Annotated in this window: 44 protein-coding genes, 3 tRNA genes and 4 pseudogenes (1 of these 51 running past the window's edge); 35 read left to right on the top strand and 16 right to left on the bottom strand. The window is 35.4% G+C overall.

The genetic code is table 11. The annotated features are described in order from the left end of the window. On the bottom strand, positions 1-551 hold the 5' portion of the coding sequence (locus HUB95_RS05020; protein ID WP_015589514.1) for a type I glutamate--ammonia ligase. Its footprint begins 187 nt before the window's first position; the window shows 551 of its 738 coding nt (coding positions 1-551); the start codon lies at positions 549-551; its stop codon lies off the left edge, out of view. 326 nt (positions 552-877) lie between these two features. On the opposite strand from HUB95_RS05020, the gene dnaA reads away from it, so the two are divergent. After that, positions 878-2,260, top strand: a complete 1,383-nt coding sequence (gene dnaA, locus HUB95_RS05015; RefSeq protein ID WP_209452373.1) for a chromosomal replication initiator protein DnaA — start codon at positions 878-880, stop codon at positions 2,258-2,260. A 27-nt stretch (positions 2,261-2,287) separates the two neighbouring features. Here the strand turns inward: dnaA and HUB95_RS05010 are convergent, their stop codons facing one another. After that, positions 2,288-3,562: a metallophosphoesterase gene (locus HUB95_RS05010; RefSeq protein WP_015588755.1), complete on the bottom strand. Its 1,275-nt coding sequence runs from the start codon at positions 3,560-3,562 to the stop codon at positions 2,288-2,290. Positions 3,563-3,752: 190 nt separating this feature from the next. Between HUB95_RS05010 and HUB95_RS05005 the strand changes: the two genes are divergently transcribed. The 8 genes from HUB95_RS05005 to HUB95_RS04970 all read left to right on the top strand — a co-directional run bounded on the left by HUB95_RS05005 (position 3,753) and on the right by HUB95_RS04970 (position 12,001). Further along, positions 3,753-3,840, top strand: a tRNA-Leu gene (locus HUB95_RS05005). Between the two features lie 29 nt (positions 3,841-3,869). After that, positions 3,870-4,994, top strand: coding sequence for a GTP cyclohydrolase II (locus HUB95_RS05000; protein ID WP_209452372.1), 1,125 nt, complete (start codon positions 3,870-3,872; stop codon positions 4,992-4,994). 29 nt (positions 4,995-5,023) lie between these two features. Continuing rightward, positions 5,024-5,704: a VirB8 family type IV secretion system protein gene (locus HUB95_RS04995; protein WP_015588757.1), complete on the top strand. Its 681-nt coding sequence runs from the start codon at positions 5,024-5,026 to the stop codon at positions 5,702-5,704. Then, complete coding sequence (gene virB9 / locus HUB95_RS04990) at positions 5,691-6,491, top strand: P-type conjugative transfer protein VirB9 (protein WP_015588758.1); 801 nt, start codon at positions 5,691-5,693, stop codon at positions 6,489-6,491. The genes HUB95_RS04995 and virB9 overlap by 14 nt, the downstream gene beginning before the upstream one ends. A gap of 16 nt (positions 6,492-6,507) precedes the next feature. Next, positions 6,508-8,004 (top strand): TrbI/VirB10 family protein, encoded by a 1,497-nt coding sequence (locus HUB95_RS04985; protein WP_015588759.1) that lies wholly within the window; start codon positions 6,508-6,510, stop codon positions 8,002-8,004. A 1-nt stretch (position 8,005) separates the two neighbouring features. Beyond that, positions 8,006-8,998: a P-type DNA transfer ATPase VirB11 gene (gene virB11, locus HUB95_RS04980; protein ID WP_209452371.1), complete on the top strand. Its 993-nt coding sequence runs from the start codon at positions 8,006-8,008 to the stop codon at positions 8,996-8,998. Positions 8,999-9,028: 30 nt separating this feature from the next. Next, a complete protein-coding gene (locus tag HUB95_RS04975; RefSeq protein ID WP_209452370.1) occupies positions 9,029-11,032 on the top strand; it encodes a type IV secretory system conjugative DNA transfer family protein in 2,004 nt (667 codons plus the stop codon). A gap of 165 nt (positions 11,033-11,197) precedes the next feature. Continuing rightward, positions 11,198-12,001 carry a P44/Msp2 family outer membrane protein gene (locus HUB95_RS04970; protein WP_244662747.1) on the top strand — a complete coding sequence of 268 codons (804 nt, stop codon included), beginning with the start codon at positions 11,198-11,200 and terminating at the stop codon, positions 11,999-12,001. Positions 12,002-12,165: 164 nt separating this feature from the next. On the opposite strand, the gene prmC is transcribed toward HUB95_RS04970, so the two are convergent. Next, a complete protein-coding gene (prmC, locus tag HUB95_RS04965; protein ID WP_197907102.1) occupies positions 12,166-13,005 on the bottom strand; it encodes a peptide chain release factor N(5)-glutamine methyltransferase in 840 nt (279 codons plus the stop codon). A gap of 909 nt (positions 13,006-13,914) precedes the next feature. Between prmC and rpsL the strand changes: the two genes are divergently transcribed. The 12 genes from rpsL (at position 13,915) to HUB95_RS04905 (ending at position 29,819) form a co-directional block, all read left to right on the top strand. Further along, positions 13,915-14,289, top strand: coding sequence for a 30S ribosomal protein S12 (gene rpsL, locus HUB95_RS04960; protein ID WP_006279787.1), 375 nt, complete (start codon positions 13,915-13,917; stop codon positions 14,287-14,289). 5 nt (positions 14,290-14,294) lie between these two features. Continuing rightward, complete coding sequence (gene rpsG, locus HUB95_RS04955; protein ID WP_007549313.1) at positions 14,295-14,774, top strand: 30S ribosomal protein S7; 480 nt, start codon at positions 14,295-14,297, stop codon at positions 14,772-14,774. A gap of 21 nt (positions 14,775-14,795) precedes the next feature. Further along, positions 14,796-16,871 carry an elongation factor G gene (gene fusA / locus HUB95_RS04950; RefSeq protein ID WP_141456828.1) on the top strand — a complete coding sequence of 692 codons (2,076 nt, stop codon included), beginning with the start codon at positions 14,796-14,798 and terminating at the stop codon, positions 16,869-16,871. Positions 16,872-16,882: 11 nt separating this feature from the next. Then, on the top strand, positions 16,883-18,055 hold the full coding sequence (gene tuf / locus HUB95_RS04945) for an elongation factor Tu (protein ID WP_010962309.1): 1,173 nt from the start codon (positions 16,883-16,885) through the stop codon (positions 18,053-18,055). Positions 18,056-18,068: 13 nt separating this feature from the next. Then, positions 18,069-18,141, top strand: a tRNA-Trp gene (locus HUB95_RS04940). A 19-nt stretch (positions 18,142-18,160) separates the two neighbouring features. Continuing rightward, positions 18,161-18,361 (top strand): preprotein translocase subunit SecE, encoded by a 201-nt coding sequence (secE, locus tag HUB95_RS04935; protein ID WP_244662746.1) that lies wholly within the window; start codon positions 18,161-18,163, stop codon positions 18,359-18,361. Further along, a complete protein-coding gene (nusG, locus tag HUB95_RS04930; RefSeq protein WP_015588764.1) occupies positions 18,351-19,187 on the top strand; it encodes a transcription termination/antitermination protein NusG in 837 nt (278 codons plus the stop codon). Before secE ends, nusG begins: the two co-directional genes overlap by 11 nt. 2 nt (positions 19,188-19,189) lie before the next feature. Next, the gene (locus HUB95_RS04925) at positions 19,190-19,630 is read left to right on the top strand and encodes a 50S ribosomal protein L11 (RefSeq protein WP_015588765.1); all 441 of its coding nucleotides are present in this window, start codon (positions 19,190-19,192) and stop codon (positions 19,628-19,630) included. Positions 19,631-19,634: 4 nt separating this feature from the next. After that, entirely contained in the window at positions 19,635-20,288 is a 654-nt protein-coding gene (gene rplA, locus HUB95_RS04920; protein ID WP_209452367.1) for a 50S ribosomal protein L1, read from the top strand. Positions 20,289-20,300: 12 nt separating this feature from the next. Continuing rightward, positions 20,301-20,819, top strand: coding sequence for a 50S ribosomal protein L10 (gene rplJ, locus HUB95_RS04915; protein WP_015588767.1), 519 nt, complete (start codon positions 20,301-20,303; stop codon positions 20,817-20,819). Positions 20,820-20,845: 26 nt separating this feature from the next. Then, complete coding sequence (gene rplL / locus HUB95_RS04910) at positions 20,846-21,247, top strand: 50S ribosomal protein L7/L12 (protein ID WP_197907106.1); 402 nt, start codon at positions 20,846-20,848, stop codon at positions 21,245-21,247. A gap of 58 nt (positions 21,248-21,305) precedes the next feature. Continuing rightward, on the top strand, positions 21,306-29,819 hold the full coding sequence (locus tag HUB95_RS04905; RefSeq protein WP_209452366.1) for a DNA-directed RNA polymerase subunit beta/beta': 8,514 nt from the start codon (positions 21,306-21,308) through the stop codon (positions 29,817-29,819). Between the two features lie 6 nt (positions 29,820-29,825). Here HUB95_RS04905 and dusB read toward each other — a convergent pair whose 3' ends face one another. The 3 genes from dusB to HUB95_RS04895 form a co-directional block, all read right to left on the bottom strand. Beyond that, entirely contained in the window at positions 29,826-30,788 is a 963-nt protein-coding gene (gene dusB, locus HUB95_RS04900) for a tRNA dihydrouridine synthase DusB (RefSeq protein WP_209452365.1), read from the bottom strand. A 5-nt stretch (positions 30,789-30,793) separates the two neighbouring features. Then, the gene (locus HUB95_RS06270; RefSeq protein ID WP_244662745.1) at positions 30,794-30,985 is read right to left on the bottom strand and encodes a hypothetical protein; all 192 of its coding nucleotides are present in this window, start codon (positions 30,983-30,985) and stop codon (positions 30,794-30,796) included. A gap of 281 nt (positions 30,986-31,266) precedes the next feature. Further along, positions 31,267-32,715, bottom strand: a complete 1,449-nt coding sequence (locus HUB95_RS04895) for a Ulp1 family isopeptidase (protein ID WP_244662744.1) — start codon at positions 32,713-32,715, stop codon at positions 31,267-31,269. Between the two features lie 143 nt (positions 32,716-32,858). On the opposite strand from HUB95_RS04895, the gene serS reads away from it, so the two are divergent. Further along, complete coding sequence (gene serS / locus HUB95_RS04890) at positions 32,859-34,136, top strand: serine--tRNA ligase (protein WP_141457322.1); 1,278 nt, start codon at positions 32,859-32,861, stop codon at positions 34,134-34,136. Positions 34,137-34,170: 34 nt separating this feature from the next. Beyond that, positions 34,171-35,442, top strand: a complete 1,272-nt coding sequence (purD, locus tag HUB95_RS04885) for a phosphoribosylamine--glycine ligase (RefSeq protein ID WP_015588772.1) — start codon at positions 34,171-34,173, stop codon at positions 35,440-35,442. An 812-nt stretch (positions 35,443-36,254) separates the two neighbouring features. On the opposite strand, the gene HUB95_RS04880 is transcribed toward purD, so the two are convergent. Next, positions 36,255-37,028 carry a WD_0033/WD_0034 family tandem repeat-containing protein gene (locus HUB95_RS04880; protein ID WP_244662743.1) on the bottom strand — a complete coding sequence of 258 codons (774 nt, stop codon included), beginning with the start codon at positions 37,026-37,028 and terminating at the stop codon, positions 36,255-36,257. Positions 37,029-37,411: 383 nt separating this feature from the next. Between HUB95_RS04880 and HUB95_RS04875 the strand changes: the two genes are divergently transcribed. The 3 genes from HUB95_RS04875 to gatC all read left to right on the top strand — a co-directional run bounded on the left by HUB95_RS04875 (position 37,412) and on the right by gatC (position 39,851). Next, positions 37,412-38,278 (top strand): ankyrin repeat domain-containing protein, encoded by an 867-nt coding sequence (locus HUB95_RS04875; protein WP_006280296.1) that lies wholly within the window; start codon positions 37,412-37,414, stop codon positions 38,276-38,278. A gap of 303 nt (positions 38,279-38,581) precedes the next feature. Then, complete coding sequence (locus HUB95_RS04870; protein ID WP_209452364.1) at positions 38,582-39,508, top strand: ribose-phosphate diphosphokinase; 927 nt, start codon at positions 38,582-38,584, stop codon at positions 39,506-39,508. After that, the gene (gatC, locus tag HUB95_RS04865) at positions 39,498-39,851 is read left to right on the top strand and encodes an Asp-tRNA(Asn)/Glu-tRNA(Gln) amidotransferase subunit GatC (RefSeq protein WP_015588776.1); all 354 of its coding nucleotides are present in this window, start codon (positions 39,498-39,500) and stop codon (positions 39,849-39,851) included. The genes HUB95_RS04870 and gatC overlap by 11 nt, the downstream gene beginning before the upstream one ends. Before the next feature lie 41 nt (positions 39,852-39,892). Here the strand turns inward: gatC and HUB95_RS04860 are convergent, their stop codons facing one another. The 7 genes and pseudogenes from HUB95_RS04860 to HUB95_RS04830 all read right to left on the bottom strand — a co-directional run bounded on the left by HUB95_RS04860 (position 39,893) and on the right by HUB95_RS04830 (position 47,029). Continuing rightward, a complete protein-coding gene (locus HUB95_RS04860) occupies positions 39,893-41,155 on the bottom strand; it encodes a Tol-Pal system protein TolB (RefSeq protein ID WP_015588777.1) in 1,263 nt (420 codons plus the stop codon). A 5-nt stretch (positions 41,156-41,160) separates the two neighbouring features. Then, complete coding sequence (locus HUB95_RS04855) at positions 41,161-42,795, bottom strand: ribonuclease J (RefSeq protein WP_012673044.1); 1,635 nt, start codon at positions 42,793-42,795, stop codon at positions 41,161-41,163. Positions 42,796-43,126: 331 nt separating this feature from the next. Continuing rightward, positions 43,127-44,245 carry a molecular chaperone DnaJ gene (dnaJ, locus tag HUB95_RS04850; protein WP_015588778.1) on the bottom strand — a complete coding sequence of 373 codons (1,119 nt, stop codon included), beginning with the start codon at positions 44,243-44,245 and terminating at the stop codon, positions 43,127-43,129. Positions 44,246-44,327: 82 nt separating this feature from the next. Next, a tRNA-Arg gene (locus HUB95_RS04845) sits at positions 44,328-44,405 on the bottom strand. A gap of 66 nt (positions 44,406-44,471) precedes the next feature. Further along, complete coding sequence (locus tag HUB95_RS04840; RefSeq protein ID WP_015588779.1) at positions 44,472-45,395, bottom strand: hypothetical protein; 924 nt, start codon at positions 45,393-45,395, stop codon at positions 44,472-44,474. A gap of 214 nt (positions 45,396-45,609) precedes the next feature. After that, positions 45,610-45,882, bottom strand: a pseudogene (locus HUB95_RS04835) (hypothetical protein); the annotation flags it as partial. A 199-nt stretch (positions 45,883-46,081) separates the two neighbouring features. Next, a complete protein-coding gene (locus tag HUB95_RS04830) occupies positions 46,082-47,029 on the bottom strand; it encodes an IS110 family RNA-guided transposase (protein WP_015588780.1) in 948 nt (315 codons plus the stop codon). A 219-nt stretch (positions 47,030-47,248) separates the two neighbouring features. On the opposite strand from HUB95_RS04830, the pseudogene HUB95_RS04825 reads away from it, so the two are divergent. Next, positions 47,249-47,654: pseudogene (locus HUB95_RS04825) on the top strand (IS4 family transposase); the annotation flags it as partial. 7 nt (positions 47,655-47,661) lie between these two features. Here HUB95_RS04825 and HUB95_RS04820 read toward each other — a convergent pair. Beyond that, positions 47,662-48,248: pseudogene (locus HUB95_RS04820) on the bottom strand (DUF6444 domain-containing protein); the annotation flags it as partial. A gap of 428 nt (positions 48,249-48,676) precedes the next feature. On the opposite strand from HUB95_RS04820, the gene HUB95_RS04815 reads away from it, so the two are divergent. From HUB95_RS04815 to HUB95_RS04780, 8 genes are all read left to right on the top strand, one after another. Next, a complete protein-coding gene (locus HUB95_RS04815) occupies positions 48,677-49,309 on the top strand; it encodes a protocatechuate 3,4-dioxygenase (RefSeq protein ID WP_209452363.1) in 633 nt (210 codons plus the stop codon). 96 nt (positions 49,310-49,405) lie between these two features. After that, positions 49,406-50,908 (top strand): leucyl aminopeptidase, encoded by a 1,503-nt coding sequence (locus HUB95_RS04810; RefSeq protein ID WP_197907335.1) that lies wholly within the window; start codon positions 49,406-49,408, stop codon positions 50,906-50,908. A gap of 286 nt (positions 50,909-51,194) precedes the next feature. Further along, positions 51,195-52,382: an MFS transporter gene (locus tag HUB95_RS04805; RefSeq protein WP_209452362.1), complete on the top strand. Its 1,188-nt coding sequence runs from the start codon at positions 51,195-51,197 to the stop codon at positions 52,380-52,382. A 60-nt stretch (positions 52,383-52,442) separates the two neighbouring features. Next, complete coding sequence (locus HUB95_RS04800) at positions 52,443-52,748, top strand: integration host factor subunit alpha (RefSeq protein WP_006279881.1); 306 nt, start codon at positions 52,443-52,445, stop codon at positions 52,746-52,748. Continuing rightward, on the top strand, positions 52,748-53,074 hold the full coding sequence (locus HUB95_RS04795) for a MerR family transcriptional regulator (RefSeq protein WP_197907337.1): 327 nt from the start codon (positions 52,748-52,750) through the stop codon (positions 53,072-53,074). The genes HUB95_RS04800 and HUB95_RS04795 overlap by 1 nt, the downstream gene beginning before the upstream one ends. Positions 53,075-53,119: 45 nt before the next feature. Further along, a complete protein-coding gene (locus HUB95_RS04790) occupies positions 53,120-53,716 on the top strand; it encodes a murein hydrolase activator EnvC family protein (protein ID WP_209452361.1) in 597 nt (198 codons plus the stop codon). 12 nt (positions 53,717-53,728) lie between these two features. Further along, entirely contained in the window at positions 53,729-56,179 is a 2,451-nt protein-coding gene (gene leuS / locus HUB95_RS04785) for a leucine--tRNA ligase (protein WP_209452360.1), read from the top strand. Positions 56,180-56,299: 120 nt separating this feature from the next. Then, positions 56,300-56,905, top strand: a complete 606-nt coding sequence (locus HUB95_RS04780) for an OmpA-like protein (protein WP_015588785.1) — start codon at positions 56,300-56,302, stop codon at positions 56,903-56,905. Positions 56,906-57,380: 475 nt separating this feature from the next. Here HUB95_RS04780 and HUB95_RS06650 read toward each other — a convergent pair. Further along, positions 57,381-57,671 (bottom strand): annotated as a pseudogene (locus HUB95_RS06650) (IS3 family transposase); the annotation flags it as partial.

Raw genomic sequence — 57,671 nt, 5'->3', positions numbered from 1 at the left:
TAGGGAATTCTTATCGCAGCAGTTCTGTTATTTACTCCCCAACTAATCGTAGTTGGAGTGTGAATATCCGGATACTGAAATCTTAAATATGAATCATCATTTGGAGCAAAAAACAACATATGTTTTTTCATCATTGCACATAATCCACCAATACTATGAATCAGATAGTCACTGTACTTTTGCTCATTGATATAAAATAAGTTACCGTTATTTGAATTCACGAGATTAACATGCACATTTAATGCACTGCCTGCTCTATCCAAATAAGGCTTTGCTTTAAAAGAAACATTCCCACCTAGTTTTTGTGCTGTTTCAGTAAGTGATTGTTTTGCTAACTCAAAATGCTTAATTAAATTGTAGGAGTTCGTATAACAACCACTTTTTATCTCATACTGATGTGTAGAATTCTCCTTCTCGCAAGAAAATTCAAGAGATGCTATTTTATTTTTGATGCTATTCAGAAATAAGTATTCTTTTTCTATTCCTTCAATGTAAAACTCTAGTTCAATACCTAATACAGCATAACAACTCAAATTACTTAATATAATCATAAATTTGCTTCAGTAAATCTATATTAGGTTAGCTATATTTATATGAATACTTTACTTATTTGCCAGTAAATTTAACATCTTATTTATACATAATGTATTACTGTTTTTAATAGCATGCTTCTAATCCTCGATACAAGCGACATTTACAAATTTTTCATTTTTTTGAAATAAAAATGATCAATTTTAATGTTTTTATACCCTTTACAACCCATCAAAAAATCACCATAATTTTTAGTATGTATTAAGTAGTATTAGCTTTTCATTTTGCAGTAGGCTATTGATTATCTTATATTTTTCTAATTATTGCTTTTTTCTTGGTGTGGTATATGAACTTAACTAGCCCTAAGGTTTCTACTATGTTTTTTGATCAGATTATTACAGTAGCGGATCACAATGTTACTTGGGAAAAAATCCAAAATTGTCTTTATAATCTTTATGGAGAAGCAACATATAATAGCTGGCTGAGTTCACTAAAATTTGTCAGTAGCAGAAATGGGGAAGTTCTTTTATCCGTGTCAACAAGGTTTATAAAAGAGTGGATTACAGTTCATTACATGAAAAAAATATTATCATTATGGCAAAGCGAAGATAAAAGTATACGTTCTATTGATATTCAAGTAATTGAGGAGAGGAATTCAAATTTTAATGTTATACTAAAAAACAGAGAGGAAAGTAATCATAATCTTGGTTCGCCGCTGGATCCAAGGTTCACCTTTGATAATTTTGTAGTGGGAAAGCCAAATGAATTAGCATTTACGGCGGCAAAGCGTGTGGCAGAATCTATAGATCCAATATTAGGCAGCAATCCTTTGTTTCTATATGGTGGAGTGGGACTTGGTAAAACACATCTAATGCATGCTATAGCTTGGCACATAGTCAATTCCCCATCAGCAAAAAGAAAAGTGGTGTATTTATCAGCAGAGAAATTCATGTACCAATATATTACAGCGCTGCGAAGCAAAGATATTATGTTATTTAAAGAGCAATTTAGATCAGTAGATGTATTGATGGTAGATGATGTGCAATTTATCAGTGGTAAAGATAGTACACAAGAAGAATTTTTTCACACTTTCAATGCATTGATAGACCAAAATAAACAATTGGTTATATCAGCTGATAGGTCTCCTAGTGATCTTGATGGAGTGGAAGAAAGAATAAAATCACGACTCGGTTGGGGGTTGGTGGCAGATATTAATGAAACAACTTTTGAATTAAGGCTTGGTATATTGCAGGCAAAAGTGGAGCAGATGAATATGTATGTTCCGAAAGATGTCCTAGAGTTTTTAGCAAGGAACATAAAATCTAATATAAGAGAATTAGAAGGAGCATTAAATAAGGTTACCCATACCTCATTAATTGGAAGAAGTATGACGGTAGAATCAGCTAGTGAAACCCTAATCGATCTTCTTAGGTCAAATCATAGGTCAGTCACAATAGAAGAAATACAAAAGAAAGTAGCTGAATTTTTCAATATAAAGGTTGCAGATATGCAATCCAATAGAAGGCTTCGCAGTCTTGCAAGGCCAAGACAAATAGCTATGTATTTTGCCAAAAAATTTACGCAAAAAAGCCTACCAGATATTGGGAGAAACTTTGGTGGCAGAGACCATGCTACTGTTATACATGCAGTAAAACAAGTAGAAAATTTTATAAAGACCGACTCAAAATTTGCTGATGAAATCAATCGATTAAAAAAAATGTTTAAGTAGCGTTTTTAAAATAGCTAATAACAAATCCTAAAATGAATCGACTATAGTTTTAATCCGTTTAAGTTTAAAATCTTCTGTTAGCTTCGCAGAATACATTTCCTTATTGTGTTGATTATAGAAGGTAAATTCGTGATCATCTAAATTTAGTATTGCAAAGCCAAAGCCAAAAAAGTTTCTAACCTCGTGTGCTAAGTAGTTTTTACCATTTAAATAGTCAAATTCTACATTTTGATAAACAGATTCTTGATCTTGAGCGTGTAATGATGCACCACCGTTTCCAACTATAATTTGGTCTGGAACATTATCCATTAATAAAATCTGGGCTATATGAATGTGGCCAGAAACTATGGTAGTAACATTGCTTGGAAATTTATCTCCAAAAGCTTCGATTTGTGTAAGATTACCATGGCTTTTTAATGTCAAAAATTCTTTTTTTGGAGATCTCCAAAGCGGTTTATGAGTTAAAAACCACATGGGCTTGTCAGAACTATTTTGTATCAATTTATCAAATTGCCTCTCAAAAGCATCAATTGTGCTTTGGGTTGTAAAAATATCCTCACCGGATGAAGAGTCGAAGATAAAAAATTTCATCGGTCCAGCATCTAAGGACCAACTAGAAACGAAGTTTCCACATTTTTCAGACGAAAAGGGGTATGAATCTAGATACCTGAACCATCCTTCATAAGCTCTATCACAACTTTCATGGTTTCCACGAACAAAAAGGAAAGGGGATTGTGATAAAATATCCTTTGCAGGCTCAAACCAATCAGCGTACCAAACTTCTTTATTGTATCCATAAATATCGCCACACTTTTTTGTATTTCTACATTTTGTTTGTCTATAATGATAATCACCAACATGGATAATTAAATCTGGTTTATGAAGGGCGATTGAATCTAAATTTTTTTTTAAAGGCCAGCTATCTACCGAATTACATTCCTGCTGAAATAACATATTTATTCTACAGCCCGTGTCACCAATGAAAGCAATTTTATTAACCTTTTTTGGTAATATAGGAACCCGTAGATTCTCAATACTAATGTTTTTGGCACTTGTTTGTACTGTCAGTTCACAAACTGTTTCGTTATGATCACCATTGTTAATTGAGCTGCGATTCAGCATTTCTGTTTCCTCGCCATCAACATAAACAATGGGACACATGTCATTGTCCGTAATTGCGCGTATGCTTAGTTTATTTTCTGGGATAACTTGAGACCATGTGTATAATATTTGTGCATGGACGAAATGAAAGCTAGTTATAAGAGAGAGAGCTAAAAAAATAAAGATATTAGCTATATTCATTTGTATAAAAACCTAAGTTAAAAATTAGTAGTAAGGTTATCTTAAATGATTAAAATTTATAATCACAAAATTCATAATCAAATTATACAAACAATTTCTAAATTATTCTAGTATCAGATTGACACTCTAGATGAAAAATTCTAAAATGATTAAGTAATTTAAAATAATTATATAAAAACTAGAATATAGTGCGGCCGTGGTGGAATTGGTAGACACGCAGCGTTGAGGTCGCTGTGGCTCATAAGGCCTTGGAAGTTCAAGTCTTCTCGGCCGCACCAGTTTTTATCACTGTTTAATATGGGTAAAAATGTTTATAGGAAATCAGAGTAGCAATAAGGTAGAAAGAGCTATCAGCGAAATCAGGCGCGGTCGGCCAATTGTAATATATGATGAAAGTAATTACCTATTGTTTGCTGCTGCTGAGGCTTTAGAAAGAGATTTATTTAATCAATACAAGCTTACATCAAGTAATGTATATGTTACTTTAACTTCAAGTAAGGTAAAATACATATCTCAGAATAAAGAACATAACAGCAAACGTCTGTTGGTGAATAATTTTGATGAACTGCTCTATTTAATAAACTGTTCAAAGGAAGATTGCATAAAAGAGTTGCAATGCTCAAAGACAATAGATGAATGTGCTATTGCCTTGCTTAAGTTCTCAGAATTATTGCCATACGCGTTAGTGGCTGATATGACTTTTGAGAATAACCATGAAATGCGAAATTGGTGCGAGAAAAATGACGTTATTGCACTGGACACGTCATTCATAAATAATTTTCAAGAAAATCAGGATGTATATGAAGTGTGCAAAACATCATTATTTTTAAAACAGACTCAAGAAGTAAATATCATATCTTATAGAACCGAAAGTGGTGGAAGAGAACATCATGCAATTATCATTGGCAATCCAGATAAAGATGACGAACCATTAGTGAGAATTCATTCTTCGTGCTATACGGGTGACTTGTTAGATAGCTTATCATGCGATTGCAGAAGTCAGTTACATCAAGCAATTCAAATGATAGCTGACTTTGGAAGTGGTATTATATTGTATTTGATGCAGGATGGAAGAGGTATTGGTTTAACTAATAAGTTAAGAGCATACAGTATGCAAAGAGAACATAACCTTGATACTGTTGATGCAAATAGAATATTGGGTTTTGAAGATGATGAAAGGAGTTTTGTTGTTGCAGCTAAAATGCTTAAGAAATTGAACATTAACAAAATCCAATTACTTACAAACAATGATAGGAAATTGTCAGAATTGGAAAGTAGTGGTATAGAGGTTACAAAGTGTCTACCACTTATTGTGGAACGTAATAAATATAACGATTCATATATGGAGACAAAGTTTGGTAAGCTAGGCCATAAGTTAAGAGTTTTTAGCTTTTTTGTTGTAACTACTTTGTTAATTTGCTATGTTTATTAACACAAGTTAAGATTTTTAAGAATATTAAAATGCTAAGATTTTTTAAGCGAGAGAAAAGTACTGAATCGTTAGATAAGGATATAAATTGGAATTCAAACCGCTACAGCACAGTTATTGCTCAAAGGAATATTCTACTTTTATTTGCGTTAATATTATTAGCAACGATCTCTATCAGCATATTAGTCATATTTAAAATTAGCACAAGTAGCACTATTGAGCCATTTGTTATAGAAATTGACAAGAAATCTGGAATAGTGCAATTGGTTGATCCTGTCACAGTAAAGCAGTATTCTGCAGATGAAGCGCTGAACGATTATTTTATTTCAGAGTATATAAAAGCAAGGGAGGTTTTTGATCCATATCATTATAATTATAACTATTATACAAAGGTGAGGTTGTTTTCCTCATCTAATGTGTATAATGAATTTAGAAATTATATAGGATCGCAGAATATGGATGATCTTTTTAATTTATATTCAGATACCAAAAATGAATTTAAAATTCGCTCGATTCAAAAATTGGGTAACGATGCTCTTCAGGTGAGGTTTTTTGTGGAATTTATACGGAAAGATGGAAGTTCCACAAGAAAAAATAAGATAGTTATTATGTCATATAGATATGCATCGCTTGAAATGAATGATCAGCAAAGATATATTAACCCATTAGGGTTTCAAGTTATTTCATATAGAGTAGATGATGAATATGTATAGGATATTATTAGTTTTAGTTTTACTTGTAAGTAGCAATTTAAACGCATCCATTAATTATAATGAACCTATTTCTGTAGATAGTAGAATAAAGACTTTTGTGTATAGCCCTAATGAAGTATTTACGGTGGTTTTTAGTCAGGGTTACTATTCTTATATTGAATTTGCGGAAGGAGAAAAAGTTAAAAATATCGCTGTTGGTGATGCATCAAGTTGGAAAATTAATCCTTATGACAATAAATTGCTTATCATGCCATTTGAAGTTAGTAGCCGCACTAACATGATTATTACGACAACTAAAAAAAGAAATTACATTTTTGATTTAATCTCAAGGCCAAACTACGATAAATACCTGGACACTAATGCTAAGAAAGTGGATCACGATTATTCTGCTGAAAAGGATATATCTTACGTAGTACGTTTTTATTATCCTCAAGAAGAAGGTGAATTTGATGTTGATTTAGATGAGGTTTCTTTACCTACTCAAATGCAGTATACTACAGACAAGCTAGAAAAAATAATACAAGAAAATGATACGAAGTATAATTATACATATATTGATGAAGGTGGTAATGCGGATATAGTTCCGATTGAGTTATTTGATGATGGTTATTTAACCTATTTAAAATTTAGAAATAATAATAAAATACCTCAGATTTTTGTAGAAGGGGAGGATAAACCTTGTAAAAGGCTGTTATTTGATGATTATGTTATAATAAAAGGGGTACATAAAAAGCTATTTATGCGTTATGAAGATGATGAAGTTGAAATTATAAATAGGTCACTTTAGCTGTGGTACATGCAATATGAATAAAGAAAGGCGTAACAATTCAGAAGATGAGTCAGAAATAGAGAACAAGGTAGTAACAGTTGGCTCTAATCAAGGTCATAGGGCATTGATGGTTATGATTTTAGTGCTTCTGGTTGGTGTAGTGTATTATTTCTATTTTAGTCCTTCTCATAAAGAGGATTCAGAAGTTATTAAAAAAGAGGAAACAAAGCAAAACGTTCAAGAATTTAAAGGAAAGTTGGAACAAGTTCCAGATAATGTAATAGTTCCAGAAAGAATAATAACCGATTCCTTACCACCCTTACCTCCTCTTCCTACACCACAAATCGTACCAGAAATAAAACAAATTAAAAAAGAAGAAGAGAAACCAAAAGAAACCCCTGTGTCAAATATACCTATTTTGCCAAAGCCAAATTTTCCTTCTAGTAATGTTATTAGCAATTTACCTACCTCGTTTCCTACAATAGGGGGCGGAGGTTATCCTAGAGACAGACGTAGTGCACAAATGTTAACAATTTCAGGTAGTAGTGGAGAGAACAAGGCTGCTGATGCTATTTTATCCGACACTTCAGCACAGTCGAGCAAAGCTACCAGAGTAGGAAAGCTTGGTTTAATGATTACTCAAGGTAAAATTATTGATGCTGTTCTTGAAACTGCAATAAATTCTGATCTGCAAGGAATGCTGCGTGCTATGGTGAGTAGAGATGTTTATGCAGAAACTGGTGATACAGTTTTAATACCTAAAGGCTCAAGATTGATAGGTAGTTATTCATTTGACTCGAATGTTGCTAAATCTCGTGTAAATATAAACTGGAATAGAGTGATTCTGCCACATGGAATAGATGTTGCCATCTCATCACTTAGTACTGACGAGCTTGGTAGAGCAGGGATAGCGGGAATAGTTGATAATAAAATAGTAAGTGCGTTATTCTCTTCAGTGGCACTTGCTGGTGTTTCGATTAGTTCGGCTGTTATAGGGCAAAAGGCTTCTAATCTTATCGATGCGCTAACTGCCATGGATGCAGTGAAGTCTATTACTGCAACTGAAATAGATATTTCTTCTCTCAAAGGGGCTATTGTTGAGAGATTGGAGGATGCTATAAAAACTGAAGTTGGGAAGGTAGGAGACGAAAAATGGAAATTGGGTCTTAGGGCTATTGAAAAAATTCGGAATGCTAAAAGTGATCAGGATTTACTGAGAATAATAAAGGAAGAAATAGTAAGTGTGATAAAAAGTTCTGGAGCTAGTGGAGTTGATGCAATTACTAGTGACAATATCGGTATAACTTTAGACGATGTACGTCAACTGTTGAGGCAAACTCAGAAAAGAAGCAAATCTGTTTATGATGAAGCAATCGGGAAATCAATCAATGATTTTTCTAAAGACATGCGAGATATAGTGGGCAGATATACAGATAAAAAACCAACTATTTATGTTGATCAAGGCACTGCATTGAAAGTATTTGTTAACCAAGATATAGTATTTCCTCCACAGGCAATATTAAATCAATGAAATGAACTATGCTGCACTTGATACATATTTGGAGCCATTACAGGGCATATTTCAAGAAGAAGGCGTAAATGAAATATCAATAAATAAGCCAAAGGAAGTATGGATTGAAAATCGTGGTGAAGTAAGGTGTGAAAAATTAGAAATATTCGATCTTAACCATTTGAAATCTCTTGGCAGACTGATTGCTCAAGCTACAGAACAAAAGCTTAGCGAAGAAGCGCCGTTACTTTCGGCAACATTACCAAATGGTTATCGTATACAGATAGTATTTCCGCCAGCATGTGAGCCTGATAAAGTAGTCATGTCGATTCGTAAGCCTTCTAGCATGCAATTAGCACTCGATGATTACGAAAAAATGGGGGCTTTTTCTGAAACTGTTACAGAAGCAACTGATAATCCAGTTGACCGTCATTTGGATTTACTGTTAAGGCAAAAAAAAATAAAAGAGTTTTTAGAATACGCTGTAATAAGTAAGAAAAATATTATAATTAGTGGTGGAACTTCCACTGGTAAGACTACTTTTACTAATGCTACTTTGCGTGCTATTCCAGATGAGGAAAGAATTATTACTGTTGAGGATGCAAGGGAAATCTTTTTGAACGATCATCCCAATAAAGTCCATCTAATTGCCTCTAAAGGAGGGCAGGGCAGAGCAAAAGTAACCACTCAAGATTTGATAGAAGCGTGCTTACGTTTAAGGCCAGACAGAATAATAGTTGGTGAGCTCCGTGGAGCGGAAGCTTTTAGTTTTCTTAGGGCGATAAATACTGGTCACCCTGGATCAATATCAACCCTTCATGCGGATAGTCCAACAATGGCCCTTGAGCAAATAAAACTGATGGTTATGCAAGCAAACCTTGGCATTCCTCCAGACCAAATTATACCATACATTAGAAATGTGATTGATATTGTTATTCAGCTAAAAAGAACCGGTGGGGGCAAAAGAAGCATTTCTGAGATATTATTTACTAGATCTGCGAGCGAAAATGCTTAAATTTATACATAAGTTAAGGAAGAGTAGTTTATGAGTAATGGAAATCACCTACGTAATATTCTCATAGGAGGTGTAGTAGCTTTTAGCGTACTTGAGTTTTGCTTCTATCTATCTGGTATATTGTTTGTTCTGTTTGCTGATGGTCCGGATGCTGTGGATTTTAAGGCAATTAATCCTAGTTTGACGACTTTCCCTCAAGCTCTTTGGCCAACGATTTTTGATCATATACAATATTGTTGGCATCATCCAGAGTTATATAGCCTTGAGCTCAAAATCACATTAATTATATCTTCTGCACTGCCTATCATTGTTTTAATGATTATCTTATGGAATTTAAGAGAAAGGATAATTGAGTGGCGACCATTTAAAAAGAAGGAATCACTTCATGGAGATTCGCAGTGGGCATCAGAGAAAGACATACGAAAAGCAGGATTAAGAAGCAAAAAGGGATTATTGCTTGGTAAAGATAAAAGAGGATACTTCATTTCTGATGGGTTTCAGCATGCATTGTTATTTGCACCTACAGGTTCTGGTAAGGGTGTTGGCTTTGTAATTCCTAATTTATTATTTTGGACTGACTCGGTAATTGTACACGACATAAAATTAGAAAACTATGAAATAACAAGTGGTTGGCGAGAACGACAAGGACAAAAAGTATACGTATGGAATCCAGCGCAGCCAGATGGAATAAGTCACTGTTACAATCCATTACAATGGATTAGTGAAAAACCTGGGCAGATGGTTGACGATGTGCAGAAAATAGCTAACCTAATCATGCCTGAACAAGACTTTTGGCAGAATGAAGCAAGAAGCTTATTTGTTGGAGTGGTATTATACTTACTTGCTGCACCAGAGAAAGTTAAATCTTTTGGTGAAGTTGTGCGTACGATGCGTAGTGATGACGTGGTTTATAATCTTGCTGTTGCTCTTGATACAATGGGTAAAATACTACACCCTGTAGCATATATGAATATTGCAGCTTTTTTACAAAAAGCTGATAAAGAAAGGTCAGGTGTTGTATCAACCATGAACTCATCACTTGAATTGTGGGCAAACCCATTGATTGATACTGCAACTGCGTCAAGTGATTTTAATATTCTAGATTTTAAAAAGAAGAAAATTACAGTTTATGTTGGTTTAACTCCTGACAACTTGACTAGGCTCAGGCCTTTAATGCAGGTTTTTTACCAACAGGCAACTGAGTTTTTATGTAGAAAATTGCCATCGGATGACGAGCCTTATGGCGTATTGTTTTTAATGGATGAGTTTCCTACACTTGGAAAAATGGAGCAATTTCAAACAGGTATTGCATATTTTCGTGGTTATCGAGTTAGGTTATTCTTAATTGTTCAAGATACTGAGCAGCTCAAAGGAATATACGAAGAAGCAGGGATGAACTCCTTTTTGTCAAACTCGACTTACAGAATAACTTTTGCAGCCAATAATATTGAAACAGCTAATTTAATATCGCAACTTATAGGAAACAAAACTGTACAACAAGAATCGTTGAATAAGCCTAAATTTTTAGATTTAAATCCTGCTTCAAGGTCATTACATATCTCTGAAATACAGAGAGCATTGCTATTGCCTCAAGAAGTTATTATGTTGCCACGTGACGATCAGATAATTTTAATAGAGTCGACTTACCCAATTAAATCAAAGAAAATTTTGTACTACAGTGATACCACCTTCACAAGAAGGCTGCTCAAACAAACTCGTGTGCCTACACAAGAACCATATGACCCAAACAAAGTTCTTTCTGCCGCTGCGAGCAAAGATAAGGTTAATAACGAGGGGAATAATGTTCTTGAGGGACCTAATTCAGTTGATTATCCTGCTGAAACTAAAACCGAAGATGCAGTATATGATGAATCAGATGAATTTGCAGACGAAGATATTGATGATGAAGATATCGACGATAAGTTTGAAGATGATGACGAGGAAGATGAGGATAGGAGCGATGATGGGTTTGATGACGAAGAAGAGGAGGATGAATTTGAAGATGAGGATAAATTAAAAAATGACGAGAAGTAAGGTTAACTTTGCCTATTTTTAGCTCAGAAAAGTGCAAGTTATGCAAATAATTAGCTTTTTCATATTAAGCCATTTTTAATTAATTAGTATTAGATTAGCTATTTTAACTAGGGGAGTAGTAATGATTAGTAAAAAACATTAGCGGTTACAGCATTTGCTTTATTGTTGTCACAACAATCTTTTGCAAGTGAAACAGAAGGGTTTTACTTTGGTAGTAGGTATTACGGTCAATATTTAAATAACACAAGCGTACTAAAAACAAGCACTACAGGTATCAAAAATTTGTCTATAAATGACAGGGGTGCTCAGAACACAGAAGGTCAGTCACTAAGTGAGTATAAAGGAGATTATAATCCACCTTTTGCTGCAAATGTGGCATTTGGTTACACAGGAGAATTGGGTAACAACAGCTATAGGGCTGAATTGGAAGGGATGTATTCTTCTGTAAAAGTGGATAATATTGGTTTAACAAGTAGCCAAATAACTGTTTCATACCTAAAGGAGACTGGTGAGGATCCTAATAAAGAAACTTATCTCTATAGTGCTGCAGTTAGTCATGACCAAATTGAGAACATATCTGTAATGGCAAATGTTTATCATCATTGGAAAAGTGACCGTTTCTCTTTTTCTCCTTACGTTGGTATTGGGATCGGTGCAACAAGAATGACGATGTTTGAAAAACCGTCAATAAGACCCGCAGGTCAATTAAAAGCTGGCTTTGACTATCGCATAAACGAAGATGTAAATATGCATATCGGATATAGAGGTTTTGGTGCTATTGGTAGCGATATTAAGCTTACAGCAAAAAGGTTAGGACAAGTGGTAGACGACCCTAATAATGATAAAAAAAAGAAGCTTAATCCTAGCTCAGGTAGCAAAGTAACTGAGGAAATAAATATAGGTAATCAACTATTTCACACACACGGTATAGAGGCTGGTCTTACTTTCCATTTTGCCAGCAAAGCTTAAACATGTTGCCCTTTAAAAAATGCATGAAACCGTTCCTGTCGTCCTATGGCTTGACCATAGGATCTAGTTAAATATAGATCCAAGTAGTCACGCTACTTGGATGACTAGGTAGAGGGTACTGGGATGATATAGGATAATATGGGATGAAGGCAAAAAAACATTAGCTATGTTCTTTTCACAACAATGCATCTCTTCATTCCCGCTAAGTCATATACATATTCCTGAAAAGCTAATTCGTATGAGGGGATTATTTTGTCAATATTGCTTTGATCTTCACCTATCTCCAATATCGTAAACCCATTTTTTTTAAGGCACTTTCTCAATATTGGAAAAATGCTCAAATAACAGCTCAAACCATCAATACCACCATCAAGGGCAATTCTTGGTTCCTTTTGCACTTCAGCTTGCAAGTCTTTCAATTTGCTTCTTTTAATATATGGAGGATTACTGATTATAAGATCGAATGAACCTCTGCACTCTGTCCACGAACTTGGAAATATTTTGGCTCTGCTGAGAAGATCATGTTTTTTTGTGTTCTGATAGGCAACTTTATATGCTTCCAAGCTTTTTTCAAAACCGACGCCAACAGCATATTCATACTCACTAAGTACGGATATCAATAAACAACCTGTGCCTGTACCAAAATCTGCAATTTTTAGTTTCTGTTTTTTGTTTGGGTAATATTTTAACACTGCTAGGATTATTGTTTCACTATCTGGCCTTGGATCTAAAACATGCTGGTTAACTATAAAATTTTTACTCCAGAATTCACGATTACCTATTATTTGCGATATTGGATATCTTTCCGCTCTTTTTTTTGTTAATTTCCAAAATAAAAGTTCTTTCTCCATCGGCACTTGATCAGCATGGTTCACAATTATAAATAATCTTTCCACTCCAAGTACGTGCTGCATGATGATTTCACAATCTAAATGTGGTGATTCAACTTTATGTGACGATAATAACTCCGATCCTTCTTGAATTAAAGTGCTGATTGTTTTCATTATTCTAAAAATATGTTTCTTTCAGCCAAAAATAGCAAGATGAGCTTCCAGTTTAGGGTAGCTGCGCTAAATCCCAGTGTCAAGCACGCAGCTGTACGAACATTGCAATTTGCAGATCCAAGTAGCTTGACTACTTGGATCCAGCTAAGTTGGTGAGCATAAAAGTATAGCTAATGCGAGCTTTACGTCATACCGTCACGGTATCTCTAGATTCCGCTAACACGTAGCGGGACGACGAGGTCAGGGTGTCATCCTAGTACCTTCTCCTGTCATCCCAGTGCCCAGACACTGAGATCCAGAAAAGTTTGCTTGTAAGCAAGCAAACTAGCACAGAAAGTGGTTACAACATTTTCGATGAGATTATATGGAAAACTGGATTCCAGTGTCAAGCACTGGAATGACACCTTCCTGCTCAGTTCATGTTGCCATAAATATTAAGAAATTTACCAAGCAAAAAAAGGCAAAAGATATCCCGTATTAGCTAGTTGTCACTCTCTAATCCTGCAAATTGGCGTACTATACTGTCTTAAACGCTTTATAAGCGCGTTTCAGCTTATATAGGTAAAAACCCAGAAATGTTGTGAAGACGTAAAGTGTGCATAGTGCAAAAAATTAAAAATAAGACGCCAATTACGTAATACTGTTGTCATTTAATCTGCACAGATTGAAGATAAATGAATACCTTCGGTACCATGATAATGGGGCTGGCGAAGGGTGTCAAGTAAGTTTTTTCGTTTCTACTGAATGACAGTTGTGGCTTGGGAGGTAGTGCAAGAAGTCTACTGATGGCTTTCAAGGCAGTTGAGCTTAATTATTAGAGTAGTAATGTTTATTTTTATATTGACTATTGAGGTTTATTATTTTATAACTAAAAACTTAGTTATTTTAATGAGCTTGAGTTTATAACATATGCCTACGATAAATCAATTAATACGTAAGGGTAGATTAGGATTGACCCATAAGAAAAAGGTACCAGCTTTGGGAGAAAGCAACCCTCAAAGGAGAGGTGTTTGCACTAAGGTGTATACTACAACTCCTAGAAAGCCTAACTCAGCACTCCGTAAAGTAGCCAGAGTAAAAATTAGTGGGTATGGTGAAGTGACGGCTTATATACCTGGTGAAGGTCATAATTTACAAGAACACTCTGTTGTTTTGATACGTGGTGGGCGGGTTAAAGATTTGCCAGGTGTGCGTTATCACATAATAAGAGGTGCCCTTGATCTGCGTGGTGTGCAAAATCGAAAGAAAGCTCGTTCAAAATATGGTGTAAAGAAATCTGGTTAAAGTTTATGGCTCGTCGGAATAAAGCAAAAAAAAGAGAAATAAGTCCTGATTCGCGTTACGGCAGTGTTTTGCTGATGCGTTTCATTAATACAATCATGAAATGTGGTAAAAAATCTACTGCAGAAAAGATTATCTATGACGCTTTGTCTTTAGCTGAAAAGAAAATAGGCGAAGGTGGGTTATCAATTTTTGAGACAGCAGTAGGAAATGTTACTCCTTCTATAGAAGTGCGTTCTCGACGCATTGGTGGTGCAACTTATCAAGTACCTGTTGAAGTTCGACAAGATAGAGCGGTTTCTTTAGCGTTAAGGTGGATTGCTAAAGCAACTTCTGCTGCTCGAAAAAAGAGTGGAAAAACCACTGTTGATTGTTTGCAATCTGAAATACTGGATGCTTATAATAAACGCGGTGGTGCGTTTAAGATGTGCGAAGAAAAATATAAAATGGCTGAAGCTAATAAGGCATTTTCTCATCTTCGTTTTTAATGTTAGCTAATTAATTGTGATATGGAAATTGGAATATCTAAATACAGAAATATAGGGATAATGGCTCACATAGATGCTGGTAAGACTACCACAACAGAGCGTATTTTATTTTATACTGGTAAGCAAAATAGAATTGGTGAAGTGCACGATGGTGCAGCTTCTATGGATTGGATGGAGCAGGAAAAAGAGCGTGGTATTACAATCACATCTGCTGCAACAACATGTTTTTGGAATGATCATAGGGTCAATATAATAGACACTCCTGGTCACGTTGATTTCACTATTGAAGTTGAGAGATCTTTAAGGGTTTTGGATGGTGCAGTTGCTGTATTTGATGGAGTTGCTGGAGTTGAACCTCAATCTGAGACAGTGTGGCGTCAAGCTGATAAATATAGCGTTCCTCGTATCTGCTTTGTTAATAAGATGGATAGAATAGGGGCAAATTTTTATCGATGTGTTGATATGATAAAGACGAAGCTTGGTGCAGCACCTTTAGTTATTCATTTACCAATAGGGAGTGAGAAAGATTTCAAAGGTATAATTGACCTTATTTCTATGAAAGCCATTATATGGCAAGAAGAAACGTTGGGCGCTAAATTTTCTTATGAAGATATTCCTTCTGATTTGCTTGATAAGGCTCAAGAATATCGAAATCTTTTATTAGATGCTGCAGCTGAGATGGATGATGAAGCGATGAATACTTACTTTGAGTCTAATGATCTGCCAGTGGATTTACTGAAAAAATGCGTGAGAAATGGGACCATTAAAGGAAAATTTGTTCCTGTGTTATGTGGATCAGCTTTTAAAAATAAAGGCGTACAACCACTTTTAGATGGTGTAGTTGACTTTTTACCTTCTCCTATTGATGTTGATGTAATTGTTGGAATTGATCCTAAAGATTCAGAAAAGAAAATTGAGGTCAAACCTTCAGAAAAAGAGAAATTTGTTGCTCTTGCATTTAAAGTGATGACGGATAAATTTGTAGGCAGCTTGACGTTTATCCGTATTTATTCTGGTAAATTAAAGTCTAAATCTACCGTTTCAAATGCGTTAAAAAACGAAACTGAAGGGATTGGCAGAATGTTACTTATGCATGCAAATAACCGAGAAGATATAACTGAGGCTAGGGCTGGAGATATAGTTGCTTTAGTTGGGCTAAAGAAAACAACCACCGGAGATACTTTATGTTCTGTTGATTTTCCTATATTATTGGAGCGTATGGAATTTCCTGAGCCTGTTATTGAAATTGCTGTGGAACCTAAAACCACTTCAGATCAGGAAAAATTAGGTATTGCTCTAAATAGGTTGGTTGCAGAAGATCCTTCTTTGAGAATGTCAGTAAATGCGGAAAGTGGCCAGACTATATTGAAAGGCATGGGTGAGCTCCATCTTGAGATTATTGTTGATAGAATGAAGCGCGAATTTAACGTTGAGGCTAACGTCGGTGCTCCTCAGGTTGCATATCGTGAAACTATCACTAAATCTGTTGAAATTGATTACATTCATAAAAAACAATCTGGTGGAGCTGGTCAGTTTGCTAAGGTTAAAATAAAATTTGAACCTCTTGAGCCTGGTTCTGGGTTTCAATTTGAAAGTAAAATTGTAGGTGGTGCTATTCCAAAAGAGTATATTCCTGGGGTAGAAAATGGCTTGGAGTTGATAAAAGAAGGTGGTGTAATTTCGGGATTTCCGTTGATTGATTTTAAGGCTACCCTTCTTGATGGTGCTTTTCATGAGGTTGATTCTAGTCCTTTAGCTTTTGAACTTGCTGCTAAAGGTGCTTTTAAAGAGATGGCAAATAAAGCTGGTCCAAAAATGCTGGAGCCTATAATGAAAGTTGAAATCATTACTCCTGAAGAATATATGGGTGATGTTATGGGTGATATAAATAGTAGAAGAGGAAATGTTGCTGATATGCTCGATTTAGGTAATAATAGTAAAATAATTACTGCTTCGGTACCTCTTGCAAATATGTTTGGTTATATCAACGTTTTGCGTTCTATGTCTCAGGGAAGGGCGCAGTATAGTATGCATTTTTCTTGTTATGAGCAAGTGCCACAATATGTGGTTGATGAGTTAAAGTTAGAGTATAATTAAGGGTAATAATTATGACAGCAGTAGTGGAAGCATTTGGAAAGCCGCATGTAAATGTTGGAACAATAGGACATGTGGATCATGGGAAGACGACGTTAACAGCGGCGATAACGAAGCATTATGGAAATTTTGTAGCGTACGATCAGATAGATAAAGCGCCAGAAGAAAGGAAGAGGGGGATAACGATAGCAACAGCGCATGTTGAGTATCAGACGGAAAAAAGGCATTATGCACACGTTGATTGTCCTGGACACGCTGACTATGTAAAGAACATGATAGTAGGTGCAGCACAGATGGATGCGGCGATATTGGTAGTGTCGGGGGTTGATGGGCCAATGCCACAAACGAGAGAGCATATATTGCTGGCGAAGCAGGTAGGTGTTGGATATATCGTGGTGTATATAAATAAAGCTGATGTTGCTGATGCTGATATGATAGATTTAGTAGAAATGGAAGTGAGGGAATTACTGAGTAAATACGGATTTCCAGGGGATGAAGTGCCTGTGGTGGTTGGTTCAGCGCTCAAGGCGCTGGAGGATGACAGCAGCGAATATGGAAAGAAATCAATAGACAAATTGATGGAAAAGTTAGATGAATATGTAGCGGTTCCACCAAGGCCTGTGGATTTACCATTTTTATTGCCAATCGAAGATGTATTTTCGATATCGGGGCGAGGAACAGTGGTAACAGGAAGAATAGAGAAGGGAGAGATAAAGACGGGAGAAGAGATAGAGATAATAGGTCTGAAAGCGACGCAAAAGACGATATGCACAGGTGTTGAGATGTTTAAGAAGTTGCTGGATAAGGGAAGTGCAGGACTCAATGTAGGAATATTGTTAAGAGGAACAAAAAGAGAAGAAGTGGAGAGAGGGCAAGTATTAGCGAAACCGGGGACGATAACACCGCATAGAAAGTTTAAGGCGGAGGTTTATATATTAAAGAAAGAGGAAGGAGGAAGGCATACACCATTTTTTGCGAATTACCAGCCACAGTTTTATTTAAGGACAACGGATGTAACTGGGAGCATAAAATTGCTAGATGGGAAGGAGATGGTAATGCCAGGAGATAATGTGAGTGTAGAAGTAGAATTGCAAGTACCGATAGCAATGGATAAGGGATTGCGTTTTGCGATAAGAGAAGGCGGTAGAACTGTTGGTTCTGGTGTTGTTTCTGAAATTTTGGAGTGAGAGTTTGAGTTATAGGAGTGTAGCTCAATTGGTAGAGCGCTGGTCTCCAAAACCAGAGGTTGTAGGTTCAATTCCTATCGCTCCTGCATTAATGTTGTGGTGGAAATGTTAAAAAGTTTGTGTGGTTTTTTCTGTGATATAAAGCAAGAAATACGAAGAATTGCTTGGGTAAAGAAACAGGAGGTGTTGTCATCTCTATTTGTTGTAATGATTGTTATATTATGCTTTTCGATTTTCTTCTGTTTTGTGGGTTTTATGTCTCTTTACGTAATTAAGGCTTTATTTGGAATTATTTATGGAATGTGAATATAAATGGTATATCATTAAAGTTGATTATGGATATGAGCAAAACATACGCGAATTGGTAAGTAATGCTGTTTATTTTAAGGAAGTGTTTATTCCTTATCAAACGGTATGTAATTCAAAGTCTGATATAAAAGAGTTATGTGAAGTGTATGTATATATGCATCTGTGTGATGAAAGCAAAAATATTTTGAATCAAACGCCTGGATTCTGTAGTGGCGAATCTGGTGATTTTGAGATGATTTCAGATGATGAGATAAGTTTAAAGTGTAAAGAATTTAATAGATATAAATGGTATATCTTGAGAGTTGCTTCCAATTGTGAAGAGAAAGTGCGCCAACATATATTGGAAAATTCTATGAGATTGGGTGTTAATGATTACTTTAAGGAAGTTTTTATTCCATATGAAGAGCTAAGTGAAATAGAGTTAAAATCTAAGAAAATTGCTACACGAAGGAAATGCTTTCCTGGTTATGTCTTTTTATACGTGAATTTATGCGATGAAGTATTGAATTTTATCAATAATATACCAAAATCTCTTAAGGTTTATGGATTTTTGAAAAATGGTAATATTCCAAAGGTAATTTTGGATGATGAGATTCACTCAATGTGTAATGCACTTTATAATGCTCAAGAGACAAAGAAGTTAGGTTATGGTTATGAAAAAGGTGAAAAAGTGAAAATTAATGATGGTCTTTTTCAAAATTTTACTGGTAAGGTAAATATGGTAAACGATGAGAAAAAAATTATTAATGTGGAAGTATCGATTTTAGGTAAGCCGACAATAATAGAGCTTGATCTGGCTCAAGTAGAGAAAATAGAGGATTAATTATGAGTGTTGTAGTTGCTAAGATTAACTTACTTATGGAAGCTGGAAAAGCAGTTCCAGGACCAAAAATTGCTTCAGTACTTGGTCCGCGTGGTATACCTGTTCCTAAGTTTTGTGAAGCTTTTAATAAAGTTACTAGCGCTGCTAACGCTAATTATAAAGTAGGTGATTTAGTAACAGTGCGAATTTCCATAAAGGATGATCGCTCTCATGATTTTACTGTCAGCGGTCCTCCTGTGGCTTATTTACTTAAGCAGGAAGCTAAATTAAGTAAAGGTTCTGGTAATCCTGGTAAAGAATTAGTGGCTAAATTACCTATGTCTGCTATAATTAAAGTGGCAAAGTGCAAGATGGTTGATATGAAAGTGGATAATGAAGATTCAGCAGTGAAAATGGTTGTAGGCACTGCAAAATCTATGGGTATAGAAGTTGTGGAAGGTTAGGTAAATGAATACATATAATGGTAATCCTAAGCAGTGTTTGGAGAAGATTGTTGAGTCTGCTTCAGCAAAATTTAATGAATCAGTTGATGTTGCGGTCAATCTAGGCGTAGATTCATGTAAATCTGAAGAGCAGGTGCGTGGTACAGTAGTTTTGCCTAAAGGTATCGGGAAGAATATTAAAGTAGCTGTTTTCGCTCAAGATAAACATTTATTAGAAGCTGAAAAAGCTGGTGCTGATATTGCAGGAGGAGAGGATTTAGTTGAAGAAATAAAAAAAGGTAGAAAATTAGATGTTGATTGGTGCATTACTACTCATGATTTTATGGCAAAAATCACTCCTATTGCAAAAGTATTGGGTGCTAAAGGGCTGATGCCTAACCCTAAATTTGGTACTGTGACTTCTAACATTGCAGAAGCTATTAAAACCATTAAGTCTGGTCAGATAAAATTTAGAACAGATAAAAATGGTGTTATTCATGGTAAATTAGGAAATATTAAATTTGATATTGATGACTTGCTAGAAAATTTAAAAGCCTTTCTTAAAGTAATTAAAGATAATAAACCTATTTCTGTGAAAGGAGTTTACTTTAAGGGTATTTTTTTAAATTCAACTATGGGTAAAGCTTATAAGATAAGCAAACTGGAAGATATAATTTAAGGGAGCGATACCGTGAAGCGTAAAAATAAAGATGAATTTATACAGAACACAATAAACGTATTTGTAAATAATGATTTCTTAATATTAGTAAATTTTAAATCTATAAATGCTAATGATTCATTAATCCTGAGGAATAACCTGAAGTCTATAACAGGTGGGGTATTAGTAGTTAAAAATACTCTGGCTCGCTTGGCTTTGGAAAGGACTGGCAAATTTTCTTATTTATCAGGCAAATTTTCTGGTCCTGTTGCTATTATATACTCTAGTGGCATAGTAGAAGCTGCAAAGTTAATAGTTGATTTTGCTAATGCTAACAAAGAAAAAATGTCTGTGATTTGCGCGGCTCATTTAAATGAATTGTTAACAGTGGAAGATGTTAATAAACTGGCTAAGTTGCCTTCTCTGGATGAATTGCGTGTTAAAATTATGCGTTTAATATCTTATGATATTCCTGCTCGATTGGCGTTGTCTATTAATTCATCTTCTATGAGGCTTATGAGAGTTTTGGATTATTATAGTTCTAAAAAATAAATTTATTGTTAAGTAAGGTGGTAATTATGAGTAATGTAAAAAGTGATTTGGTTGATAAAATATTATCTTTAAATCTATTAGAGGCTTCTGAACTTGTAAAAGTTCTAGAAGAGAAAATAGGGTTGCCTGCTGGTTCTTTTCTTGGTGGAGCTGTTGGTGCTGGGGCGCCTGTTGGCGATAATGCTGCTGCTCCTGCTGCTCAAGAGAAAGTTGAATATAAAGTTGTGATTAAAGAAATTGATGCGAGTAAAAAAATAGGAGTTATTAAAGCTGTGAGAGAGGTTAATTCTACATTGGGTTTAAAAGAAGCAAAAGAGTTGGTTGAATCTTTACCTAAAGATTTGACTGCTAATGTTCCTAAAGACGAAGCAGAAAAAATCAAGCAAAAACTTATTGAAGCAGGAGCAACTAAAGTGGAGCTTGAATAATATTTAATGTATTAATTTTATATTGATATAGCTCTTTTAATTAGTTTGGGGTATTTTAATGGTTGATTCTTCTTATATGTACGCTTCTGGTGCTTTTGTTCCTAGAGTTTCTTATTCTAGGTCGATTGATTTAAAAGATTCTTTATTGGATTTGGTTAAGGTTCAAAAAGAATCGTATGATTCATTTACTCCTCAGAATAAGGGTAATGAAAGACTTGAAGTTATCTTTCATACAATCTTTCCAATAAATGATCCTTTGCGTAGAGCTACTATTGAGTTTATAAGTTGTAGGGTGGATGATCCTAAGTATGATGAATCTGAGTGTATAAAGCGTGGTGTAACTTTTTCTGCTCAGGTTATTGCTTCTATACGTCTTGTTGTTATGCAGGATGGTATTTCTCTTGATGAATATAAATCGATTAAAGAGAGTGGAGATCATTCTAAACTTGCAACCGTTGTAAAATCTATAGAAGAGCAGAAAGTCCACTTTTGTGGGTTGCCTATGATGACTGATAAGGGCACTTTCATCATTAATGGTGTGGAAAAAGTTATCGTCTCACAAATGCATAGGTCTCCTGGTGTATTCTTTGATAGCGATAAGGGAAAAACTTACAATTCTGGTAAATTGATCTATTCTGCTAGAATTATTCCTTATAGGGGTTCTTGGCTTGATATTGAATTTGATGTTAAAGACCATTTGTATTTTCGTGTTGATAGAAAAAGAAAATTGCCAATCTCAGTTTTATTAAAGGCGTTGGGTTTATCAAATAATGATATACTCGATAGATTTTATGAGAAAATAAAGTATGTAAAACATAAAGATGGTTGGAAAGTGCCTTTTGTTCCTGATAAATTTAAAGGAGTGAGGCTGCCTTTCGACTTAATGGATATTGAAGGTAATGTGCTGCTTAAAGCTAACGTTCGTATTACCTCAAGACTAGCTAAAAAGCTATATGATAATGAATTGAAAGAGTATCTGGTTCCTTTTAATTCTATATGTGGTTTATTCCTCGCAGAAGATTTAATGGATAGTGCTAGCTCTACGAAAATTTTATCTGCTGGTGAATCTATAAAGCTGGAAGACATAAAGAAGCTTGAGTTATTATCTGTAGATGAAATATCAGTGTTGAACATAGATAATTTGTTTGTTGGACCTTATATATTAAATACGCTTTTCTTAGATGAAAACATGTCTTATCAGGATGCACTATATGAAATATATAGAGTTTTGCGTCCTGGTGAAGTTCCTGTTTTAGAGATAGTAGAAGAGTTTTTCCGTAATCTTTTCTTCAGTCCGGAATATTATGATTTGTCTAACATTGGTAGGTTGAAGCTTAACTCTTACCTTGGATTAAATTATGATGAGGATTTAACTGTTTTAACGCATGAAGATATTATTGAAATTGTGAAAAAAATAGTATTGTTACGTGACGGTCAAGGATCTGTAGATGATATTGATCATTTAGGAAACAGAAGAGTAAGATCAGTTGGAGAGTTTATAGAAAATCAATTTAGAACTGGGTTGTTGAAATTGGAACGCGCAATAGTTGATTCTATGTCCACTTCTAGTTTAGATAAAGTTTCTCCATCTGATTTTATTAATCCAAAAGTGTTAACTAATGTCTTAAGAGATTTCTTCAATTCTTCTCAATTATCTCAATTTATGGATCAGACTAATCCGTTATCTGAAATAACACATAAAAGAAGGTTATCCGCGTTAGGTCCTGGCGGTTTAACAAGAGAACGGGCAGGATTTGAGGTGCGTGATGTTCATCCAACTCATTATGGAAGAATTTGCCCTATTGAGACTCCTGAAGGGCAAAATATAGGGTTAATCAACAGCTTAGCTATATACGCGCGTATTAATAAATATGGTTTCATTGAAAGCCCTTATAGAAAAGTAGTCAATAGGGTTGTTACTGATCAAATTGAGTATCTTTCTGCTATAGACGAAGGCTCACATCATATAGCTGACACTAGCGTAAAGCTTGATGAAAATAATTGCTTTGTTGATGACATGCTATACTGTAGATATGCTGGTAGCTTCGTCATGGTAAGTAGCGACCAAGTTAGTTACATTGACGTATCTCCTAAGCAGGTAATATCAGTTGCAGCTTCCTTGATTCCATTTTTAGAAAATGATGATGCTAATAGAGCATTAATGGGCTCAAATATGCAACGTCAGGCCGTACCTTTATTGAAGCCTACCGCTCCTCTGGTTGCTACTGGTATGGAGTCTTTTGTAGCTTCTGGCTCTGGTGCTGTAGTTTTAGCAAAACGCGATGGCATAGTTGATAGTTCTGATAGTAACTCTATAGTTATACGTGCTTTTGATAAAGAAAGGGTTAACTACTTGGACGTAGATATTTATCATCTAAGGAAGTTTCAGCGTTCTAACCATAATACTTGTATTAATCAAAGACCGCTAGTGTGCGTAGGTGATTATGTTAAAAAGGGTGATGTAATAGCTGATGGTCCTGCAATTAACAGTGGTGAGTTGGCGCTTGGTAAAAATTTGCTAGTCGCTTTTATGTCTTGGCAAGGTTATAATTTTGAAGACTCTATTATTATTTCTAGTGAAGTTGTTAAAAAAGATCTCTTTACTTCTATTCATATAGAAGAATTTGACTGTGTTGTACATGATACCCCTTTAGGATCAGAAAAAATAACTCGTGCTATACCTGGTGTTAATGAAGAAAATCTATATCACTTGGATGATAGTGGTATAGTGAAAATTGGTACAAGAGTTGGTCCAGGCTATATTCTGGTAGGTAAAGTTACACCTAAACCTTCTCTTTCATTGCCTCCTGAAACGAAGTTATTAATGACAATTTTTGGTGAAAAGTCATTCGATTGTGCGGATTCCTCTTTATATACATCTCCAGATGTTGAAGGGACAGTAATTGATGTACAAGTCTTTACACGCAGGGGGGTTGAAGAAAATGAAAGGGCATTACTCATCAAACAAAAAGAGATAAATGACTTTGAGGAAGAGCGAGATTATATAATCAATGTTACTAGTGAATATTTCTATGATGAATTGAAGAAACTTCTTATTAATTCTGGTTCTCAAGATCGAGAAAAATTTGACTCTATTGAACGTGAGCAATGGTGGGGTATAGGATTAAAAAACCAATCCATTTCTGAGCAAGTTAAGAGCTTAAAAAAAGATTTTGATGAAAAAGTATCACATGCAATAGCACAGTTTAAGCGAAAAGTAGAAAAATTACATGAAGGTTATGACCTGCCTCAAGGTGTGTCGATGTCAGTAAAAGTTTTCATTGCTGTGAAACATAGTCTGCAACCAGGGGATAAAATGGCTGGTAGACATGGAAATAAAGGTGTGATTTCTCGAGTTGTGCCAGTGGAAGATATGCCTTATTTGGAAGATGGTACTCCTGTTGATATTATTCTTAACCCTCTTGGTGTTCCTTCACGAATGAATGTAGGGCAAATACTGGAAACGCATGTAGGTTGGGCTTGTAGAAAATTAGGGGAAAAGGTAAGTAATATTCTCGATGAGATCAATAAGATCAAAAGTGCTTTTTGCAAGGGAATTAGGTCCCTTAACGATGATAATTTTACACAATTTGCAGTAGCATACCTTGATAATAAAAAAATTGAAAATATTGATGATGATGAAATAACGGCTTCTGTTTTAAATACACCTAATAAGAATGCACTAAATGACGAGTTGAATGAGTTAGTAGAGAACTATTTGAACTCTTGTAAAAGTTCATACAGCAATTTACGTAACTTCCTGATTGAGGTTTATAGCTATGGCAGTAACGTATCTATCTGTAATGATATTCGTAATATTAGTGATAATAATCTCATTGAATTTGCACGCAAATTACGTGATGGCGTTCCTGTTGCTGCACCTGTATTTGAGGGTCCAAAAGATGAACAAATAGCAAAATTATTTGAACTTGCTGGTTTAGATAACTCTGGACAAGCTGTATTATATGACGGTTGCAGTGGTGAAAAATTCGACCGCAAGGTTACAGTTGGTTACATGTACATGCTTAAGTTGCACCACTTGGTTGATGGTAAAATTCATGCGCGTTCAGTAGGGCCTTATAGTTTGGTTACTCAACAACCTCTTGGAGGAAAATCTCATTTTGGTGGTCAGCGTTTTGGTGAAATGGAATGTTGGGCATTACAAGCCTATGGTGCTGCTTATACTTTGCAGGAAATGTTAACTGTGAAGTCTGATGATATTAATGGTAGAGTTAAGATTTATGAATCGATAATAAAAGGTGACAGTAATTTTGAATGTGGAATTCCTGAATCCTTTAATGTGATGATAAAAGAACTACGTTCTTTATGTTTAAATGTAGATTTAAAGCAAAATGATGTAGTGATTGAAGATATATCTCACACTAACATTGCACAACCTTTTAATGAGGTTAGCATATCGATTGCTAGCCCTGAAAGTATTAAGCGTATATCTTGTGGTGAGATAGAAGATGTTTCAACTGCAAATTATCGTACGTTCAAAGTTGAGAAAGGTGGATTATTTTGCCCTAAGGTTTTTGGTCCTGTCAATGACGATGAATGTTTATGTGGAAAATACAAAAAAAGAAGACACAGAGGTCGCATATGCGAAAAATGCGGAGTAGAAGTTACATCTTCTAAAGTAAGAAGAGAAAGGATGGGTCATATAGAGCTTGCATCTCCTGTTGCTCATATATGGTTTTTGAAATCGCTTCCTTCAAGAATTGGAGCATTATTAGATATGTCTCTCAGAGATATTGAGAATATTTTATATAGCGATAATTATATCGTAATAGATCCTCTTGTTTCGCCTTTTGAAAAAGGTGAGATTATTAGTGAAAAAGCTTATAATGAAGCTAAAGATAGCTATGGGATCGATAGTTTTGTAGCTATGCAAGGTGTTGAAGCTATAAGAGAGTTGCTAACGCGCCTTGATTTACATGAAATTAGGAAGGATTTAAGACTAGAATTAGAATCTGTTGCTTCTGAGATAAGAAGAAAGAAAATTATAAAGAGATTGCGTATTGTTGAAAACTTCATTAAATCTGGAAATAGGCCTGAGTGGATGATACTTACAACTATACCTATTTTACCACCTGATTTGCGTCCTTTGGTATCGCTTGAGAGTGGTCGTCCTGCAGTTTCTGATCTGAATCATCATTATAGGACTATTATTAATAGAAATAACAGGTTGAGGAAATTGTTGAGCTTAAATCCTCCTGAGATTATGATTCGTAATGAAAAAAGGATGTTACAAGAAGCAGTTGATTCTCTTTTTGATAATAGTCGTCGTAATACTTTGGTAAATAAAGCTGGTGCTGTTGGATATAAAAAGTCCATTAGTGATATGTTAAAAGGAAAACAGGGTCGTTTTCGCCAGAACCTCTTAGGAAAAAGGGTAGACTACTCTGGACGTTCTGTAATAGTTGTTGGTCCAACTTTGAAACTAAATCAGTGTGGATTACCAAAAAGAATGGCTCTTGAACTATTCAAACCTTTTGTTTACTCAAAGCTTAAGATGTATGGTATGGCTCCAACTATTAAGTTTGCTAGTAAGTTGATAAGAGCAGAAAAACCAGAAGTTTGGGATATGCTTGAAGAGGTAATAAAAGAGCATCCTGTTTTGTTGAATAGAGCGCCTACGCTACATAGACTTGGTATTCAGGCTTTTGAGCCAATCCTTATTGAAGGCAAAGTAATACAGCTTCATCCGCTTGTCTGTACGGCGTTTAATGCTGATTTTGATGGTGATCAAATGGCAGTGCATGTGCCAATTTCATTGGAAGCTCAGCTTGAAGCTAGGGTGTTGATGATGTCCACTAATAACGTTTTAAGTCCTTCTAATGGCAGACCGATTATAGTTCCTAGTAAAGATATAGTACTTGGTATATATTATCTGACTTTACAAGAACCTAAGGAAGATAATTTACCATCTTTTGGTGCTTTTTGTGAAGTTGAGCATTCCTTGAGTGATGGTACTTTACATATTCATTCTAGTATAAAGTATAGGATGGAGTATATTAATAGCAGCGGTGAAACTCACTATAAAACTGTTTGTACAACTCCTGGCCGTTTAATATTATGGCAAATTTTTCCTAAGCATGAGAATCTAGGCTTCGATCTAATAAATCAGATATTAACAGTCAAGGAAATAACTGGTATAGTTGATTTGGTATATCGTAACTGTGGTCAAAGTGCTACAGTGGCATTTTCTGATAAATTAATGGTACTTGGCTTTGAGTATGCCACATTTTCTGGTGTCTCTTTTGGTCGTTGTGATATGGTTATACCTGAAACTAAAGCTACACATGTTGATCACGCGAGGGGTGAAATTAAGAAATTCTCTATGCAATATCAAGATGGGCTAATAACTAGAAGTGAGAGGTATAACAAGGTTATAGATGAATGGTCTAAGTGTACGGATATGATAGCTAATGATATGTTAAAAGCAATATCTATATATGATGGAAATAGTAAGTACAACTCAGTGTATATGATGGTTAACTCTGGTGCAAGGGGTTCTACTTCACAGATGAAACAGCTAGCAGGAATGCGAGGGCTCATGACCAAACCTTCTGGTGAGATTATAGAAACACCTATAATTTCTAATTTCCGTGAAGGATTGAACGTATTTGAATACTTTAATTCTACTCACGGTGCGCGTAAAGGTTTAGCTGACACTGCACTTAAAACTGCAAACTCTGGATACTTAACTCGTCGTTTAGTTGATGTATCTCAAAATTGCATAGTTACAAAGCATGACTGTAAAACAAAAAATGGTCTTGTTGTGAGAGCTACAGTTGAAGGAAGTACTATAGTTGCATCTCTAGAGAGTGTTGTGCTGGGTAGAACAGCTGCAAATGATATATATAACCCAGTGACAAAAGAATTATTAGTAAAAGCAGGGGAATTAATTGATGAGGATAAAGTAAAGCAAATCAGCATTGCAGGTCTTGATGTTGTAAAAATTAGATCGCCTTTAACTTGTGAAATAAGTCCTGGTGTATGTTCTTTATGTTATGGAAGAGACCTTGCAACTGGTAAAATTGTTTCAATAGGTGAAGCAGTTGGTGTTATAGCTGCTCAATCTGTTGGAGAGCCAGGTACTCAGTTAACGATGCGTACTTTTCATATAGGTGGAGTAATGACTAGAGGCGTTGAATCCTCGAATATTATAGCTTCTATTAATGCTAAAATAAAGTTAAACAATAGTAATATAATTATAGATAGAAACGGAAATAAAATTGTGATAAGCCGTTCCTGTGAAGTCGTGTTGATTGATAGCCTTGGTAGTGAGAAGTTGAAGCACAGTGTACCTTACGGCGCTAAGCTTTATGTAGATGAGAGTGGGTCAGTAAAAATTGGCGATAAAGTTGCGGAATGGGATCCTTATACATTGCCTATTATCACGGAGAAGACTGGTACAGTGTCTTATCAGGACTTAAAAGATGGAATTTCGATCACTGAAGTGATGGATGAATCTACAGGAATATCAAGCAAAGTAGTAAAAGACTGGAAATTGCATTCTGGTGGAGCTAATTTACGTCCTCGTATTGTGCTGCTTGACGATAATGGTAAAGTAATGACACTCGCAAGTGGCGTTGAAGCATGTTATTTTATACCAATCGGTGCAGTGCTCAATGTACAAGATGGCCAGAAGGTTCATGCAGGTGATGTTATTACAAGAACACCAAGAGAGTCAGTTAAAACTCGTGATATTACTGGTGGTTTACCGAGGGTTATAGAGTTATTTGAAGCACGTCGTCCTAAAGAGCATGCTATTGTTAGTGAGATAGATGGCTATGTAGCGTTTTCTGAAAAAGACCGTAGAGGAAAATGCAGTATATTAATTAAACCTGTAGATGAACAAATTTCTCCAGTTGAATATTTGGTATCAAGAAGTAAGCATGTAATAGTCAATGAAGGTGATTTTGTACGTAAAGGTGATCTATTGATGGATGGTGACCCTGATCTCCATGATATTTTACGTGTGCTTGGGTTAGAAGCTTTAGCGCACTATATGATTTCTGAAATACAGCAAGTTTATAGATTGCAGGGTGTTCGTATAGACAATAAGCATTTAGAGGTGATCTTAAAACAAATGCTACAAAAAGTGGAAATTACTGATCCTGGTGATACTATGTACTTGGTTGGCGAAAGCATTGACAAGCTGGAAGTTGATAGGGAAAATGATGCTATGAGTAACTCTGGCAAACGGTCTACTCATTATCTTCCTATTCTGCAGGGGATTACTAGGGCAAGTCTTGAAACTAGCTCCTTTATTTCTGCTGCCTCTTTCCAAGAGACAACAAAAGTACTTACAGAAGCAGCATTCTGCGGGAAGAGTGATCCTTTAAGTGGATTAAAAGAAAATGTTATAGTAGGAAGATTAATTCCTGCTGGTACAGGTTTGATTATGAATAAGATCAGAGCACTTTCACTTTGTGATAATGTGGATAAATATGAAAAATATTTTGATATTGAAACTTATGACGAGGAATGGTTGATGGATAATGGTTGTCATTTACACTCTGGTGAGGAAGAGAGCGTAGTGGCATACGATCAGTCGAATTGAGTACAGCTAGTGTGTCTCTTGACCAAAAAAGCCAATAATATTTTCTTTCACTTCTGTGCTATCTGTCATGTTATTTACTCTCACACGAAATTCAGATGAGCCTTGAAGCCCGCTACTGTACCAACCTATGTGTTTGCGGGCCATCTTTATTCCTGTGTCATTTCCATAGTACTCAAGAATATTGTCGTAATGCTCGAGTATGATGCTTAATCTCTCTGAAGCTGTTGGCTCAGAAGTTTCACTTCCACTGAGAAAGTTCATTGCTTGATTAATCAGCCAAGGTTTACCGTAGGCACCACGACCTATCATCACTCCGTCTGCTCCAGATTCTTTGAGAGCATTCTGAATATCATTTAAATTTTTAATATCGCCATTTACTATAACTGGAATTTTCACTTGCTCTTTAACATTTCTAACGAATTTCCAATCTGCTTGACCATTATAAAGCTGCGCTCTTGTTCTTCCATGCACAGTGATCATTTTTGCTCCTAAGTCTTCGGCAATTTTCGCAAGTCTCGAGGCATTGCGATTTTCATCGTTCCATCCAGTGCGCATTTTCACCGTAACTGGCATATTCACTGCTTTGACCACAGCTTCAATTATCTCAGCGGCTTTTTTCTCATCACGCATTAGCGCTGATCCTGCATAACCGTTTACAACTTTTTTAACAGGGCAACCAAAGTTTATGTCTATAATTTTTGCTCCCATGTCCTCGTTTAATTTTGCAGCCTCCGCCATAACATCTGGCTCACACCCAGCAAGCTGCACAGCAGTTAATGCATCGACTTTTGCTTTTTGCAAACTCTGGCGAGTTTGCATAATCATAGCTCTGCTTGCGATCATCTCTGAAACTAACAAACTTGCACCAAGTTTCTTCACAATACTTCTAAACGGATAATCAGTCACTCCAGACATTGGAGCTAAAATAACTGGAGAATCAATTGTCAAATTTCCTACTTGTAGGGACATATATTCTATGTGTTCAAACCTAGCGCATTTACACATACTGTTACAACACTTTGTATAGCCGAACTTACTTTTTCCATAAGAGAAGGCTCTACCTCTACTATCTCAGCTCTCTCATAATGACCAGGTGCCAAGTATACCGTTTCTTGTTCTTTATTTCCCCATAGCTCGTTGTTCTGCTGATAACCTTCATTTATCATTCCCGCATTTGGCAGAAACAATGTATTTACATCATTACCATTATTTTTATAGTAGACGTCAATTTCAATATTAGCCAGCGAAGCTAAGATAGAAATTTCTTCTATGAAAACATGGTAACTTTGGCTGCTGATTGCCTCTAGATAAGATCTATAAATGGATTTGCCATTGAGAAAAGAATTTGCTGCAGTATCACTATTATAATTTCTATCATATTTTCTTTCACTAATATTGAGATTACTAGCACTAATGCTTCTTAAATCACCTATAACTTCATTTTCTTTTAATGTTGTAAGACAACATAACTTTTTATTAATTTATTAGTCTTTTTTTTGATCTTCTCTACCCGTCTGTTTGTATGCTGAACCAAATCTTTTATTGAGTCCGACATATCAATCAAATGATTTGGATTTTCTAAGAATGCACCAAAAACTTTCTGCATCTGTCCCTTCAATAACTCAGGCATCCTTGGATCATTCAAAGAGTTAAATTGACTTAAAAATTTGTGCCATTCCATTCTCATATCTTGTGCTTTTTCAGTTTTATATTGACCAGAGCTATTATCACCAAATACCGCATGGAAAAAGCAGTTGCCATCACCTGTAGTATTATATTGAACAATTTTTGTTTGCTTACTTTCTACTGAATCTAAACTTACTCCGCTATCTTTACGACTTATATTTCCTGGACCACCTAATACAGGGCTTGGCGTGCCAGCCCTGCTTTGTTCATCCTTTTTCAACGCTTTTGCAAATTCTTTTCTCTTCTCTATTAATTGCTCTGAACTAAGTTCATATTTTAGCTGATCATCAATTTCATCAAACGATTTGCCTGCTTTCAGCATATCTGTAATTTTCTTAGCATTCTCTAAGGCAAATATTCCACAATTATACTTATCATCTTGTTGTTTAGCTTTTGAGTTTCTAATACTACTATTGTCTATTCCTAGAGTTTTCTGTAGCGCACTTGATACCTCTTCTGGTAATGGTTCACCAAATGAATCGCAATAATATGCTCTAAACTTTTTACTCTTTTCATCATGAGAAATAACCAATGTTACCCAATGATTGTTATTTAAGTTAAGAATTGAAGATAATACTAAATTGTTATCCCCTTTTACTTTATCTTTATATTCTTGCAATCGGTTCCCCAGAAAAGATGTAAGATTATCGAGGCAAGAAAAGAACACTCCTTTGGAAAATTCCCTGTGACCTTTTTTACGATATGGCATCCATCCATAGTAACTTTTTGCAATCTCTGCAATATCAAAATTACTTAACCAAAATTTATAATCTTCTTTTTTATTTGTCTTATATACAAAAGAATCCTTATTTTCTTTGCAGTCAAAAATACCACTATCCCTATCAGGAGTTTTCGGTCTTGCTTGCTTTTCTGGAGTCTTGCCTTGCAAATCTTGTAGTTCTGTATCTTTTTCTTCACTCTTTTCCCCCTTTGAAGCTCTTTTTCCATTAATATAGTTCTTCGCTAAGTAAAATAAAGGTTCAACAACCATTTTGTATGCTACTGTAAGAATTATTCCCATTAAAACCCAAACTACGGGGTTAGAGATGAGCATAGCAAGTGGAAAGGTCAATAGAGGGGATCCTATTACCGCCCCTAAACAGCCAGCAGCGAATGTGGCTGCTAGGCATACACAAGTAGCGTAGATAACGAATTCCTCACCAGCAAAGTCAGTGCTCTCTTTCTGATTATTTTTTGTAATACCCAACATACTACACCCTATGAACGCTAAGTTAATTAAATTTTAACAAATTCTAACAAAAAAATCAACCATAATAATTTTAGTAGTATGAGAATATATTGAATATTAAGAGCTTTTGGAGTACAGTAACAATGTTAGTAATAGCACAATATATGCACGATATAGAATATATACGCAAAAACCCTGAAGGATTTGAAAAGGCAATGAAAAGCAGGGGAATTAGAGAATCTACTGCGGAAGAGATATTAGAAATCGATCACGAGAAAAGATCATTAACCACTAAACTGCAGGATTTGAATAGGCAGCGCAATGAAATCACAGAGGAAATAAAAAAGCTTAAAATGAGCAAGAGCCCCTGTGAAGAGCAAATAGAGTTGTCAAAAAGCATCACAAATGAGATAGAGGCAATCAGCTTAAAAGAACAAGCAGAAAAGGATAAGTTAGTGAATGTTTTATCTAACTTGCCGAATATTCCTGCGCAAGATGTGCCAATAGGCGCAGATGAGAACTCTAATTTAGAGGTGAGAAGATATGGAGGAAAAAGACAGTTTGATTTTACAGCAAAATCTCATTATGAGCTCGGGGAAAAGTTAGGTTTAATGGACTTCGAACAAGCGGCGAGAATTTCCGGATCAAGATTTACGATATTAAAAGGACAGTTAGCTAAGCTTGGACGAGCGCTAATAAATTGTATGCTTGAAATGCATGTTAATGAATTTGGCTATACTGAGGTTTACCACCCGGCTTTGGTGAAAAACGAAGCTATGTATAATGTTGGTCAGCTACCGAAATTTTCTGACGATTCGTATTTAACTACCGACGAATTGAGGTTGATTCCCACAAGTGAAGTGTTTTTAACAAATTTAGTTGCTGACAAAATAATGGAAGAAAAAGAACTGCCTATTCGCTTTACTGCATATTCGGAGTGCTTTCGTAAAGAAGCAGGTAGTGCAGGTCGCGATACCAGGGGCATGATAAGGCAACACCAATTTGGTAAAGTGGAGTTGGTAAGCATCACAACTGAAGACCAATCAAATGATGAGCTTGAGCGTATGACGAGTGTTGCTGAAGAGATATTAAAAAAATTAGAATTGCCATACAGAGTAATGCTGCTTTGCAGTGGCGATATGGGTTTTGCTGCACAAAGGACTTATGACATAGAGGTATGGTTACCTGGGCAAAATAAATATAGAGAAATATCAAGCTGCTCAAATTGTGGTGCATTTCAAGCAAGAAGGATGAACGCTAAATACTCTTCAGAAACTGATAAAAAGATGAAAAAATATATTCACACTTTAAACGGCTCAGCTTTAGCTATAGGAAGAACGATTATTGCCATAATGGAGAATTATCAAAATTCTGACGGGTCGATTGCAATACCAAACGTGTTGCAAAAATACATGAGTAATGATACTGTTATAAGCAAATAATAATTTTGACATATAGAAAAGCGAGGAAATAAAGATGAAGGTTCTGGTTATAGGTTCTGGTGGGCGTGAGCACGCTCTACTTTGGGCTCTAAAAAAATCTCCTATCTTGACTGAGTTATATGTAACTCCTGGTCGCCAAGCTATGAAAGATCTTGGGGCTCTTGTGGATGTAAATATTCAAAATTCAGTAGATGTTACACAATTTTGCAAGAGAGAAAATATAGAGTTGGTTGTTATTGGTCCAGAACAACCAATAATTGATGGGCTTGCTGATGATTTAGTTGCAGAGGGAATAAATGTTTTTGCTCCAAGTCAAGCAACTGCAAAACTTGAGGGATCGAAGTCTTTCACCAAGGGACTATGTAAACGATATGGTATACCAACTGCCAAGTACGAGTGTTTTGTTGATGAAGGGTTAGCTAAAGATTTTGTACGTAGCAATAAAATAAAGTTTCCACTTGTAGTGAAAGCAAATGGAATTGCAGCAGGAAAAGGGGTGGTTATATGTAATACAGAAAGCGAAGCTTTTTCAGCAATAAATTCAATGCTAGTGGAGAAAAAATTTGGTGAATCAGGTGAAGAAATAATCATAGAAGAGTTTTTAGTTGGAGAAGAAGTAAGTTTTTTTGCTCTTATTGATGGGTTGAAAGTAGTAACTCTTGGGTGTGCAAAAGATTATAAGAGAGTTGATGAAAGTAATGAAAGCCAAAATACTGGAGGTATGGGGTCGTACTCATCACCTTCAATTATAAGTAAGGACATGGAGCAAAAAATTATCCAAAAAATAATATACCCTACAGCTCAAGCATTGGTTAACATGGGTACGTCTTATAAAGGAGTACTCTTTGCTGGTTTAATGATTTGCAAAGATAGCCCAAAACTTCTCGAGTATAACGTTAGATTCGGTGATCCAGAAACGCAATCTATATTACCTAGATTTGATTCAAATTGCGATTTGTTAAAATTGATGTTGTCAGTTGCAGAAGGAAAGTTAAATGTCAAAATGGTGGAACTTAACAACAAATCTACAGTTTGTGTAGTTGTTGCAAGTAAAGGCTATCCGGGTGATTATCAAAAGGGAGAAGTAATTAAAGGATTAGATAAGATTGAAAGCATTCCTGGTGTGTTGGTGTTTCATGCTGGTACTAAATTCGATGAAAGTGGTAACTTAGTTTCCGATGGCGGAAGAGTGCTAAATATAGTAGCAGAAGGGAGCACTATAGAGGAAGCCAAAAGTAAGCTGTACTCAGCATTAAATTTTTTAGAATGGCCAGGGGGCTTCTTCAGATACGATATCGGTAGTTAATGTTAGCTGTCGGTTAGCAGGTGGTTCACAGAAACGAAAAACTTCCTTGACAAACTCCGCCAGCACTCTTATCATGAAACTGAAGCTATTGTATTTGCTTTCGCCAATCTGCAGATTAAAAGGTAAGGATTACTTAATGTATCGGCGTCTTATGTTCAATTTTTTGCAGTATATAGATACTGTATGTCTTTACAAAACTTCATCTACATCTAGATTTTTATCTAAATAAGCTGAACGCGCTTATAAAGCGTTACAAGACATCAAAAAATGCCAATACTCGACAGAGATAGTAAAAGACTAGCTAACTCGGGGATTCTTTGTCTTTTTTTCTGCTTAGTAAATTTCTTAAACATTTGCAGCGTAAGTTAGTTGCAATTAAAAGCAGCTAAATCTTGCTTGTCAAGTGTTTAAAACATAAAAAACGCCAATATTTTAAAGCGGATAATAACCCCAGGGCTTCTTTTGCCTTTTTTTTCATTTAGTAAATTTCTTAAATATTTATAGCTAAACGACAACCGTCATCCCGCTACGTGTTAGCGGGATCTAGAGATACCGCGGCGGTATGACGTAGGGAAACCTTTCTTGGGTTAGCTATAAAACTAATCAGCATCTTGTTTAGCACATATAAATTAAGTTTCACAAATATAGTGCTAAACCTTGAAAATATGTTATAGCTACTTCTTCCAATTTAGTGGTGGGTTTTGACAGTACACATGTTATTTTACTAGCTACCAACTCAAGTGTCACAGAAGTTGCAATCACTGCATTTATATTCTGTACTTTAACATTTACTCTACTTTCTATTAGAGGCTTTACCCCCCTACATCATTACGTACAGCAGTATGATTTATTTCATTTTTAGTTCCACTACTATGCTGCAACAAGATATCCCCATTAACTTTTATTTCAACATTTTTGTCACTACTACCATTGTTAAAATTTAATCCCTCATCTCTTCTACTTTGTCTTTTTTCTTTTAATTTTAATTCAGTTTCTCTTTCATCAAGTACGGAAACGGTAGGAAATGGGATGTGAGTTTTTTCCTGACCATCTTGATTTATAGCTCTTGTTGTATTAAAAGCTTCGTTGCTTTTACATGATATTGTATAAGTAAGTGGTGTGTAGATTTTTTCTTCACTATCTGGATATTTTATAGTTATTGTTGCATTAAGAATGTCTTTCAGAATATCGTTTTCTCTAGCTATGTCTAAAATTTCTTGAATAACTTTGCGATCATGTAATGCGGCAAGTAACTTATCAGTTACTTTTTGATTATTTTTATGTTTTATAGTTATTGTTGTGTCAAGAATATCTCTCAGAATACCGTTTTCTTTAGCTACTCTTAACATTTTCTCAACAGCTATACTATCTTTACGTAGTATAGCATAAGCAAGTGATATAATAGTTGGTTCTTTACCCCGATGTTTGGTTACTTCCGTAGTAAGAATCCTTTGTTTTTCCTTTTTAGATATTTTTTCTAGTTCTTCAGCAATGCTACTTTTTTTGCCTTTTATTTTTGATGCTAATTTTAAAATATTTTTTTCATCTTTCTCTTTCAATTTCGAATCGTTTACCTGATGAGTCATTTTTTTTCTCAAGGTCTTTCTTATTAAACTAAGTATAACATTTCCTCTCTTCGTGGTTATAATATTTGCTTTTATGAATCAGTTGTGTTGATAATGTATTAATTGCATAGTTCAGACATTGTTTTATAAAGCAAAATTTTAGTAGACCACCTTACAAGAACGTTTCTTGCTAATTCTGAATCCGAAAAAAGGACGCAGTAAAGTTATTTGTAAGGGAAGAATGAAACTTGTAGCTATAGCTAAACTGACTTACGATAATTTGAAAAACCGTCATCCCGCTGCTTGTTAGCGGGATCTAGAGATACCGCTACATTAATATTGTATTAATAAAAACTTAATAATAATCCTTAATAATATATGAACTAACATGTTCGCAATTTCGTATGACAGAGGAAACAAAAGATGGATATGCTTCCTTATATGTTGCAATTCAGGAAGGTAATATTGAAGCTGCAGAACTACTAATAAAGTGTGGCACAAACGTCAATGATCATTATGAACGCAATCGTACGCCACTGCATATTGCCATCGGACGCAAACAATTAGAAATAGCAAAATTGCTAATAAAAAATGGAGCAAACGTTAATGCAAAAACTCAAAATCATGGTAAAGATGATCTAACACCAATGCACTTTGCAGTTTTTGCAAATACGCCAGAATTTATAGAATTACTAGCTAGCCATGGTGCATTGATTAATGAAAGAGAAAGCACCGAAGGGTATACTCCTCTTCACTTTGCTGCTTTGTATGGGAACAAAAATATAATACAAGCCTTAATTGATAAGGGACAAGATATTGAAGATGTGGACAATAATGGGCGAACAGCTCTGTTTTTAGCTGCTAGGCAGTGCACTGAAGCAGAAGATGATAGCAGAATAGAAATTATCAAGTATTTGATAGACAAGCTCAAAGCAGATGTAACAAAGAAAGACAATAATAACAATGCAGTACTCTTTCCTGCCGCTAATAATTGCCCTGGAAAAGTGGTAGAATTCATCATTGAGCAATATATAAAAATCTTTGAGTTAGAGAATTTTATCAACCACAAAAATAATGATGGAATGGATGCTTTGGATATTGCGCTGAATAGTGGAAACGAAAAAGCTATTGAAGTATTAAGATCATATGGAGCAGATATCAAGAATAAGGTAGATGGTAGCATTCAAAAAATTACTGCAGAAAAACCAAGTAGTACCCTAGACAGAGCAGAAAGTGCAGAGGTAGCACCTCCAATTAAGCAAAGAGTATAAAACTTTTTATAAAGCGATTATAAATTTCAGTAAGTTGCAGAGGCTCTACAATGGGAAGTGTAGTATGTTAGCAGATACAAATGACTAGATAAATTATATTTCATTAAAGTCATTTATCTTGAAACATAAGCAGGATTTTGTATAGTTGTTTCAATTTGGGTCTGTATATTGAAACAATGCGTGAAAATGACAGGTCATTGTACAAGAGATACCTAATTCGCCGACAAGAATACTAGATAAAGAAACTTACATTTCAATTATTTTACAATTTCTGTATAATCTTAAAAACTCAATTAGTGCGTTATGAAGATAATAATAGGTAATGCTAGTAAGGAATTAGGGGAATCAGTAGTTAACCGGCTAGATGTTCAACCATCCTCTGCTTGGATATCAAAGTTTACCGATGGCGAGGTAAATGTAGAAGTAGCAAATGATCTGTATAATCAAGAAGTATACATAGTACAATCTCTTTCTCCCTCTGTGAATGATAACCTTATGGAGCTTCTGCTTATAATTGATGCAGTAAATAGATTAGGAGCCAAAAGGATAGTAGTAATTATTCCTTATTATGGATATAGCAGACAAGATAGAATTATCAAAAACAATAATATGCAATCTGCTTTAAGTGCTAAATTAGTTGCAAATCTTATTCAAACTGCAGGTGCAAGTAGTGTTGCAGTTATTGATTTGCACTCAAGTCAAATTGAAGGATTCTTTGATGTACCGGTAACTAATTTGAACTGCTTTGAAGCATTTGTTGACTCTATAAACACGGAAAATTTGGCAATTGTTGCACCTGATGTTGGGGCAATTGGCAGAGCACGTGCTTTTGCGAGGGCTTTAGAGGAAAAGTACAAGATAGGGTTAAGTGATAAGATTATTGTAGTAGATAAATATAGGGAGAAAGCAGGCACATCTCAAGTAATGAACATAATAGGAGAAGTTGCAAACAAAAATTGTGTCATTGTTGATGATATAGTTGACTCTGGTGGAACGTTGTGTAATGCAGCTCTTGCTTTAAAAAGTTACGGAGCAAAGTCCGTAACTTCATGCATCACACACGGTGTGCTTTCAGGAAGTGCAGTTGAGAAAATCTCTTCCTCTTCTTTAGATAAATTAGTGATTACGGATACCATACTTCACAAACTTGAAAAAACTGGTAAAATAGAAGTTGTTTCGGTTGTAAATATTTTAACTCACTTCATCCAAGGAGGTAGAAATGCCAGCTAAGTCAACAGAAGACGTTATTACTTCACTAATAGAATTTGCAAATAAGAGAAAAATAACAATTACCAAGGAAGAAATGCTTAAAATTGCACAGCTTGTAAGGATTAAGTTATCAAATGACGAGATTGATCACTACTCCAAAGAACTGACAATGCTGGATTGGATACACGATACTTTATTGCAAGTTAATACTGAAGGTGTTTCTCCTATGCGTTATGGCAGCATAGACAAGGACATTCATGTACGCGATGATGTTATAAATTCTCAAAACATTAAAAAAGAGATATTGTCCAATACAAAACCTGAGCATGGGTATTTTGTAGTGCCAAAGGTTATAAGCGATTAAAGTAAAATAAGGCTCATATCAAACCTATAATAGATCTACTTTCAAAAATAAGACCAATCCGGTAAAGAAGCATTTGTGGGAGTGGAAACCATTTTTTGATTTTTCTTTACTAAGTCTACTAAATATAGTTTAGAGTTGCTTGGTGATTCTGTTCTTGTAAAAATGATTTCTCTACCATTTGGTAGCCATGCCGGGGATTCAATTTTATGCCCCTCTGAAAGCAGACGTTCTTCTTTGCCATCTGGCTTCATAACTCCTATGTAAAATTTTCCTGACTGAATCTTTGTAAAAGCTATCAGATCTCCTTTTGGCGACCAAACAGGCGTAGCATATCTTCCACTTCCAAAACTAATTCTTTTAGGTTTTTTACTTTTGTTAGTAAAATCGATAACGTACAGTTGCTGACTCCCACTTATATCAGAACTAAAAGCCATATACTTTTGATCTGGAGAAAAAGAGGGAGAAGTGCTTATAGCTGAACCTTTAGTAATTTTTTTTGTTCGTTTACTACTTAAATCCAAAGATAATATATTCGTTTCACCACCCAATGAGTGGGAAATTAAAAGAGATTTACCATCGGGAGAAAATCTTGGTGCAGAAACAACTCCTTCAAATGCGCTGATTATTGATTCAGTGTTATCTTTTAAATTTTTTAATATTATATAACTTTTACCATTTGCGTACGAGATATAAACAATACCCTTTCCATTTGGTGAGAATCTCGGTGTTGACACAAATCTATCGCCATTTGTTAAGTATTTTATATTACTTCCATCTTGATTCATCACAGCAATTTTACGCACAGATTTGTAGTTGCTATCTTTTTCTTCAGCGATATACGTGATTTTTGTGTTGAAGTGCCCTTTCTCACCAATTAATCTATCATGTATCACATCCGAAACGAGGTGACCAATTTTTCTCCAGTCTTTTGCTGGAAAAACAACTGACTGAGTAAGTAATTCTCTTTTTGTAAAAGTGTCAAATAAACGAAATGATAGCTCTAATGCACTACCAGATATTTCGCTTAAACTTACTGTGACTACAGTATCGCTTTTCCAAGATTTAGATTCAGCTTCCGCGCCACGTTTTACATTAAATAAGCCACAATTAGATAAATTTGTTCCTATTACCTTTGCAATATTTTCGCTTAATTCGCTTTCCAACGCTGTTTTACATGTACATTTAGATACAACAAGACCAATGTTACCAACACTGCTTTTTTTTATATCAACATATAAAGCAGCTTTTGTAAAATAAGGAATAAATAACGAAATAAATAACACCAGATGAACGAATAGCTTCATTCATTTCATACCTGTTCTATCTGAACCTCAATTATAGGCCTTTTTAGTAAATATTCCTTTAAGATACTCAATATTGAACTTTCAATCTTATTTTTAATTTTTTTTGTTGGCTGCAAACTAAACAACGACTCAACTTTCTTGACAATTTTCTGTATGGTAGCTGCATCTTCTAGCACTTCAAAAACACCAGGTACAAATACTTTTGGTTTAGCAAGCAATTTATTTTTCTTGTTTACAACTGCTGTTACCACAATAACTCCGGCATCTCTCATCCTTTTACGCATTTTTATAACACTGCTCTCCGGATGACGTAGCAGCATACCATCAATACCAAAGTAGTCAACATCAATTGAATCAACTTTTTCTCCGTTCTCCAAATTAACAATATCACCTGGTGCAATCATTATTGCTTTTGCCACACCGCACTCTTTAGCAAATTTTACATGTGCATGCGTGTGAATATATTCGCCGTGAACTGGAATAGACATCTTCGGTTTTATTAAAGAATACATTTCCTTTAGCTCTTCTCTTGTTGGATGCCCAGAAGCATGAACATGCTCTGTTTTTTCAGTAATAACTTCTACCCCCATCTCAATAAAGGCATTGAGCATGTTGTGCGCACGAGTTTCATTTCCAGGAATGATTTTTGACGAAAAGATCATGGTATCACCTTGCTGCATTTTAAATGCTTGATGACTCTTAGCAGCAAGTCTTGCGGTAGCTGCCAGTGGCTCACCTTGACAACCTGTGCAAAGTAGCACCAGTTCTTCCCTTGGAAAATTTACTGCTTCCTTTGCTTCAAGAAACTGAGGAGAATCAGTTAAATAACCACTATCTTGCGCAACTTTCACTATTCTCCATAAAGATCTACCAAGTAAAACTACTTTTCTATTTAGTGCTTTTGCAGCTTGGCTTATCGTTTCAATTCGTGCCACATTTGAAGCGAATAGCGAAACAGCAACTAATTTTTTAGACCGCTTTATTATGTTATAAATATTATTATAAATTTCACCTTCTGACTCAGGGTGATGCTTGCTTAATATATTGGTTGAATCGCAAATTGCTGCAAGCAGGTCACCTTTATCGCCAATTTCTTTTAGACGCTCCATATTAGAAGTTAATCCAACAACAGGTTTTGGATCAAATTTCCAGTCTCCGGTATGGAGTGCACTACCCATTTCAGTGCTAATTAATATTGAATTTGCCTCAGGAATTGAATGAGTTACATTTATAAACTCGACGGTAAAAGGACCCAAATTTATGCTGCCATTTATGTCTACCTCTTTTACAGGCACTATACCTTCCAATCGAAATTCTTTTAGTTTTTCTTTAAGAAAATTAACCGTAAACTTTGTTGTATATATGGAGCACTGCAACTCTTCCCACAAGTGGGGCACTGCACCGCAGTGGTCCTCATGTGCATGTGTAATTATTATTCCAAGTAAATCTTTTTTTCTTTGAGCAATAAAATCTATATCAGCAATGAGCAGCTCAACACCTGGCATAGTTTCATCTGCAAAACCAACACCAAGGTCAATCATAATCCACTTACCTTGGTAATGATATAGGCTAACATTCATCCCGATTCTTCCTACTCCCCCAAGCGGAAGAAATAAAAACTCATTTTTGTTTATATTCATTAAATTTAAATTATTAAAACCTGAGAATAGCAAAACTTCGACCTTAAATAAAGAAATTTATTGCTTTTACATAGTTTTATAGCTAACCCAAGAAAGGTTTCCCAACGTCATACCGCGATTTATTCGCGGTATAGATTCCGCTAACGAGTAGCGGAATGACGAATTTGTTGTTTTTCAAATTGTAGGTAAACCTAAGCCACTTTGGCTATAAGGAGCTAAGAAGTTTCTATTGGCTAATTATTGTTAAGTTTTCCATGAGTGAGATCAAAAAATTGCAGGATTAAATGAAAACCCGTAAACAGTTACCCCTTTATGTCATTTAGCAGATTTCTTATTTTTTTTTTACTTTACTAAAAAACCCTTCAGATTGCTGTTGTACACTTGCATTTTCCTCTTCTTCAAGCGCTTTTAATAGTTCAATTTGCTTTTTAGTTAAATTTTTTGGATTTAAAGTCTCAACTATTACCTGTACGTATAAATCACCACGAGCATGTGAGTTCATATATGGCATACCCTTTTCCCTACAACGTAGTTTGGTACCAGTTTGAGTGCCTTCAGGGACCTTTACTTTTATTTTAGCTCCATCAATTGATTGAATATCGATTTCACCACCAAGCACTGCTAGTGTCATTCTTATAGGCACTTTACAGTGTAAATCTGCTTTATTTCTAGCAAAGATTTTATGGAAAATTATTTTCACGTATACGTATAAATCTCCACTTTTTCCACCTTTTGTTCCAGCTTCTCCTTTACCACTTATCCTTACCTTAGCTCCTTCTTCTATGCCTTTTGGAATTGAAACGGATATATTTACTTCATCTCTTCTACGTCCACTTCCACCACATTTCTTACATTTGTTTTGTATTATTTCTCCTTCCCCATAGCATGTAGTACATGTTCTTTCGATGGTAAAAAAGCCTTGTTGAGTTCTAATCCTACCGCTTCCCTGGCATGTGTGGCACTGAACTGGTTTAATTGCTCCTTCGCCACCTGTGCCTTGGCATGTATCACATTTTACATTTGTCACATAATGTATAGGCGCTTGTATTCCTTTAAATGCATCTTCTAAGGTAATTTCAAGATCATAACGTAGGTCTGCTCCAGATACTCCTGTTGTACTTCTTTTTGCTCTCGATCTACTTGCACCACCACCGAATCCTCCACCAAAGAAGTCATTGAATATGTCGCTAAAATCTCCTGCAGAGCTAAAGCCTTGAAATCCACCAGAAGCACCTTCGTGGCCATAACGGTCATAGCCTGCCCTTTTCTCAGAGTCAGACAGAACTTCATATGCAGCTGTTACTTCTTTAAATTTTTCCTCTGCTTCTTTATTGCCAGGATTTCTATCAGGATGATATTTTAACGCTAATTTTTTATATGCTTTTTTTATCTCATCAATATTGGCATTTCTGCCTACTTCCAGCAGATCATAGTAGTCTTTTTTGCTCATATATAATAGTTTAGTGTTTAACCTTTAAAGATAGGTATTACATATATTAATTTCAAGTGTGACTTCTGTTTCCTATAAAATGTGGTGCACCCTGAGCGACTTGAACGCCCGACCTTTTGATCCGTAGTCAAATGCTCTAATCCAACTGAGCTAAGGGTGCTTTCACAAAGTTAACTTTAGCAGGTTTTGTAGCTTGATTCAATTAATTTGGCTAAAAATAAAACTGTTAATTTTTATCACGCGTGAACCCCTTACAATTCCCAAACTTCTGTTGCAAATAAGGATTATCAAATGCATTTTGAGGAGGAGCAGTTGGAGTAGTATTAGGATCTTGAGAAAAGTAAGGAGGTGGTGCATCATAACGAGAAGAATCTCCATAACCATGCCCTTGTTTAAGATAGCTATCTACCGCTCTTTCAGCTTTCTCGATATTTTCTGATTCTTCCTCATGCTTCATATGAAAAGCTAAACCACCAGTAAAACACACAAGAGAATTAACGCCAAGGATAACTAAACCCCACACTGGTAAGACTGGGTAAACAGCACAAGCTACCAAAGCTGCCAAAGAAACAGCGCCAACCGCAAATTCTATATTTCTGAACGTTTTAAATTTACTATCCAGGTAATCTATTTTTTCTTCTTTTCTAGCCACTTTTCTGCTGCTGTTATACCAAAAACACATACCAGCATGGAAAGCAACACACACAACTGCAGCTACCATACCTAAAGCTAATAACTTTCTATTGTCTTCTGAGTCTTTTTTCTTATCTTCTCTGCTTTGATGGCTACCACTACTGAAACCAGGGTTATTTATAACTGTAGTATGACCACCAAACAGGCTGCGAAGTAGTAAATAATCCCAAAAATCTAAACCTCTATCATTGTATACATGTATATGTGTAGTCTGAGAGCCTGTAGGTTGTGCGTTATTCCCTGCGTTATATTGATCATTTCTGCTTCCTGTATCGTGCCTATTGCTTGAATTTGGATGTGTAAATTCTTCATACACATTTTTAAAATTCTCCTTGCTCCAAGTTAAATTCGGTGTATTATTACAATACTGTAGAAACCCTTCAATATTATTATTATTACCTAATTTCTTTATATAGGCTAACGCATACCTTTTTAAAACACTATCACTTGCTACCATAAATACCCTCTTAAGTTAAGATTAAATTAATAAATATTTATTATAACAAGATAACATCTACTTGTCAACTTGAGCCTGATTCAAGTATCCGTTCAGAGTGTGGCAGAAGAACTTATTCAAATAAAGTAGGTGGTAAAATATAAACATTTTATAAAGTGAAAAATGGACTTTTCAGACCACTGCCGAGCTAAAAAAGCCCTGAAAAACGTGATACTTAGGCTACTTCTTGCTTAAGCTGTACAATTTCAGCTTGAGAAAGGCCAGTGGATTCAGCTATTAAATTAACAGATACACCAGCTTTAAGTAAATTTTTTGCAACTTCGATTTTTCCTTTCTCTATACCTTCCTCAAGTTTGTATTCAAGAATGGCTTCTTCTTTCCGCAGATCCATTATTCTTTCTTCATATGCTACTAAATCTTTCTCATTCCAGCAAAACTTGTCTAACTCATCGTAGGCTAACTTTATTATTGGTGCTTTTTCTGCTATCAACTATGTTTTTTAAAAATTTTTTTATTTGTGTAATTTTGCAAATTATATGGGCAATAAAAACCCGTTTGTCATAGAAATAGAATTTTATATCAAACAGCTACCACAGCAATTTCTGCTTAAGCTAATGAATATGTGCTTTAAGTCTGTGTGGACGCACATATTCATTAGCCAATTTTAGTTACCGTTGTGAAGATTTTTAAGTATGCAAATTAATTGCTTCTTTAAGTCTTGTATTAGCAATTACTATAATTTTACGCATTAGGGCTGTTATAGCCACCATCTTCTTCTTACCACTTTCAACAAGCTTAGAATAAAAGGCGCCAAGTATAGATTTTGACCTTGTAGCAGCCATAGCGGCTGTAAAGAGCTTTGAACGAACGTTACTTCTACCACCTGTAATCCTTCGGTAACCAACAGCTTTACCACTTTCTTTTGGATGCGGTGCAACTCCGGCAAGACTTGCTACTTCTTTTCTGTTTAAGTAACCAAGCTCTGGCATTAAACACAAAAAATCTTGTGATAACTTTTTACCTATTCCAGGAACTGTTTTAAGAATTTTTTGGCGTTGTTGTAATTCGCGGCTTTCATCAATAATCTTTTGTATAGTATCATTGAGTTCGTTTATTTGACTATCGAAAAACTCAATGGTCTTTTGACAGCTTTCTTTTATATGATCATTTTCCGGTGCTTCAAGTCTGCATTTTTCTTGAGTTCTCATTTGCGTAATATCATCACGACGTTGACAAAGTGCAGCCAAAGTTGATTGTTCTGTAGAGGTAGGTACAAATAGAGAGATAGTTCTATGGCGTTCAAATCCATATTGAGCAAGAGCTCTTGCATCTGATCTATCAGACTTTGCTAAAGCTCCGTGAGATAAAATAAAGCTTTTTACTTTACGAGTATTAGCTCGATGCACGGCAATATTTTTGTCGGTAAGAAAATGTGATAAGCCAAGCTCATATTTCCCTGTATTTTCTAAAGTCACTAAAGCATTAGGTAGAATATCTGAAAACTCTTGAAATAATTGTTGCCAACCAGAAGCATTATTATCAAATTCGACAGCATTCTTCTGTTTGTGAATTGCAACGACATTTTTAAATTTTCCGATGTCAATGCCAATAAAATTTTGATAAGATGTAACCATAATAAACCTCGATAGTTTTAGTTAATTTAAGATTGTAAACGGGTGCATATATATGTCCCAAGCAACTATTCAAACGTATCGAGAGATAGGGCTAGCGTACCTTGATACCAACGGTTGTAATACCAATTTCCTTTCGGTCGCGCACGCCCGCTATTCCTAGTGAGCAGGGTTATCTTTCTCTCTTATCTCTTTTATATCACGTTTTTAACTTACAATTTCCTTAGATGGAAAATAGAGATATTGCATAAGATTTTAAAATCTGGTCTCAAAGTTGAGGAATGTAGACTTGGAACAGCAGAAAGATTAATGAGGTATTTAACAGTCATGAGCATTATTGCTTGGAGAATTTTCTTTATTACATCAATTGCAAGAACTAACCCAACATTACCATGTACTGCCTTATTAGCTGAGGAAGAATGGAAAGTTTTATATGTTAAAATACACAGGAAACCATGTCCAAATATAGCCCCTACTATAAAAGAAGCCGTTTCGTGAACTTGGAGGTCATTTAGCAAGAAAAAGCGACCCAAAACCAGGACCAATTACTCTTTGGAAAGGGTGGAGACGTTTCTTTGATCTAGAAGAAGGATGGCGACTTGCTCACGAACCTCATATTTGTGGGTAATAGTAAGATTTGATATGCTGCCAACACTTATGTTCAAATTAAAAATGTCATTTATGATACTAGCCACTTCATGCTTTGAGTTTTTGTAAAATCCGCTAAGTGCTGCAATTATAGACTTAACCCTTGGACCAAATGTATCTGGCGTAACACCTTCTGGTAACTTGCTACTTTTTCTTTTTCTGCATCTCCAACAACGACCATGTTCCAATTACTACATAAGGCCTAATTTCCGGAAGATCAACTTTTTGGTGAACATAAGGTTTTTCGCATATTACAAGCTCTCCTCCGCATTCGCAAATATTAGGCAACTCTATTTTTACTACTTTATCCGCTTCCATTGTGGCATGAAAATTTCCTTTATACCCAACCTGATCGCCAACATTCCTTTCGCTTTTTGGCTTGTCCTTTTTTGTTTTGTACAATTCTTTAGAGCTCGGTAGAGATGAATTTTTCGAGTTTAAAACCAAGCCTTTCCTTTAATTCAGCGTTCTCTATCTTTAAAGCTTTATTTTCTGCTTTTAAGTTTTCTATCTCTGCTTCCAGTTTTTCTATTTTTTGCTGTAAATTTTTGCAAAGTTCTAAAAGGTTTACCACATTACCTCACTTTTGCTTTATGATTATCTTTTTAGATCACTTTGTCTACCTTATTCTACCACTCCGCTGAACGGATACAATTTACTAAACAGAAAAAAGGCAAAAGAAACCCCGTGTTAGCTAGTTGTCACTCTCTAATCCTGCAAATTGGCGTACTATACTGTCTTGAACGACTTATAAGCGCGTTTCAGCTTGTGTAGGTAAAAACCTAGAAATATTGTGAAGACATAAGGTGCACATAGTGCAAAAAATTAAAAATAAGACGCCAACTACGTTGTTTTCTTGCTGTTTAATCTGCACAGATGAAGATAACTGAATACCTTCAGTTTTATGATAATGGGCTGGCGAAGCTTGTCAAGGAAGTTTTTCGTTTCTATTCCCAATAAAAGTTTGTTATATGGTTATGCAAGAAGTCTATTATAAATGAAATGAATGTGAAAAATATCTTATTAGCGTTTTTAGTACAAATGGTATTCAGTTTGCCGCTATTTGCAGCTGATCCTGTTTTGCTCAACTGCATTGAAACTCCAGAAATATATGACCTTGATGCAAGGCCAAAAAATTTTAACTCTTCAAACAATTTAAGAAGAAAACCTGGTTCTCCAAATAGTGCAATAGGGGAATTAATACACATAGTGGGTAGAATTACTGATATAAACTGCTTACCAATACAAAATGCTGTAGTTTCTATATGGCACGCGAATTCACGCGGCGTGAACCATTACGATAAGAATATAGAGGATGATCTGAATTTTGCTGGATCAGGAAGGTTTGTAGTGAATAATCTTGGCTATTATAATTTTATTACGATAGCACCTGGTAAAATTGGTGATAGAGCTTCACATATCAACTTTCTAGTTCAACATCCGGATTTTCCAGAATTCACAACGCAAATGTTTTTTGCTGACCATAATTGCTCTGATCCTGTTCTTGAAGATTTTGTTAGTAATGGGCTTGCAAGCCTTCTCATAACACCATTTACTTACAGTGATCAGGTCATAAAAACCTATACGTTTAACATTACCTTGGGCGGATATAATAAGTTCTCTAATAAAAGATAAAAAACCTTGCATGTAAGGGAGTCCATAGTAAACTTAAGTGTTATTGTACTTAGGATGTATATGAAAAATATCTTACTGATGTTTTTGCTATGTTTTATGTACAGTTTACAATTATTTGCAACGGAGATACCAGCAATGAAAATAACAATTTCTAAAATTTCGCCCGATTTTAAAACAATAGTAATGGGTTTATTTGAAGACAACGAAACCGTAAATGATGGCGGAGTTTTGCAAGGAAAACAGGTCATAGATAATATAAAGCAATTTAGCGATTTCAATGGAAGTTTTGGTGAATTTTTCTCTACTGCTTTGCCAGAAGAAAAAAATGTTATAGTTGTTGGACTGGGTAAGAAGGATGAATGGAATGAAAATAAAGAATTAAATATTGGTGGTAAAATATATTGTGAGCTAAGCAGATTAAAAATTAAAAAAGCAGCGGTTTTAATCGAAGGTAGTGCAGCAAATGTTGCATATGGTGCGTTTCTGCGTAGTTTTAAGTTTGATAAGTATAAAACTAAAAAGGATGAGAAAATTACAGAGGTAGAGGAGATTACCGTATTAGTAAAAGATGAACAATTAAGTAATGCTGAAAGATCATTTGAGCACTTAAGGCAAGAAGGTGAGAGTATATTTCTTGCGCGCTCTTTTATAACAGAGCCTCCTAACATTCTATATCCAGAATCCTATGCTGATCATATAAAAAAAGAACTTACTAAGCTTGGCCTTGAAATCGAGGTGCTTGATAAAAAGCAGATGGAAGAGAAAAAAATGGGAGCCTTGCTTGGAGTTGCACAAGGAAGTAGTAAAGAACCAAAATTAGTAGTGATAAAATGGAATGGAGCTTCTAAAGAACAAAAGCCTATAGCTTTTGTTGGTAAAGGTATAACGTTTGACACTGGTGGAGTATCACTCAAACCTTCACGTGGTATGGAGTCGATGAAATATGACATGGCAGGCTCTGCTACTGTGGTTGGGGTGATGCATGCTTTAGCAGGACGAAAAGCAAAAGTAAATGCAATTGGCGTGGTCGCACTTGCAGAAAATGCAGTGGGTGGTAATGCTCAAAGACCAAGTGATGTAGTAACTTCAATGTCTGGACAAACAATAGAAGTGTTGAACACCGATGCAGAAGGAAGGCTCATACTTGCAGATGCTTTATGGTATACGCAAGATAGATTCTCACCAAAATTTATGATTGATCTTGCAACTTTAACTGGTGCTATAGTGGTTGCACTTGGAAATAACGAATATGCTGGTCTTTTTTCAAATAATGATGAATTAGCAAACCTTCTGATTGATGCAGGAAATGAAGTAAATGAGAAGTTATGGCGTTTTCCTATGAATGAAACTTATGACAAAATTATTGATTCACCGATTGCTGATGTTCAAAACATCGCTCCTGCAGGCTCTGGTGGAGATAGCATAATGGCTGCACAGTTTTTACAGCGTTTTGTGAATGAAACTTGCTGGGCACATTTAGATATCGCAGGCACTGCTTGGCACGAGAAAGGTACTGACATTTGTCCAAGAGGAGCAGTAGGTTTTGGTGTAAGGTTACTTAATAAGTTGGTTGAGAAGTACTACGAAGCCAATGATTAAAGGTCTTTATACTGGATTTATGGCTTAGCTACATGAACGTTTATTTTCGAGGCGCAGCAAATGAAAGTAGCTGATACATATTTCTTTTTTTCTGGATTCCAGTGTCAGCTACTTTCATGACACCCTGACAACCGTCATCCCGCTACTTGTTAGCGGCTGAGATACCGCGGCGGCATGACGTAGGGAAACCGTTTTTTGGGTTAGCTATAACAGTAGTCAGGAAACAATAGCTTAAAAAGAGACTTAGTGTTAAATTTCTAATAGATTACTTATAAAAATAAATCTTATGGAAAGCAGAGCTAAGGCTTGGTTCATTTGGCTGATTAGTAACTTGGTTGTTATATTCAGCAACATTCAGATAATTTATACCTTTATAAGTGTAAATCTCGAAAAGGAACTTGGACTTACAATCGCGCAAGTTGCACTGGCTAATTCAGCATATACTTGGACTTTCGCCATCTTACAATTTTTTAGTGGAGCAACGTTTAATGTTTTTTCCAGTAAAAAAATTTATTTTTTCTCGTTATCAACTATGATCTTGGGGTTTTTTGTCCTTATTAATAGTGACAATTTCTCCCATTTGATTTTGTCTCAAGTGTTGATTGCAACTGGAGCATCATTTGGTTTTATTGGTGCTGCTCACACAAGTAGCATATGTTTTTCCGCTGCCCAATTTGGACTAATGTTTTCACTAGTGCAGACAATTTCAAGCCTTTCTGCTTTGGTAATTCAGATACTGTTCTCTAACTTGCTTGCCGAAGATGCATATTGGAAAAATCTGATTGTATGCATAATACTATTTGGTGTGTTGATATTTGTACTTACGCTTTTTTGTCCAAACACACTTCCAGAAAGCAGCTCAGAAAAGCGCACAATAAAAAGCTCTATGAAGACAGTAATGTGCTCTATATTAACAGTGCTAAAATTAAGAGATATCTGGATAACTTCAGTGGTGGGTGCTATTACTTTTGGAACATTTTTAGCACTTAATACCTTGTGGGCTCCAAGGTTACTGGGCAACTCAGAACTCAATGCAATGGAGTCAGGTATAGCAACTGCAATACTATGGCTTGGTCTTGCAGTTGGTGCTCCAATTGCAGATCGAATCTCAAACTTATTTAAAAATAGGAAACATGTAATTTCTGCTTTTGCTTTATTGCAAGGCGTCTCAATTATTATTTTACTATACAGCCATTTAACAGTCCACGTTGTGTACTTTTGTATGTTAATGTTCGGGTTTTTTGCGGGAGGACATATGCTTAATTTTACTGCCGGCAGCGAGATTGTGAAACGAAAATACATCAGCACATCATCATCCATTATCAATGGATTTATGTTTATTGGCAGTGGAGTTATAGTGTCAATGTTAGCACTTTTTACAGATCATAAAATGGCACTTTTTGCAATATTTGCGATATTGATAGTTGCCGGTATTTTAAATTATGCAACAAAAGAGACATACTCTAAAAAATAAAGTAGCTGAATCTCGAGTCGATTGCTATATTATATTTACGTATTGTAATATTTATCAATAATGGATCACGTTACAACAAAAGACACAACAGTAACTAAGGCAACGATAGCTGGAGATATAAACCAAGAAATAGGATTATCAAAGGAAGACTCTGTTTCGATAATAGATGATATATTGGACGAAATAAAGACAAGCTTGGTAAAGGATGGAATAGTAAAAATATCGTCATTTGGAACATTCTTGGTTAAGAAAAAGAAGGAAAGACCAGGAAATATACCAAATACATCGGAGAAAGTGATGATTCAGGCAAGAAATTCAGTTTCTTTTAGGCCTTCAAAAATTATAAAAAAATCAATCAATAATTAATGAACAAGGAAAAATTATTTTATACGATTGGGGAAGTAGCTGAAGAGCTACATTTGGAACAGCATGTTTTGAGATTTTGGGAAGGTCAATTTCATCAAATTAAGCCTACAAAGCGTAAAGGAAGAAGGATATATGATCGCAAGTGTATAGAGGCCATAAAGAAAGTAAAATACATGCTATATGATAAAGGATATACAATAAAAGGAGTGCAAAAAGAATTTGGTAATGATATAAAAGTCACAAAGAATTTGTTGCAAGAACTCACCGATTTGAGGGACTATTTAACTAGTAAAATAAATAACGAGGAAAGTAACAAGCAGGCGTGAAACACTACGTCTCGCTAAAATTTTGGAGTTTTGTGAGAGTTTAAAATGTGGCATATAGCCTCATTTCTTATGTTATTAGCAATATTAATAGGCTGTGGCCTGCAAAAACCTGCATCTGTGCTGCTTAAAGGCGAAGAATTTTACGGAAAAAGAGATCTGGAATATACAAGAGAGTACCATTTAATTAGGGAGCCTTCAGTGCAAAAAGAAAGTAGAAAAGCCATCATAAATAGGATATACAAAGATAACAATAATACACAAAATGTGGGGGTAAATTGTAAATTTGTAATGCCAGTTAAAGGTTCAGCTACCTCTTCTGATGAAATGTGTAAGGATGGCATAAAAATTGCTGCTCAAAATGGAACGAACGTAGTTTCCTCTGCACCAGGCAAAGTGATATATGTAGGCAAAGGGCTGAGATGGTATGGAAATTTAATTATAGTGGAACACAAAGATAATTACATGACTGTGTACTCCTATTTAAAAAACATACATGTTGAAATTGGCGATAAAGTAAAGCAAGGTCAAGTAATTGGATCTGCAGGTAAATCAAGCACACAAGATAAAGATCCACAGATGTGTTTCACAATACGACATAATGGCCAAGCGGTTGATCCTTTGATGCATATGAACTGTAATTGAATTTGGATTTATATGAAATATGATTTTAAAAGTGTTGAAAAATTTTATCAAGATAAATGGGATTTTTCTGTAAGCAAGAGTGGTAAACAAGAAAAGTGTTACGTGTTGGAAATGTTTCCATATCCATCTGGTAAAATTCATATGGGACACTTACGTAACTATGCAATAGGGGATGTGATAGCGCGTTACAAGAGAGCTAATGGATTTGAGGTTTTGCATCCAATTGGCTGGGATGCGTTTGGATTACCAGCTGAGAATGCAGCAAGGGATAACAATATTAGCCCCGAAACATGGACAAAAGAGAATATAGATAATATGCGTACACAGTTGAAATCTATAGGTCTTTCTTATAATTGGGAGCGTGAACTCTCCACATGTGAGCCTGATTATTACAAACACGAACAAAAATTTTTCCTGGATTTTTTAAAGCATGGGCTTGCCTATCGAAAAGAATCATGGGTTAACTGGGATCCAGTGGACCAAACAGTGCTTGCAAATGAACAGGTGGTTGATGGAAAAGGATGGCGGTCAGGCGCCGTTGTTGAAAAACGTAAGTTATCCCAGTGGTTTTTAAAGATTACTGATTTCGCTGAAGATTTACTCAAGTGTCTGCAAAGTTTGAAAAATTGGCCAGAAAAAGTCAAAACAATGCAGGAGCGTTGGATAGGAAAATCTGAAGGGGTAACTATAGATTTTGAAATAGTTGGCTTAAATAAGAAATTAAAGATTTTTACAACTTCTCCTCATACTTGGTTTGGAGCTTCTTTTTTTGCGGTAGCAGCAGAACACCCTATTGTGCAGGATCTTAAGGACAAAGAAATACGAGACTTTATCGATGGCATGAAAGCAAAGGAGGAAAATGACGAAAAAATAGGAGTTTACACCGGATTAAACGTCAAGCATCCATTTCTTGATAAGGAATTGCCGCTTTACATAGCGAATTTTGTGTTGATGGAATATGGGGAAGGCGCGATTTTTGGGTGCCCTGCACATGATCAGCGTGATTTTGAATTTGCACAGAAATACGATTTGCCGGTTATTCCTGTTATTTGTGAAAAGGGTGCACAAGCCATAGTGACTCTAGAAGAAGCCTACACTGGCGGCGAAATAATGTGCAACTCTGAATTCTTAAATGGATTGACGGTTAGTGAAGCAAAGGAAGTAATCATTAAAAAGCTCAAAGAAAAAGGGATAGGTGAGAAAACAACAAACTATCGTTTACATGATTGGGGAATTTCGAGACAACGTTATTGGGGATGCCCTATACCTATCATATATTGCAGAGACTGCGGAACTGTTCCAGTACCAGAAAAAGACCTTCCTGTAGTTCTACCAACAGATGTGGAATTTACAAGTGGTGGTAATCCGCTTGATAAACACCCAACTTGGAAGTTCGTTGATTGCCCAAAATGTGGAAAGCAAGCAGAGCGTGAAACTGATACATTCGACACCTTTTTTGAGTCTTCCTGGTATTTTGCTGCATTCTGTAGTGAAGATAAATCAATAGACAAAGATGCATGTAATCGTTTTATGCCTGTTGATTATTATATAGGTGGGATAGAGCATGCAATTCTGCATTTGCTTTACTCACGATTTTTCTGCCGTGCTTTAACCAAATGTGGCTATTTTGATATTAAAGAGCCTTTCTCTACTTTAATCACTCAAGGAATGGTCTGCCATGCAACTTATAAAGACGAAAATGGTAAGTGGCTATTTCCCGCAGAAGCAAAAGAGTTGATTGCACAAGGAGCTAAGGTTCAAGTTGGAAAAGTCGAGAAAATGAGCAAATCGAAAAAGAACACAGTTGATCCAAATTTTATCATAGAAAAGTATGGTGCTGATACTGCCCGCTTGTTTGTGTTGTCTGACACTCCTCCAGAGAAAGATATGGAATGGTCCGATGATGGTGTGGAAGGTTGTTCTCGTTATGTAAATAAATTGTGGCGTATGGTCATGCAGCTTAAGCCTGTGAATATGCACTATGATAACAAAAGTGTTACGTGTGGACTTCTAGAGTACAGAAAAAAAATTCATAAACTCTTACATGGACTTACAGATGACTTGGAAAACTGCAGATTAAACTGTGTAGTGGCAAAATTTCGTGAAATGACAAATTTAATAGCTGAAATAGACGTAGCAGCTGGAAAATCTCTTATTAATGAAGGTATATGCATACTAATCAGAGTAATCGAACCATTTATGCCGCATTTAGCTGAAAGCCTATGGCAAGAAATAGGAGGTCAACCTTGGCCAAAAGCTGATGAATCATTATTAGTTGACGATACGGTAACTATAGCAGTGCAGATCAATGGAAAGTTGCGTGCGACAATCGAAGTGGCAATTAACTTACCTCAAGAAGAATTGAAGAAAATAGCGATAGACTCTGTGTCCAGTAAGATCGATCAAAACAAAGTTCGCACTGTATATGCTGTACCAAATAAGATAGTAAATATAGTTATATAAAAAATCCGTAGCGCATCTTTGACTTCATGGTTATACTCTTTTTAACATGCGATTATATCCTTTTTAATATAAAGGATATATACTTATGCATTATATATTTTTTTTTGTATGAGGAGTTATATGAAAATGAAAAGATTATGTGCTTTAGCTGTGTTGCTCACTTCATCTCTAGCAGGTACAGCTAATAATAGTGCAAGTAAGTCAGAAGATCAGTATTATGCAGGTTTAAACTTTGGTGCTGGATGGGGTGGTGGCTTAAAAATAAAACCTAGCGTTGTTTTTGGTTATCATCATGACAAAAACTCTAAGTTTGAACTTGAGGTTCTCACTGACATAAGTGATATGTTTGGTAAAGAAGAAAAGAAAATGGGGGCTAGCTTATTAGCAAATTACCGTTATTACCCTAACCTTGATATTGATCCCGTTAAGCTATATGTCAGCGGAGGTTTAGGAGGATACCTACAAGTAATACCTTTTGGCTTTGGTAACAGTGGTACAAGTGAACCTGCAAGCAAAGATATTGAAGCTGCTGGAGAGAAGGCATCTGTAGTAGATAAAATACTGGGTTCTATTTCCTATAAACTAAAGGTCGGTGTTGATTATGAAATTGCTCCACAGATAGTTGGTACAGTTGGTATTACCGCAGGCGGGCAACTAAGTGGCTTTAAACCACCAGTACAAATACCGGACGCGATTCTAGAAGTAGGAATACGTTATAATTTTTAATGCTGCTACTTAGTTCATAAAGGTAGAGGCAATGTTGAGGATGAAATAAACAGCATTAAAAAAATCTGGAAATATATGAGATACTTTTCGAATATGGTTTTGAACGCTGACTATAGATTAGAAAAATAACAAGAAAAAGGGTAAACATACTGTAATTGCTGTTGAATGATGGAGTCCATTATTTTAGCACGAAGTAACGAATTCAGTAGAATAAGTTCTTCAAAAATAATTTAAACTTTTATTAGTAGGAGCAGTCTCATGGAATATTATAGCGATCTCACTAAAAGAAACTTTTATAAGTATCGTTGATGAGAAAGGAAAAATTGTTAAGGAAGAAGTTGTTGCAAGAGAAAGTAAGGCAATAGCTGAATTTTTTCTTGGTCAAGGCAAAAAATATGAATCCATGGGAATAGAAAGTGGACAGTTGTCAATTGACCTTACCCAGAAAAAGTGGAGAGAAAGTTTGGAATGTTTTTTACAAAAAGAATGATGCATCAAATTGTTCTGGAATGCAATAGTTAATAGTGACGTTGTTTGTTATAAAAAATTTCTATGTATTCAAATATTGCAGTTCTAGTTTGTTGAGCAGAGTGTTGTGAAGTATCAATAAGTATTTCTCTTTTCAATGAGCTAAAGAAGCTTTCCACAACAGAATTGTTGTAACAACAACCTTTATGACTCATCTATATTCTTTACAGCTAAGAGATATTGATAACCTTGCGAAGTATATTGTGAACCTTTATCACTATGTAATAGTAGATTTTTG

The sequence above is a fragment of the Wolbachia endosymbiont of Ceratosolen solmsi genome (assembly GCF_017869155.1).
GTDB classification, from domain to species: Bacteria; Pseudomonadota; Alphaproteobacteria; order Rickettsiales; family Anaplasmataceae; genus Wolbachia; species Wolbachia pipientis.
This window is presented reverse-complemented; position numbering and strand designations above follow the sequence as displayed.

Bases quoted from the DNA above. Each gene is read 5' to 3' on its own strand.
- dnaA (WP_209452373.1), top strand. From the start codon at position 878: ATGAACTTAACTAGCCCTAAGGTTTCTACTATGTTTTTTGATCAGATT.
- HUB95_RS05010 (WP_015588755.1), bottom strand. From the start codon at position 3,562: ATGAATATAGCTAATATCTTTATTTTTTTAGCTCTCTCTCTTATAACT.
- HUB95_RS05000 (WP_209452372.1), top strand. From the start codon at position 3,870: ATGTTTATAGGAAATCAGAGTAGCAATAAGGTAGAAAGAGCTATCAGC.
- HUB95_RS04995 (WP_015588757.1), top strand. From the start codon at position 5,024: ATGCTAAGATTTTTTAAGCGAGAGAAAAGTACTGAATCGTTAGATAAG.
- virB9 (WP_015588758.1), top strand. From the start codon at position 5,691: ATGAATATGTATAGGATATTATTAGTTTTAGTTTTACTTGTAAGTAGC.
- HUB95_RS04985 (WP_015588759.1), top strand. From the start codon at position 6,508: ATGAATAAAGAAAGGCGTAACAATTCAGAAGATGAGTCAGAAATAGAG.
- virB11 (WP_209452371.1), top strand. From the start codon at position 8,006: ATGAACTATGCTGCACTTGATACATATTTGGAGCCATTACAGGGCATA.
- HUB95_RS04975 (WP_209452370.1), top strand. From the start codon at position 9,029: ATGAGTAATGGAAATCACCTACGTAATATTCTCATAGGAGGTGTAGTA.
- prmC (WP_197907102.1), bottom strand. From the start codon at position 13,005: ATGAAAACAATCAGCACTTTAATTCAAGAAGGATCGGAGTTATTATCG.
- rpsL (WP_006279787.1), top strand. From the start codon at position 13,915: ATGCCTACGATAAATCAATTAATACGTAAGGGTAGATTAGGATTGACC.
- rpsG (WP_007549313.1), top strand. From the start codon at position 14,295: ATGGCTCGTCGGAATAAAGCAAAAAAAAGAGAAATAAGTCCTGATTCG.
- fusA (WP_141456828.1), top strand. From the start codon at position 14,796: ATGGAAATTGGAATATCTAAATACAGAAATATAGGGATAATGGCTCAC.
- tuf (WP_010962309.1), top strand. From the start codon at position 16,883: ATGACAGCAGTAGTGGAAGCATTTGGAAAGCCGCATGTAAATGTTGGA.
- secE (WP_244662746.1), top strand. From the start codon at position 18,161: ATGTTAAAAAGTTTGTGTGGTTTTTTCTGTGATATAAAGCAAGAAATA.
- nusG (WP_015588764.1), top strand. From the start codon at position 18,351: ATGGAATGTGAATATAAATGGTATATCATTAAAGTTGATTATGGATAT.
- HUB95_RS04925 (WP_015588765.1), top strand. From the start codon at position 19,190: ATGAGTGTTGTAGTTGCTAAGATTAACTTACTTATGGAAGCTGGAAAA.
- rplA (WP_209452367.1), top strand. From the start codon at position 19,635: ATGAATACATATAATGGTAATCCTAAGCAGTGTTTGGAGAAGATTGTT.
- rplL (WP_197907106.1), top strand. From the start codon at position 20,846: ATGAGTAATGTAAAAAGTGATTTGGTTGATAAAATATTATCTTTAAAT.
- HUB95_RS04905 (WP_209452366.1), top strand. From the start codon at position 21,306: ATGGTTGATTCTTCTTATATGTACGCTTCTGGTGCTTTTGTTCCTAGA.
- dusB (WP_209452365.1), bottom strand. From the start codon at position 30,788: ATGTCCCTACAAGTAGGAAATTTGACAATTGATTCTCCAGTTATTTTA.
- HUB95_RS06270 (WP_244662745.1), bottom strand. From the start codon at position 30,985: ATGATAAATGAAGGTTATCAGCAGAACAACGAGCTATGGGGAAATAAA.
- HUB95_RS04895 (WP_244662744.1), bottom strand. From the start codon at position 32,715: ATGTTGGGTATTACAAAAAATAATCAGAAAGAGAGCACTGACTTTGCT.
- serS (WP_141457322.1), top strand. From the start codon at position 32,859: ATGCACGATATAGAATATATACGCAAAAACCCTGAAGGATTTGAAAAG.
- purD (WP_015588772.1), top strand. From the start codon at position 34,171: ATGAAGGTTCTGGTTATAGGTTCTGGTGGGCGTGAGCACGCTCTACTT.
- HUB95_RS04880 (WP_244662743.1), bottom strand. From the start codon at position 37,028: ATGACTCATCAGGTAAACGATTCGAAATTGAAAGAGAAAGATGAAAAA.
- HUB95_RS04875 (WP_006280296.1), top strand. From the start codon at position 37,412: ATGACAGAGGAAACAAAAGATGGATATGCTTCCTTATATGTTGCAATT.
- HUB95_RS04870 (WP_209452364.1), top strand. From the start codon at position 38,582: ATGAAGATAATAATAGGTAATGCTAGTAAGGAATTAGGGGAATCAGTA.
- gatC (WP_015588776.1), top strand. From the start codon at position 39,498: ATGCCAGCTAAGTCAACAGAAGACGTTATTACTTCACTAATAGAATTT.
- HUB95_RS04860 (WP_015588777.1), bottom strand. From the start codon at position 41,155: ATGAAGCTATTCGTTCATCTGGTGTTATTTATTTCGTTATTTATTCCT.
- HUB95_RS04855 (WP_012673044.1), bottom strand. From the start codon at position 42,795: ATGAATATAAACAAAAATGAGTTTTTATTTCTTCCGCTTGGGGGAGTA.
- dnaJ (WP_015588778.1), bottom strand. From the start codon at position 44,245: ATGAGCAAAAAAGACTACTATGATCTGCTGGAAGTAGGCAGAAATGCC.
- HUB95_RS04840 (WP_015588779.1), bottom strand. From the start codon at position 45,395: ATGGTAGCAAGTGATAGTGTTTTAAAAAGGTATGCGTTAGCCTATATA.
- HUB95_RS04830 (WP_015588780.1), bottom strand. From the start codon at position 47,029: ATGGTTACATCTTATCAAAATTTTATTGGCATTGACATCGGAAAATTT.
- HUB95_RS04815 (WP_209452363.1), top strand. From the start codon at position 48,677: ATGAATGTGAAAAATATCTTATTAGCGTTTTTAGTACAAATGGTATTC.
- HUB95_RS04810 (WP_197907335.1), top strand. From the start codon at position 49,406: ATGTACAGTTTACAATTATTTGCAACGGAGATACCAGCAATGAAAATA.
- HUB95_RS04805 (WP_209452362.1), top strand. From the start codon at position 51,195: ATGGAAAGCAGAGCTAAGGCTTGGTTCATTTGGCTGATTAGTAACTTG.
- HUB95_RS04800 (WP_006279881.1), top strand. From the start codon at position 52,443: ATGGATCACGTTACAACAAAAGACACAACAGTAACTAAGGCAACGATA.
- HUB95_RS04795 (WP_197907337.1), top strand. From the start codon at position 52,748: ATGAACAAGGAAAAATTATTTTATACGATTGGGGAAGTAGCTGAAGAG.
- HUB95_RS04790 (WP_209452361.1), top strand. From the start codon at position 53,120: ATGTGGCATATAGCCTCATTTCTTATGTTATTAGCAATATTAATAGGC.
- leuS (WP_209452360.1), top strand. From the start codon at position 53,729: ATGAAATATGATTTTAAAAGTGTTGAAAAATTTTATCAAGATAAATGG.
- HUB95_RS04780 (WP_015588785.1), top strand. From the start codon at position 56,300: ATGAAAATGAAAAGATTATGTGCTTTAGCTGTGTTGCTCACTTCATCT.